Source organism: Pseudarthrobacter kochi (assembly GCF_055412805.1).
The window spans coordinates 57672-101345 of record NZ_JBVAYV010000010.1 but is presented as its reverse complement, the minus strand read 5'-3'; the positions used below and the strand labels follow the sequence as shown (position 1 = coordinate 101345).

Below are 43674 nucleotides of genomic sequence, written 5' to 3'. Positions count from 1 at the left end.
CACCTCCGCGGCTCCGCCCTCGGCTTCCGCAACCTCACCAACTACATCGCCAGATCACTCCTCGAATCCGGCGGATTCAGACCGAAACTACACTCTCAATTCTGAAGAGCCTCATAACCAGCACCGGTGGCGTGTCGTTCTGGCCCGCACCGACGGGCAGCGGCTCGTGCGGGAACCAGAGATCGCACTGGACCTGGAACCCCGGCTCGTGGACCAGACGGTCAGCCGGGTCCGGCGGCGCGTATTCGGGCCGGATCGCGGCGACCTTCGCCCGGAACAGCGACGCGGAACCAGACCAGCCCACCCGCTCCGCGAGCGTTGCGGCCGGCATCGTCGGCGTCTTCACCAACAGCTCCCGCACCCGGGGAGCAAACGCATCAAAACTCGATACCCCGGCCGCCCGCTGATACTTCGGCGCCCGATCTGACTCCAGCGCACGATCCACCGTTCCGCGGGAAACCCTCACGATCCTGCCGATCTCACGCTTCGAGTGCTTGCCCGTCGAAAACAGGTGGCGTATCTCCGCCCAATCATCCAAATTGATCACCTTCCATAATGGTCGGTGGCCCTGTTTTCAGTTGGCGTTTCTGGCCCTATTTTGGGTTGGCGTTAACAGCCTCAAATACTCAATCTACACGCAGGCTCCGGGAGACGCTGGTGAACGCGGTCATCGATTCCGGTCGTGCTGTATCCGAGACGGCCATGGCGTTCCGGATCTCGTGGTGGCTGGTCCAGCAGGTCGTCGGTGACGCCGCTCTCCGCCTTCCGGACGTGGACCTCCTGGCGCCAAGGATGCTGGGCATCGATGAGCACCGCTACCGGTCCGTGCGGTTCTTCCAGGACCCTGCCACGAAGGCCTGGACCCGGTATGAGCCGTGGATGACCACGATCGTTGATGTGGACACCGGCCAGGTCCTAGGCATCGTGGACGGACGGGACCACAAGGGCGTCGGCGACTGGCTCTTCGCCCGGCCCTTGGAGTGGCGGCTCGGCGTGCAGGTCGTCGCAATCGACCCGTCCGCGGCGTTCCGGAAAGGCGCTGCGGATGTGGCTGCCGCGCACCGCTGTCTCGGTGGATCTGTTCCACATGACCATGTTGGCCAACGACATGCTCACCACGGTCCGGCAGGGCCTGTCGCAGCAGGTTCGGGGCCGGCGGGGCAGGGCCACGGACCCGGCGTGGGCGAACCGGTTGCTGCTGCTGAAAGCGGACGAGAACCTCTCCGAACGCGGCCAGCACCGTCTTGGCGGCGTGTTCGCCGCAGAGGATCCCACCGGCAACCTCCAAGCCGCCTGGCGGGTCAAGGAACAGCTCCGCACCCTGCTGAGCACCAGTTCCCTTGTGGACGCAGGTGCGGCCAAGAACGCGCTTGCTGACCTCGTGGCACGCGCTGCGATGCCTGAAACAAACAGGCTCTACAAGACCATCTGCCGCTGGTGGGCCGAGATCGAAGTCCTCATCGTCACCGGTGCAACCACAGCCAAAGTAGAAGCCAATAACACTGCTATAAAACACATCAAGCGAACCGCGCGCGGCTATCGAAATCCGGACAACTACAAATCGCGTATCCTCTTGAGAAGTGCCGCCCGAATGGCAGCATGAGCATTCATCTCAGCAGACCATTCCCCGGGAACCTTGAAGCCTGAAAAGGGCCTACCCCGCGGCTCCAGCCTCAGACCGTCCGAACCACGCTCATCTGCGAAGGGCCCGAAAAGTTCCGGGTTCAGTCTCCCCATGATCGCGCACGCAATTCATGTCTCGGTGTCTCGTCGGGTGAGATACCTGGTGCCTCGACTAAGCAGGACCCCTCAAACTCGCTGATGATAGCCACTGGGTATTGTCGAGCAACCCGTTTTCTCCATGCTTGATGGCCTCTTGAAATACGCTCAGGGTCGTTGCAGAGCTCCCTCTTCGCGAGACACCCCATGCAAGGGCAACGTAAATTGTTTTGTTTACGGCGTAGCGCGCTGCCAAGGATCTAGATGTGACTCTACGTTTTTCGTAGAAGACCCTGTTTCTTACGGAATAAAATAGTTTTTCATACTGATCGGTGTCCAATAGTCCGAAGGGCCCGCGCCCGCCTTCTCGCGCCCATTTAGCATCTGCATCATGCACTAGGACCGAATCGACTAGAATAATGCGATGGCCCATTTCAACGGCACGAGAAGTCCAAATGGTGTCATCCGCATAGAGACGGAGTTCTTCTGGCGGAAGACCGATTTCGGCAAGTAGAGCGGTAGGAAATAGAAAGCCACCATATGGCGCTTCAGGAACAGTCAAATGCGCCAAAGTGAAGGGACGCTGTATCCTTCGACGAGAGAGAATCCTTTTTAATTGAGTAATCAGGTCGAAGAACATGAATGATCCTGGCGGCGGATACGTAAGCGATACAGGGAGGCCGTCAGATACTCTTTGATGATTATTGTCGAGATCGCGCCTGCCACAGACACTGGTCAATGGGTCATCGAAGTCAAGTGCGGATGAGGACTGTACAAGGAGTAGTTTTTGCAATGAATCAGACTCGACCCAATTGTCGTCATCTAGCAGCCAAATGTATGGCGCTTCCTGCGCCGCAGCAAGCTGAATTCCCCTAGAGAATGCTGGGGCTGATCCAGTGTTTTTTCCCATTAATTCAATAGTGACATTCGGCGTATCCGCGTACGTAGCACTTATCTCCTCGACAGATTCTTTGCTGGAACCGTTGTCCACCAAAATCACGTGTCTCGCGCCAGCTTTCAGGGCTCGCGCTATGGTTTCTTTAGCTAATCGGCTAAATCGATCCCCGTACGTTACTGTCACTACGCAAACGTTTTCCAATACAAATCCTCTGACTATCTGTCGCATTTCGCCGGTTCATCATCGGGTCGATCCCTTAGCCGGGCCGGTGAATTGCAAGTGAGCACCGACTCCTCTAGTTGGGATGTGCGGCGCACGATTTGTGGACCGGCCTTGTGAGTTCGTCGGTGCTTGGGTCTTTTCTAAGGGTCCAGTGTCACTTAGTCTGGTGAATTGACTCCCATGTGTGTGCTATTCCTTCGTTGAGGGGCATTTTCGGGGTCACACTGAAGTCGTTCGTGTAGCGCCCCACGTCCAGTACTACGCGGTCAACAAAGCTAGGCGGCGTTGGCCGACGCTCGATTGTGAAGTCCGTGCCGGTGACGCTGCGAATCTCATCAAGGACGGAGGCGACGGATCGCCCTTCACCGCTGCCGACATTATAAACCCGGTGATTGCCGCCGGGGCCAACAGCGGCCGTGATCATATTGACTAGGTCATCGATATAGATATAGTCCCGCACCATAGAGCCATTCCCCAACTGAATCACGGGCTGACCGAGGGAAATACGTCTCAAGACGATCGGTATTAAACCTTGAGGCTTTGCTGGATTCTGTCCTGGGCCGTAGGGATTGGATATCCGAAAAATGCGGTAGCTTAGACCTTTCGTCACGCGGAAGAACTCCAGGTAGTGCTCCAGAGACAGTTTCGCGATCGCATAGGGCGACTTCGGGGCTGCAATCCTATCCTCGCTAACGGCCGACTCGGCATGGTCGCCGTATATAGCGCCGCCCGTCGATGCGAAGTAGAGCATATCTACGCCTTCCCGGGCGCAAGCGTCGAATAGTTCCACCGACTGAATTGTGTTAATGCGAATATCAATTGTCGGATCGTTCTCAGCGGTCGCCGGGGTGGTGGCTGACAGGAAGTGGAACACTTCGTCCTGACCCTTGACTGCGCCTCGGAGGTCCTCGACATTGAGAAAATCGCCAACGATCTGCTGGATTTGAGGAGAGGTGTAGTTCTGTATCCCGTGCGAAAATCGATCGAATACTGTCACTTCCCGGCCCCGCCTGACCAGGGCGTCTGCGAGGCGTGCTCCGATAAACCCGTTACCGCCGATCACAACGGACTTCGTCATGCGGCTGCCGCCGTGCCGGTGTAAATTGCCATGGATTGCACGCCCAGATCGCGATCTGTAAGGCTTTCGTGTGCCCATGTGATTGCTGCCTCAGACATGCGTCTGCGGAGCTCGCCGTCCTCGATGAGTTCCCTGGTCCGTGCTATGAGTTCGTCATCCGAGCTACAAACATAGCCAGTCTTTTCATGGATTACCGCGTCCCTGTTACCTACCACATCTGATACGACCGACGGAACGCCGGTCGCCTGGGCCTGCATCAGAGCGAGCGGCATACCTTCCCAGAGGGTCGGAAACAAGAAGATGTCCAATTCTCTAAAAGCCGCGTCCAGATCCGGTGGAGATAGCCACCCCGTGGGCGTGTGCTCGCCGAGCCAAAGGGCTTCCTTGTCGGCATCTCCGCCGCCGATCCAGATGAAATCAGCGAATTCTCCAAGCGTGTCCGCCACCAACTTAAATCTCCACGGCGCCTTCTGATAGGTGACGCGAGCCACTACGCCCACTTTCGGCCGGATGTTTGGCATAGTTTGAGGGCTCCCTCCACTCACACCGGATTCTTTCACTGAAAGTTCGTCTACCCCACTGTTGACCACATACGTATTCCTGGCCCGAAGGGAATGCTCAGCAACTCGTTGCTCGCTAGCGCAGGTCAAGACCAAGCCATTCCCCAAGCGAGCTAACATCTTCTCCGCACATCTCAGGGCCTCTCGGACCACGGGCGGCACGTCTTCCCTTAGAAAGGAAAAGCCGTGAGGAGAGTAGAAAACCTTGGCTGACTTACGCGAAAATAAGTGAGCCAAACGTCCGAATGCTCCTGCCTTGGAAGAATGAAGGTGGATAACGTCAAACTGCGCCGTGTTCTGAGCCTTGTGAATCGCCGTGGTCAGTTCGTAGTAAGCGGCCACTTTGCCGCGTCCCCTCCCGAAGCTGCGCAGACTTACCCTGCTGTCGAAGCGTTCCCGATTGTTGGCTAGGGAGGGTGAATCTGGCCGCTCGATGTAGTAGACCGAAACTTGTGCACCCTCGTCTACTTGACGTTTTGCGAAAGACTGCAGGACTGTTAAGGTTCCGGCCGCCATCGCTTCTGTCACATGAAGTATTCTTATCGGTTTCACCGTCGCGCCCCCACTGCTCGTTTGTTGAAATTGTTTCTCGAAGCAATAGTACTTCGGCGGTGGCAGCGGACGATTCGCAGGCGTCTGGGTTTGGACACGACGGATTCTTTGTTGGCCAGCAGCCGGGCGGGGTCCGAAGCTGCTGTAGTCAGCGGGCCGCCTCAACACCCGGGTCGGCACGTGCTGAGTAGCGCACGGGCTCGCTGTTGGCGGGGCGCAATGCATCGGATTCGTCCGGCCCACCATGCCTGCGGGTTCGTCACGCTCATAGATAGTTCAGGTTGTCATGACGTAGAGGCGTGAGCGGGACACGATGTTGTTGTCCTCGATAACCTCACGAATTCCAGGTCCGAATCGCTTCGGCGGGTTCAGCGCATAGCGGGCAAGTCGGTGGAGTTGAGAGAAATCGATCTGATGGACGCAGCCGCGGTGAACTTCACTCTCGCCTCGGGTGGTTTTGACGCAGTCATCCATTTCGCCGGACTCAAAGCAGGATCTCGCGGAGGGCCACCTTGCCGCGCTCAGTTACATTCAGTCAAGAACGGGCGTTTTCCGCTGGAATCTGGGAACTGGGCGCGGATCGTCGGTCCTCGAAGTTATTCGGGCCTTCAGCCCAGCTGCTGGCCACGAGATTCCATTTGAGTGCGCTCCTCGGCGCCCTGGCGATGCGGCCGTCAGCTACGCCGACACTGCTGCTGCGCTGGCCGATTTCGGCTGGACTGCCCGCCGAAACCTTGCACAGATGTGCGAAGAGCACTGGCGTTGGCAATCATTTAATCCCGCAGGGTATGCAAGTCGGCCGTAACGATCTACCTAATCCAGCACCTATGGGGCGGCAACCGGCAGGTGCAAGCGACTGCAGCCTTCGCCCACGGCGCCGACCAAATCATCAACGGCAATGAGCGCTTGGCGGGGCAGGGGGTCCACGCTCGGTCAGGTCCTCTTCGATGATTCGCCAGGGCTTGTTTACCGCGTATCCAAATCCTCAAACACCAGAAACGTCTGAGTGTCCAGCACCCCGGGCATGGACTGCAGTTGGTCGAAGATCACCCGGCGCAGATCGATGTTGTCCACGGCTCGCACCAGCAGGATCACATCGAAGTCCCCGCCCACCAGCGCGATGTGGTGCACCTCCGGGATCGCGCGGAGCAGTTCCCGCAGCTCCCGCCAGGAATGCTGCCGGACCTTGAGGGTGACGTACGCCGAGGACTTGAGGCCTGCCTTGATCGGATCCACCAGTGCCGTGAACTTGGTCAGCACGCCCTCCCCGGTCAACCGCGCAATCCGCGTGTAGGCGTGGGCGCGCGAGATGTGGACGTTTTCCGCGACCTGCGTCACGGACATCCGGCCGTCCCTGGTCAGTTCGGCAATGATGTTCCGGTCGACCTCATCCAGCGGCACCGCCGTCTGGTCCGCGTCGTCCTCTGCCATTCGTCCACAACCCCCGCCGGTAATCCAGCTCACACTAACAATTTGTCTTCCAGAATAGGGCAAATGTATTTACTTCTCCACGATTGTTGCTGATGCTGGATACGAAACATCGCCCCGCCGCATACTTGGAAGGAATAGTGGCTACAGAAGGACAGACCAATGACGATCTCCGCAGACCAAACTGCGCAGCCCCCGGCAGCGCCGAGCAGTGCGGCCAGCGAGGCCGTCCGCAAGTTCGGCATCACCGTCGAGGACTACATGCTGCCCGCCCGGCACCAGATCCAGATGGTGGGTCCCGACGGCACCCTGAACCCCCACACCGAGCAGGGCACCCAGCCCGGCCATGAATACACCCTCCCCGGCGATGAGGACCTGATGGCCGCCTACGAGCAGCTCGTCGTCGGACGTCGGGTCAACGACCAGAACTCCGCACTGGTCCGGCAGGGCCGGATGGCCGTGTACCCCTCCAGCCACGGCCAGGAGGCCTGCCAGGTCGCCGCCGCCCTGTGTTTGTCCGAGGGCGACTGGATGTTCCCCACCTACCGCGACTCCGTGGCCGTGATGGCCCGCGGTGTTGATCCCGTCCAGACGATGACGCTTTTCCGCGGCGACTGGCACGGCGGCTACAACCCGGCCGAGCACAAGGTCGGCATCCAGTGCACCCCGCTGACCACCCAGTTGCTGCACGGCGTCGGCGTGGCCCATGCCGCCAAGCTGCGCGGCGAGGACACCGTGGTCCTGGCCATGTGCGGGGACGGCGCCACGAGTGAGGGTGACTTCCACGAGGCGCTGAACTTCGCCGCGGTGTTCCACCTGCCGGTGGTCTTCTTCGTGCAGAACAACCAGTACGCGATTTCCGTGCCGCTCGCGCACCAGTCCGTCGCGCCGTCGCTCGCCCACAAGGCCGTGGGCTACGGCATGGCCGGCGAACGGGTCGACGGGAACGACATCGTCGCGCTCCTCGCCGTGCTGGACCGCGCCGTCAAGCTGGCCCGCGACGGGTCCGGCCCCCTGCTCGTGGAAGCGCACACCTACCGCATGCAGGCCCACACCAACGCCGACGACGCCACCCGGTACCGCCAGGACAGCGAAGTCGCGCAATGGGTGGCGAAGGACCCGTTGAGCCGGATGAAGACTTACCTGACCGGCCGCGGTCTGCTCAGCGAGGACCGCTCCGCGCGGATCGCCGAGAAGGCCGAAGCTGTTGCCGCCCAGCTGCGCGAAGGCCTGAGCGAGGACGTGCCGGTCGACCCGCAGGACCTTTTTAAATACGTTTTCTCCACCCCCACACCACAGCTCAAGGAACAGTCCGCGATGCTCGCCGACGAGCTCTCCCGGGAAGAGGCCGCGAAATGAGCCCCACCATCACCACCTCCTCCGAGGCGAACGGCAACGTCAGCGCAGCCACGGCCCGTGCGGCCGCCAAGGCCGCAGTTGTGGCTGAACAGACCGGCCCGCAGAGCATCACCCTGGCCAAGGCCCTGAACACCGCGATGGCGGACGCCATGCACGCGGACCCCTCGGTCCTGGTCTTCGGCGAGGACGTCGGCATGCTCGGCGGCGTCTTCCGGATCACCGACGGGCTCACCAAGACCTTCGGGACAAGCCGCTGCTTCGACACCCCGCTGGCCGAGTCCGGCATCGTCGGCATGGCCGTGGGCATGGCGATGAACGGCATGCGCCCGGTCATCGAGATGCAGTTCGACGCCTTCGCCTACCCGGCGTTCGAACAGATCGTCAGCCACGTCGCGAAGATGCACAACCGCACCAAGGGTGCCGTGAAGCTCCCGATGGTCATCCGGGTTCCCTACGCCGGCGGCATCGGGGGAGTGGAGCACCACTGCGACTCTTCCGAGGCCTACTACGCCCACACCGCCGGGCTCAAGGTCTTCACTCCGGCCACCGTCGCCGACGGCTACCGGATGCTCCGCGAAGCCATCGACTCCGACGACCCCGTCATGTTCATGGAGCCGAAGAAGCTCTACTGGTCCAAGGACCAGGTGGACCTGGACGCCCTCCGCACCGAACACGCCGAGAACACCGAACGCGGGACCTCCTCCGAAGGCCGGGCCGCCGTCGCCCGCCCCGGCACCGACGCCACGCTGATCGCCTACGGACCGTCTGTCCCGACGGCGCTCGCTGCAGCTGCTGCCGCCGCCGAGGAAGGCCGCTCGCTGGAAGTGATCGACGTCCGCTCGATCGTGCCGTTCGACGACGAGACAGTCTGCGCCTCGGTCCGCAAGACCGGCCGCGCCGTGGTCATCGCCGAGGCCCACGGCTTCGCCTCCGTATCCTCCGAGATTGTGGCCCGGGTCCAGGAACGCTGTTTCCACCACCTCGCCGCGCCGATCCGCCGTGTCACGGGCTTCGATGTCCCGTACCCGGCGCCGAAGCTCGAGCACTACTACCTGCCCGGCGTGGACCGCATCCTCGACGCCGTTGACGACCTCCAGTGGGAAGACTGACCATGAGCGAACCGAAAGTATTCCTCCTCCCGGACCTCGGCGAAGGACTCACCGAAGCCGAGCTCGTCAGCTGGCTCGTCGCCGTGGGCGACGAGATCCGCGTGGACCAGCCGATCGCCGAGGTCGAGACCGCCAAGTCCATGGTGGAAGTGCCCTCCCCGTATGCCGGCACCGTCGCCGTGCTGCACGGCGAGCCCGGCCAGACCCTCGACGTCGGGAAGCCGCTGATCTCCGTGACTCCCGTTGGCGCGGTGGCCGCGCCAGCCAAAGCCCCGGAGGTTGCCGAAACTGCAGAAGACGCCGCCGCTGCGGTGTACCGCGAGGAGGAGAAGGCCGGATCCGGGAATGTTCTGATTGGGTACGGGACTCCGGGCGGGCATGGGGTTGCCCGGCGGACCCGGCCACGGAAATCTTCGGCTGCGCCCGTCGTGGCCGAGCCGGTGGCGCAGGTGTCTGCTGCCGAGAAGGCTGCCGATGACCTGGTGCTGATGCGGACCCGGGTTCCCGGGAAGCTGGGGGCTGTTATTTCTCCGCTCGTTCGCCGGATGGCGCGGGACCATGGGGTCGATTTGGGGGATCTCCAGGGGTCGGGCGCCAGCGGGCTCATCATGCGGAGAGATGTCGAGGCGGTCATCAAGCCCTCGGTGGCCGGGCGTGCGGCCGTGGCGCCCGTCGAAACCCCGGCGGCAGCTGCAGTCGCGGGGACCGGCGACACCGATGCCCGCACCGGGCTGGGCATTACCGGCCGGACCGCCGTCCGTGGCGTGCGCAAGGCCGTCGCGGCGAACATGACCCGCAGCCGGTCCGAGATCCCGGAAGCCACAGTGTGGGTGGATGTTGACGCCACCGCCCTCGTGGAGCTGCGTGCCGCGCTGAAGAAAGCGGATCCGCACCACACCCCGGGCCTGCTGGCGTTCATCGCCCGCTTCGTCACGGCCGGGCTGAGGAAGTTCCCGGAACTGAACTCCCGGCTCGTCACCACCGAGGACACGACCGGCGGAGCGTCCCAGGAGATCGTGGTTTTCGACGGCGTCAACCTCGGCTTCGCGGCCCAGACCGACCGCGGCCTGATGGTGCCGTCGGTGCGCAACGCGGACAAACTCAGCGCCCGCGGACTGGACGCCGAAATCCGGCGGCTCACCGCCGTCGTGCGCGACGGCAAGGCGACCCCGGCGGAGCTCGGCAGCGGGACCTTCACGCTGAACAACTACGGCATCTTTGGGGTGGACGGCTCGGCCGCGATCATCAACCATCCCGAGGTGGGAATCCTCGGCGTCGGACGGATCATCGACAAGCCCTGGGTGGTCAACGGCGAGCTCGCCGTGCGCAAGGTCACCGAACTGACACTGACTTTCGACCACCGCGTCTGCGACGGCGGAACCGCCGGCGGTTTCCTGCGCTTCGTGGCCGACGCGATCGAGAACCCGGGGTCAGTGCTGGCGGATATGTGAGGGCTGATGAAGGGGCGTTCCCGCTGATGCACGCCCGAATGTTGAACCGACGGTTCAGCCTGCCCTTCGCGCGGGGTCTGTGGAAACGGGATTGCCGTTCTTCGATGTCGGTTGTCAGTAAGAGGTCAACGGAGATGCGCGCCGGTACGCATCCACCCGTTACTTGGGCACATAACCGGTCTTATCAAGCCCTTAGACTTTGGGCATGACTATGGGGGATCAGCGCGTATCGACGCGCCAGCATTGGCTTGCTCTTGATGGACTTCGGGGACTCGCCGTCCTCCTAGTGATCGCGGACCACTCGGGACTCATACCCCAGGGATATCCAGCCGGGGTAGTGGGCGTAACTATCTTCTTCGTTTTATCAGGGTTCCTGATTACTAACGTGATCCTGCGGGCGCGGCTGGATGGTACGTGGAGTTTCAGATCATTCTTCGGGAATAGGGCTGCACGGCTGTTCCCTGCACTTCTGGCCATGGAAGTTGTTATCGGCGCATGGTGGCTCGCCGCAGGGAAACCGTGGGAACTGCTTGTTGAGTACGTCGCCAGCGCAACCCTTTACCTTGAGGATTTCCTGCACGAACAGCACGACCAGACGCTTCTTAGCCATACATGGTCGCTAGCCGTCGAGGAGCAGTTCTATCTACTGTGGCCGCTTCTGATCGCATTAGCCCTTCGGAGTAGGCGCTGGGGCTACGGATTGGTGGGCGTTCTGATTTTAGGTTCCATAGGCATTCGGTTGCTGATTACCGCCGTTGGCTCTGTCGATTTTGCCTACGCAAACATCGCCTCCAACGCATACGCACTCTTGCTCGGATGCGCGATTGCGCTGTTCGGGCTGCACATACCTGATGCCAGGCTGCGGAGATTCCTCGGCATTGGCGCGGGCTTGGTTATCGTGGCCTGCATTGCTGCCGCCCCTTGGGTGCCGCAGCCTTACATCACGCTGCCCGTGGCGTCAGCGTTCGCAACTGCCGTGCTCGTGGTCGCGTTGTTGTCCGGTTCTCGGGTGATGGAACTCGCGCCACTGAGGTTCGTCGGTCGCATCTCTTACGCCTTGTACCTCTGGCACTGGCCGGTATTACTCATGGCTGGAACCCTTTTCGCTGGCCTTGGAGCTTTGCCCATGGTGTTGGCTAGCTTTGTCGTTGCCATTCTTTCCACACTGTTCCTCGAGGAACCGCTCCGTGCTGCCTGGCGCCGCAGGGGGCGTCAGGCAGCACGGGCGCGTGAGGCCGCAGAGGTAACTCGGTAGCCTAGTGACTCCCTACGGCGTGACCATTAGGTCATCGACCTGGGCGCCGCCGCCTGCGGAGTTGCGGAAGCCCCGCCGGGTTCCTGCCACTGCCCCGAACAGGTCCACGACGGAGATAACCGTGACGCCGTTGTGCTGGACAGTGATGGATCTACCGTAGGCGTAAACGGCGATGGTGTCCCCGGCTGCGATGGTCCGGGCCACCTTGGCTGCTACTGCGGTGTCCGTCCCGTTGACCTTCTTGTTGACTGCGATGCCGGCGCTATCCACATCAGCCCACATGAAGTTGGTCGCGTCGATCATGCGGAAAATCAGCCCGAGTGACGCGCCCACGGACGCCGGGGTGAGGATCTTCATGGATGTTTTGCTGTCTGCATACCCTGCGTCGAGGCTGGCGATGGCGATGCTGCCCGCTCCGAGGGTGATGACTTCGGCGAAGTTGTTGTAGTGCCGCCAGACACCGATATCGTTGCGCCACGCCTGCCCGGTTGGGGCGGTGCCTAGCGTGGTGGCTGAGTCACTGCCCCGGCTGAACGTGTCCACGACGGGCTTGGGGTTCAGTCGATCATTCGGCACGCTGGCTGGGGAGTCGATGGCAAGGGCGATGGATCGCATAGCCGCGGTTGGTTGCCCGTTCCCTACCGCCGTGTAGTAGTGGTAGATAGCGCCGGGCATCTGGACGATGCAGGGCTTGCCCGCGTGAAGGTTGTCGTAGGACCCGTTGGCCCCGACGTTGAGGATCGGGTTCTGTGCGTGCTTAGTCCAACCCAGCGGGAAGTTGGCATTCGTCGTAAAAGCTACGCCGTCGCGTGAGTTGGTGCCGTCGAAACCGTAGTAGGCCATGTACCACATATCGCCCACACGGTACACGGAGGGGTCCCCGATGATTTCGTCATCCCATGCGCCCGACGCGCCTACGTCCACCAGGGGCGAGTTCACGTCATCCACAGTCCACGGCCCCAGCAGGGTGTCGGCGGTCGCGTAGCCGATGCGCTCCTTGCCGCCGTTGCCGTAGGCGTTGAAGAACATGAAGAACTGCCCGCTAGGGTGCTTGATGATACTGCGGTGGTAGATCGCGGTGGAGCGCCAGCCGGTCCCGGACGGTGCGATGACGACGCCGCGCCGGGTCCACGGCCCAGACAGGGACGTGGCGGTGGCGAGCATCATCCGCTTGGTGCCCATCTCATACCCGTACCCGTCGAGGCCGATGTAGAACAGGTAGTAGACGCCGTCCTCAATGTGGATGGACGGGCCGGTGGTGCCGTACCGGTCCGGGTCATTGACCACGCCGGTACCCTGCAGGAGTGGCGTGCCGGTGCGGGTCCAGTTGATCCCGTCAAGGCTGGTCGCTAGCCCCACGGACGCTGTGCCCGCCGCCCCGGCGTCGGTGGAGTAGCCGACGTAGACCATGAGCAGCTGCTGGGTGATGGGGTCCCAGGTGACGTACCCGGACTCCACCAGCCAGTTCTCCCACGCCGCCGTGCCGGTGGCCAGGACAATGCCCACCTTCTTGACGGTCAGCCCGCGAGGCTGCAATGGGTCAAGGCTGGCGCTGGTCGGATAAGTGGCAATGAGTGCCGCGAATGGGTCATTCAGGCCGAGGGTCCCAGCGGTCCATGGGCGATCCGTCAGCTGTCGGGCGCTGGTGCAGAACGCGCGTGCGGGGATTAATCACAGCAGGGGCATCGATGTTGTCAGCTTGGAGGGCTCCGCCGCGATCATCAACCACCCCGAGGTGGGAATCCTCGGCGTCGGGCGGATCATCGACAAGCCCTAGGTGGTCAACGGCAAGCTCGCCGTGCGCAAGATCACCGAACTGACCCTGACGTTTGACCACCGTGTCTGCGACGGCGGTACCGCACGCGGCTTCCTGCGCTACGTGGCCGACGCGATCGAGAACCCGGGGTCGGTCCTGGCGGACCTCTGACCTGCTCTGAACCTCTGGCGCTGAACCGGGCGCGGAACGTGCGGCAGGAAAGTCCTCCCGCGCGGCGCCCGCTTCCAGCGTCCGGCCAGCTCCGGTGCGTACAATCGAGGGCAGAACATCGCACCAACGACGCCGGACCACCCCCGGAATACGGAGATTTAATGTCACGATGGCTCGAGGTTGGCCCGGACAACTACGTCCTGACCACCCAAGGTTCCCTGCTCAACACCGGCCTGGTGGTCGGCTCCGAACGCGCACTGGTGATCGACACCGGCAGCGGACCGCGGCAGGGACGCGAGATCCTTGACGCCGTGCGGGAAAAGACGCAGTTACCGCTTGTCGTCGTCAACACGCACGCCCACTACGACCACTTCTTCGGCAACGCCGTGTTCGCCGAGGCCGGAGCGACCGAATTCTGGGCGCACGAGAACTGTGCTGCGGAAATCGAGGAAAACGGCGACAGCCAGCGCCGCGCCGTCGCCACCGATGAGCCGGAGATGGCTGCCGGCGAGGGCCCTAATACCGGGCTCGTGGTGCCGAACGCGATCGTGAAGGACCAGCCGGTCCTCGTGGACCTCGGCGGACAGAGCGTCACCTTCTTCTACCTTGGCTTCGGACACACCGACGGCGACCTCCTCGTGGGAACGGCAACCACCCTTTACGCCGGCGACCTGGTGGAGCAGGGCTTGCACCCGTCCTTCGAGGATTCCTACCCCGAGGAGTGGGCCGATGTCCTCAGGCACGTCTCGGCACTGCGCCACCGCTATGAGTTCCTGATTCCCGGCCACGGCGAACCGTGCAGCGACCAGTTCGTCAAGACCATGGCCAACACCATGACCACGGCGGTCCGGCAGGCCACCCAGGCCACGCGGGAAACCCCGGATGACGCCACCAAGGCCATCCCGATCCTGCCCTACGGGCCCGAGCAGTCCCGCTGGTTCATCAGGCGCCTGCAGGAGACCCGGGCGCATCACTGAGGCTGCGGAAATCCTGCGCAAACGCTGCGGCAGCCCGTTGCGCAGTAAATGGACAACAGCCGTAGCCCCTGCGTAACCTCGTGGAGGATCCGCACTCAAGGGTCCAATCCCGTTAGCGCTCAGCTCGCCCGGAGGATGGGGATCCCGGCCGCGCATCAATGATGCTGCTGCTCCCAGGAGGTCTCATCCGTGACTCTGCCCGGCTATATCCTTGCCCTCAGCATTCTTTTGGGCAGCCTGCTGGTCCTCGCCAGCGTTTTCTATGTAGCAATTTGCGTGAAGCGCAAGCGGAACGCCTCCGCCACCCAACGCCTGGAGCCTTAACCGTGCCGTACATCGACATCAACCCACACCGCACCAAGCCGAAATGGTGGGCCTACGTGGGCCTGACAATCCTCGCCGTGGTGACCGTCGTCGTCGTGGTTCTGGCGCTGGCACCGCGCTAGTTCGAAACCGGCTGCCACGGAGACCTAGCAAGGCTCCGAGTGGTGCTGCTGAAGAATACAGGCAACAACTACGCGTGCGGAGTTGTTGCCTGATCCGTACTCTCAGGATTAGTGCGTACCTGTCCGGGCTTGCCCGTTCAGGAGTCCTCACACCGCGTCCTCGCAGAGTGTGCAGCCGCCTTGAGGTCTTGAACAGACCAAAATCAGGCTCCTCATTATCCGCCTAATCATAGGTCGGGCTGATGCAGATGGCTTCCAAGTACGAACGTCCGGGAAACCGCCGTTTCCCCCAAACTTCCTCTCTGCTGATCGCCGCGATCGTCCTCCTGATTGCGTGGGCACTGGCGGCCTGTCTGGGAGTTCAGCCGTCCGATCGAACGACGGCAGACACGGCCATCGGAGGCTTTTCGGCCCCGGCGGCCTTGTCCACGGAACCGCCTGCGGCCCCGGTTTCCGAGGCCCCGGAAACTACTGTGCCGTCAGTCACCGCGCCAGCCGTTTCCCCGGACATTCCGAACCCTGCGGCCGACGAGACACCCCTCGTTTCGTCCGAACCCCCTCCTGCGCCGGAACCCCCCGCCGCCGCGATCGCGGTGTCCGACCCTCCACCGGCGGTACCTCCGGCTCCGCCGGAGGACCCCGCCGCCAGCGTCGATGCCAACCAGTACGTCGTCGTTCCGGGGGACACCGTCGGAGCCATTGCTACACGCTTCGGCGTCGACGTCTACAGCATGCTGGCGGCCAACGGGCTGGGCGTGTCCAGCATCATCCAGCCCGGCCAGACACTGAAGCTGACAGGACCCCCAGTTGCCGTTCCCGCGGTGGCTCCTGCAGCCCCGGAACCAGAACCAGCCGCAGTTCCTGCCGCTCCTGCGGGGGCTCCTCCGGCCGCACCGGCTGTGCGCACCATCTACGTGGCGGGCTCGGGCGGCCAGGCCATGGTGGACAGGTGCATCGGCCCCATCCACTTCACGCCGACGGATGCCTACTCGCTGTTCATCACCGAACACGACTTCTGCGGTGGGTGGGCGCGGTTCTCGGGGATCGGCGTCGGCGAAACCGTGGTCATCGCCGGTTACGGGACCTACACCGCAACCGGCCGCGGACAGGTTCCCCAGGGCGGCACCACCAACGCCGTCTCTGCCGTGTTCGGGGGCTTCCCCCGGGCGATCCTGCAGACCTGCATTCCGGGCACAAACCAGATGCTCCTGATCGCCCTGAACTAACCGGATCACTATTTGCGGACGCCTCCTGTCCGCCTCCCACTGCGTCTGCGCCTAGAATTGCGGTTGAACCAATTCAAACGAGCACCGCAGCGGCCTGCGCTGTGAGTCCCAGGGGGGACCAATATGCCCGATCCGGTGGACAACAACACAGCCCATGCTGCCGCGGAGGCAGAACAACCCGAACTCCGTCGCCGGCGTGACCGCCGCCGCGGCGAGGACTCCGACGCCCGGACAGGAACCATGCCCATCATCACGCCCAGCGACGTCGGCAGCGAAGCTGCGCGCACCGTCCGCAGCAGCTCATGGGCAGAAGCCGCAGCTGCGGCCGATGCGCCGCAGGCCCCGACCCGTCCTCCGATTGACACCCGTCCGCTGATTGACGCTGTCCCGCAGGCTCCCGCTCCCGTTCGAGCAGACCTGCCCGCCGCCCCCGAGGCGGCACCTTCCATCCCGGCCCTGCCCAGCCGTGCCGCCCGCTCCGCCAGCCGGGCCGCCGCCCTGTCCGCCCCGGCTCCCGATTTCATCAGCTCGCCGGGCCTCTTTGTCCGCGAGCAGAAGCCCCGGCCGGTCGGCGGCCTCCGCGGCGCCCTCTACACCCTGACCGGCGGCGGACTGAACCTGGGCCCGAGCGCCCGGCAGCGTGAAGAGGACGAACTGGCGCGGCGCATCTCCCGCCAGCTCCAGGGCAGTTACAACACCGCCGTCCTGAGCCTGAAGGGCGGCATCGGCAAGACCTCCACGACGGTCGGCGTCGGGCTGACCCTGGCCGAGTTCCGCGGTGACCCGCCGTGCGCCATCGACGCGAACCCGGACTCCGGCGACCTCGTCGAGCGCGCCCTCGGCGAGGGCATTTACCAGCAGCAGAGCCCCCGCACCATCACGGACCTGCTAAAGAACATCGACTCCATCGATTCCCTCACCGCCCTCGCCCGGTACATGCACCACGCCGGCCGGCTGCACCTGATTGCCGGTGAACAGGACCCCGAGGTCTCCGACTCCCTGACCGCGGAGGAATACCTGCGGATCCGCAAGCTCATCTCCGGCTACTACTCCGTGGCCCTGACCGACTGCGGCACCGGCGTCACCCACAACGCCATGAGCGGCATCCTGCAGTCCGCGGACAACCTGATCATCGCGGCGGGGTATGCGGTCAGCGGCGCCAAGCGCGCCCGCAGCACCCTGCACTGGCTGGCCGGCCACGGCTATGAGGAACTGGCCCGCAACGCCATCGTGGTCATCACGGACAAGGACGAGGTGTCCTCACGCGTGGATAAGGACGCGATCGAGGACCACCTGTCCGGCATCTGCCGCCAGCTGATCGCTGTCCCGCATGACCGCGGCGTGGCCGACGGCGACCTGGTCACCCTCGATGTGCTCCGCCCCGAAACCCGCCGCGCCTACCGCGAGATTGCTGCCGCCATCGTGGACGGCTACGTCTAACCGCCCGGTGCCGGCCGCGCGGACTGAAGTTGTGCCGGGCCGGCGAGCGCCCTACATTTTAGGCATGACCAACAACGCCGGGGATGAAGCCGCCCTGCAACTGCAGGACCTCCTGATGGGAACGGAGAACGTCGAGGACTTCCTCGGCCAACTCGCGGAATTCTCGGCGGCCACACTGAGCCAGGCCGCCGGCGCTGGGATCGAATGCGGCGTGACGCTGCAGCGCCGGAAGAAGACCATGACCGTGGCGGGGAGCAGCCCCCGGGCCGTCATCCTGGACCGCATTGAGCAAAGCCTCGGCGACGGCCCCTGCATCGAAGCCCTGCGGACACGCTCCGTGGTCCTGCTGGCCGACGTCGACACCGATCCGCGCTGGCCGGACTACCAGGTCCAGCTCGCGGCCCAGGGCGTCCGCAGCACCCTGGGCGTGCCCCTGGAAATCGGCGACGACGCGGCCGCCGCCCTGAACTTCTTCGGCTCCGGCACCGGGCTGTTCACCGAGGACATCATTGCCGAAGCATCCGGCTTCGCCGACCTCGCCGGCCGCTCCCTCCGCCTGGCCGTCCGGATCGGCACCGCGCAGTCCCGGGCCGAGGACCTGAAGGCCGCCATGGAACACCGCACCTCGATCGACCTGGCCTGCGGCGTCGTGATGGCTCAGAACCGCTGCACCCAGGAGGAAGCCATGGGCATCCTCACCCGGGTGTCCAGCAACCGGAACCAGAAGCTCCGCGACGTCGCGGCCGAGGTCCTCCGGAATCTCACTGACGGGACCGTCCGGACGCACTTCGACGCCTGAGCGGCCGGCGGGGGCGAATCTCGGGGCAGGGCCTTTTATACGTCGACAACAATGATGCTGAGGGATGTCCGCTCTTCCTGGCTGGCGTCGCTGTCCAGGAAGGCCCGGAATTCAGGATCGAGGTAGGCCAGCCTCTGGAGCTCGGGGTCCTTGGAAGCCCAAGCCTTGAGCTCCGGATCGACAAAAGAATACTGCAGCCGGTCCTTTGCCTTCTCGGCGGCCTGGGCGCGCGCGGACCCCTCAAGTCGCAGAGCCTCACGGGCGTAGTGGCACGCCGCGCTGTAGGCCGGGTAGGGCGCAGGAGACTCCAGCCCTTCCCTCTGCCATGAATTGAAGTCCTCATCCGCAGTGACAGGACAATCGAAGGCTGCGCAAAGAACAGCCGCCCGGGCCCGCATTTGCAGGGCCAGGGACTCGCTATCCGGAGAGGGCGCTTTGAGCGATTTCATCAGCTCATGGGCCACGGCTCGCGGCTCGGCGCCGATGATGCAGCCGGCCGAGCTGCTGGCCAGGTTGAGGGTGACGCAGAGATAAGTGAGCCGGAGGCGCAGTAGCAGGCTTGCTAACTCGGGGCTTGCGAGCTTTCCGTTCCGGCCCCTCTGCCCGAGCTCGGATTGCTTCTTCCACAGCCACTCGGCGTAGGATTCCAACTCCCGCGGGTCCGTACTTCTCCGGTGCATCTTGTTCTGAAGCGCCACCTCGGCCAGCAGGTTCTTTGGGTCAAAGTCGGTGGCCCTCGCCAGAAGCATGCGGCACCTGTCCTCGGCGTCGTTGAAGTCGGTTGTCGCGATGAACTGCAGCCCGACGCTTCGCCAATCAGTTGCTCCGCACAGTCCTTCAAACCCCTGATGCCGTGTGGCGATCGTGGTGAGGATGAACGCCGCGGCCATTTTGTCCAGATGGAGATCCTCGCCGTGGGAGGCGCCGGGTTGTGCGGGAAATAGTTCTGTGTTGTCCCCCGCAATGGTGGCGGCACCGGCTGCCCAGCCGTTCCGGGTGATTACCACGGCTAAGTGATCGTTAGGCGCCTCCGTGATGGAAACCCGCCACGGGATGGCACCAAAGATGAGCTGGACAATGGCCCTCAGCGCTGTCAATACTTGGTTGCTTGAACTGGCCGACGCCAGGCTGTCATTAAGCGCGGTGACGTCCGTACCTCGCGGAATCTCCAGCCCTCGAGGACGGGTGCTTCCAAGTTCGTTCAGGAGCGCCACCATACGGTTGGTGACTGCCTCGCTGATTTCCCCTTCGCCGTCGCGGGCTTCGATGGAAACGCGTAGCCGGCTCGACATCCACAGGCTCAACGCGAAGGCGCCGGCCACCCCAACTCCAAGCAGGATCGCCAGCGAAGCTGCCGAGGCCCAGGCTGCGGCCGGTCCATCCGGAATGCTTGACAAGGTGTAAATGATGCCAATGGGCGCGGCCAGGATCAGCAGAAGGCCGCCGAACAGGAAGGTGCGTCCCAGCCGCAGCGAATGCTGTTTCCACGGCAGTGCTGCCGGCGGCATGCCAGGAATGAAAACGCACAGCCTCCCCAGAACTAGGAGGGCCGCTATCATCCCGAGCCCTGCCATGACCGGACTCTGCAGGGGAGTGATCCATGACTTCACGAAGGCATCCCAGCCTGCGGGCAGCCCCGTCGCGGGCTCTTCCTTCGCCGCTTTCGCGTCGGCCTTGGCTTGGTCCTTGAGCTGGGCGGCCCCGAGGGCGGCAACGGCATCAAGTCTTTCGGCTTCGCAGGCGGTGCTGGGAGTCGTCACCTGCAGGTCCAGGGGTCCGCGGATTTTCTCAATCAGATCCAAGGCCAGTTGCCAGTGATCGGCAGCGGTCAAGTCCTTGGCCGCGTTGCACGAGGACTGCAGATCCTGTGGCGCCGCGGCGCCGGTGGCACCGGCGGACAGCAGGAGCAGCGAAAGGAGGGCCGCTGAGCCTCCCATGAAAGTCCACAGTCTGCGGCGTTGAGGATTGAAACTTCGCTGCAGACCGCCTGGCCTGACTCGGATCATCTGAACCGCCCCCAGTAGATTGGAATCGAGAATGGCATCAGTGTGCGCGCCTATTGCAGCCGTGGCATGAGTAATTCGGCCTGAAGTGGCCAAGAATTCCCTGAGTTCTCGGCGTGCGAAGTGCTGCTGCCGGAAAGTCACCGTGTTTGCGAGGGTCCGCTGCCGGGCTATTGCTCGGTTGCGCGCCTGATGTCTTGTCCGGGTACCACTTTGGACAGGAGGGTCCGCGCGGCCATTTGGGCCATCTTCCTTGTCGCCGGTGACAAATATGCGCCCTCCCGCTGAACCAGCGCGATCGTGTCGTACAAAGGTTCGGCAAAAGGGACGGCGTGGATATTTTTCGGAAAGCCCGGCCCGCTGACGATAGCTTGGGGAACAAAGGTGTCCGCCGCTCCGGCGGCCACCAACCCAAGGGCGGTATCGACATGCTCCACCTCGATGGCCGGTTCGATTTTCAGCCCTTTGAGGCGGGCACGCTCCAAAATTTGCCGGCGGGTGGGGTCGCGCCAGCCGGCGAAGGCGTCGTAGAGCACCAGTTTGGACTCAGCGAGTTCCTCAATGGTGATGGGGCCGCGCGAGGGATGCCGGGTCGCCGATACATAAAAGACTTCGTCCCTGAAAAGCGGCCTGACCTGAAGGCCCGCCTCTGCCACCGGCAGGACGATGAGCCCGGCCTCAATTTCACCCGAGGCCACGGACTCGGCCACGGTCACGGAGTTCAATCCCACCAGGTGCACCTTAACTTTGGGATACCGGCGGTGGAAGCGCTGCACCAGATCGGCAAGGTCGTAGTGGGCCCCGTACCGCAGCACTCCGAAGGTGCAGACGCCGCCTTCCAGTGACGACATGGCTTTCAGTGCCTCCACCCCGTTGTCGAATGATGTGACCGACTGCAGCGCGTGAACCTGCAACTCAACAGCCGCCGTCGTGGGGATGAGTTGCCGCCCGCCACGGATGAAGAGGCTGTGCTCCAGTTCGTGTTCGAGCCTGCTGATGAGTTCTGAGACGGAGGCTTGGCTTGTTTCCAACTTTCGTGCCGCGGCCGTGAAAGAACCAAGCTCATAGGCCGCGAGGAAAGCCCGAAGCTGCGCGAGAGTCATGGTTCCCCTAGCTATCGGAGCGAAACTTGGCGGGTTGGAGGTCGGTATTCAGGCGCGGAACGATGTGGATTCTTGAAGTATTGCGCCACTTCTGCCATAGGGCAACCCTGTGGCAGACACCTGTTCAGGTCCCGTTGTGCCGTAACCCGGGGGCCAGTACCTTTTAGTTCATGCACATAACCGAACGTGACAGGGCCCACATTCCGGGTAACTTCGTCACCCTCAAGGGCCCTGCCATCGAGAGCGTGCCGGCCCAGCGGCTTCCCGAAGTTGTGGCGACCGTCTCCGCGATGCTCGGTGACATTGAGACCAACGGGATGGACGCTGTCCTCAAGTACGCCCGGGAGCTGGACAGGTGGCAGGGTGCGAGTCTTGAGATCGGCAAGAACGAGCTTTCAAAGACCGGTGATTCGCTCTCCCCGGAACTGCGGGAGGCCCTGATGGCCAGTGCCGAGCGAACCAGGCTGTTCGCGGTTGAGCAACGCGAACACCTCACCGATTTTGAAGTTGAACTGATCCCCGGAGTCTTCACCGGACAAAGGTACGTCCCAGTGGCACGGGTCGGAGCCTACCTTCCGGCGGGCCGGTTTCCGATTCTTGCCAGCGCCTTCATGACTGTGGGTGTCGCCAAGGCCGCGGGCGTACGCAATGTGCTGGCCTGCACGCCGCCAACCGCTTCGGGCGGTGGGAACGCCGCAGTGCTGTACGCCGCATACCTGGCCGGCGTGGACAGGGCCTTCGCCCTCGGCGGGGTGCAGGCCATGGCCGCCATGGCCTTCGGACTGCTGGGGGAGCAGCCGGCCGATATCCTGGTCGGCGCCGGAAACGCCTACGTCACCGAGGCCAAACGCCAGCTGTTCGGACGCGTCGGCATCGACCTCCTGGCGGGCCCCTCCGAGGTCGCGGTGATCGCCGATGACTCTGCCGACGCCGAAATTGTCGCCGCTGACCTCCTCGGCCAGGCCGAACACGGCCCGCAGTCACCGGCGTCGCTTGTGACCACCTCACACCAGTTTGGCGAAGAGGTCATCCGGCACGTCGACAAGCAGCTGCGGACGCTGGCCACACGTGACATTGCCGGACCGGCCTGGCGGGACTACGGCACCGTCTACGTGGCCGAGGACCGGGAAACGGCCGTGCAGATCATGGACCTGCTGGCACCGGAGCACCTGGAAATCCAGACCTCGGATGACTCCTACTTCCACGAGAACCTGCAGAACTACGGCTCCATCTTCCTCGGGCCGTGGTCCACGGTGGCTTACTCGGACAAGGGCTCATCCGGCACAAACCACGTGCTGCCCACCGGCGGGGGCGCCCGGTCATCGGCAGGGCTCTCGGTCGCCCGGTTCCTCAAACCCCTCACCTTCCAGCGCGTCGAAAGAAGTGCGACGCCGCGTCTGGCAAATTACGTCTCGGCCATCTCCGACACCGAAGGAATGGCAGCCCATAAGGCCACCGCCACTCTGCGTCTCGACCGCTTCAACCGATAGAAATCCATCCCTAGCAAAAGGCACCCCCATCATGAAAACGAAAATCCTCCGCAAGCGTTTCGCTGCATTGGTGCCCATAGGCGTTGCAGTGGCCCTCGCCATGACAGGCTGTGGCTCAAGTGGAGGGGGCGGGGTCACGGGCGGCGGTGAACAGAAGACCATCACGATCGCGACCTCCAACGATGCCCCCTTCTCCTTCACGGACCAGGCCACCGGCGAGCTCAAAGGCATCGACGGGGAGATGATCAACGCCATCGCCCAGGCGAAGGGCTGGAAGATCAAGGTCTTCACCTCCGAGTACGCGACCCTGATCGCGGCGCTCAATGCCAAGAAGGCCGACGCGATCGTCGACGCCATGTACATCACCGATGACCGGAAGAAGCAGATCAACTTCACCGACCCCTGGTACACCGAAGGCGAAGCCATGGTGGTCCCGGCCGATTCAACGCTGGCTTCACGCGACGATGTAAAGGGCAAGGTTCTCGGCGCACAGACCGGCACCGTGTTCAAGGACCTCGTTGACAGCCTTGGCGGCAGCCAGGTCAAGCTGTTCGACTCGCAGGCTGCCCTGCTCGCGGCGGTGGAAAACAAACAGGTTGATGCGGTCTTCACCGACAGTGCCGTGATCGGCTACAGCCTCGTCCAGAAGCCGAACCCCAAGCTGAAGCTCGTCTCACCCTATGAGCCGTTCTACCCGGGCATCATCGGGGCCGGCGTGCGCAAGGACGATACGCAGCTGTTGCAAGACCTGAACTCCGGGCTGGCAGACCTGAAGAAGACACCCAAGTACCTCGAGATCCTCAAGAAGTACGGGCTGGGCGAAGCCAACACGGCCAAATAGGTTCCAGATTCCATGCAGGTTCGGCGGGCATCCGCTTATTGATCGCGGTGCCCGCTGACCCCTGCCCGACCCTAACCTAGGGATTCCCAGTGGACTTTATTACCAACACCCTGGCTGTGTTTCCGGCCCTCCTGCAGGCCGTGCCCATCGTCGTTCAACTCGCGCTCGGCGCCATGGCGATCGCCCTCGTGCTGGGACTCCTGGTTGCGCTGGCGCGCATTTCCTCGTTCAAAATCCTCCGCGGCATTGCCACGTTTTACCTGGAGGTTATCCGCGGCACCCCGCTGCTGGTGCAGTTGGTCTACATCTTCTTCGTGCTGCCCAGCATCGGCATAAGCATCGAACCTGTACCGGCCGGCATCCTGGGCCTGGGCCTCAACTACGCTGCCTATCTGTCCGAGGTCTTTCGCTCCGCGATCCTCTCCGTGGAGCACGGCCAGACAGAAGCCGCGCTGTCCCTGGGCTACACGCCCAGCAAGACCCTGTGGAAAGTGGTGATTCCCCAGTCCTTCGTGGTCTCCATGGGGCCGATCGGCAATTACTTCATTGCCATGATCAAGGACACCGCACTGACTTCGGTGATCGCGGTGACCGAGATCCTGAAGACCGCCAACATCCTCAACAGCCAGACATTCCAAACCACCGCGATCTATACCGCAGCGGCCATTCTCTATCTGATCATCAGCCTTCCACTCTCGCGCGTCGTGGTTGTGCTTGAACGAAAGGCACGGGCCAGTGGCTGACGAGACCATTATTGACGTCCGCGACGTTCACAAGACCTTCGTCTCGGAGACGAAGCCGACCTTGTGGAAAAGGCTTACCGGCAAGCCCCACGTGCAGCGAAGGGTGGAAGTACTCAAGGGCGTGGACCTTGTGGTCCACCGCGGCGAAACGATTGCCATCCTCGGCTCCAGCGGATCCGGCAAAAGCACGCTGCTGCGCTGCATCAACAAGCTCGAGACCATCGATGCCGGCCGGATCTATGTCAACGGCCACCTGATCGGCTACGACGAACGCGACGGGGAACTGTTCGCCGAGAAAGCGTCGGTCACGGCTCAGAAGCGGACCGACATCGGCTTCGTCTTTCAGCACTTCAACCTGTTCCTGAACAAGACGGCCTTGGGAAACGTGATGGCGCCGCTGCGCGACGTGAAGAAGCTGTCTGCTGCCGAGGCCAAAGCTGTTGCCGTCCCCAACCTAGAGATGGTGGGACTGGCGGACAAAATGGAGAACTACCCCAGCAAACTCTCCGGTGGCCAGAAGCAGCGGGTGGCCATTGCCCGGGCCCTGGCCATGAATCCCAGTGTCATGCTCTTCGATGAGCCGACCTCCGCCCTGGATCCGGAGCTTGTAGGCGAAGTTCTGTCGGTCATTAAAAAGATCGCCCAGCAGGGAACCACGATGGTGATCGTCACCCATGAGATGCAATTCGCACGGGACATTGCGGACCGCATCGTCGTTATGGACCAAGGGGTCATCGTGGAAGAAGGGCCGCCCAGTCGGATCTTCACGGCCCCGCAGCATCCGAAAACTCAGGCGTTGCTGAGCCGCTCGGGTATTCTGCCGGCGTAACAGTTCTGATTTGCGGTCCGGGATTCCCTCAAGCGATGCCCGCCACGCCGGTGGCGGGCTGGCTGTGCGGTTCCTCCCCTTGTCCCCAGCAACGGGAACCGGAAGCCCCCAGCAAGGGTGGCCTTATTTACCTGCAATGGCGCCGGTGGTATACCGGGAGGTACTGCGCGGGCCGAGCCGGCAGTACCGGGAGGCTGGCGTGCGACACCTGCGGGATTCCAAATTCAGACTTGTCGCGCTGGTCCTCCCGGCGTTGCTGGTTGTAGCTGCCGGGTGCGGCGGCGGCTCGGCGGAGGGTGTTGCCCGTGCCTACGCAGCCGAGCTGACACAGGCCCTAGGGAGGTCGGGGTCGAAGATTAAGAACCCCATGCCTTGGATGCAGCCGGGCAAGACTGCAGCGTCCCAAACCGACGACCTCACGCGGTCGCTGGCGAAGGCTCCCGACGGACTGACCGAAGAGTCCCGCCGACTCCCCGACCTGGTCGCTGTTATGCAGCGTGCCCAGGCGACCAAAGCCGCGCTCCAGGAAGTGGACGCCGCCGCCGTCGTCGCTGAGAATATCGGCGCCGGCATGGCCTCGGATGCCGCGCTGGGCGTTAGCCGAAACGCGGGTGTGAGAAATTCCGCTGACGAGCAAAAGGTAGCCGTGCTTGGCGAGGAAGTCCTGAAAGACCTTGTCTGTTCCGTGGCGACAGACGTGGTGGCGCCAGAAGAAAAGTCCGAGATTGATCAGAACGCCACGGCATTCACTTACATGCTGGATAAATCAGCTGAAGCTATTCGCCGGACCCTTTTTGCTAAGTCAGCCTTTAGCGTGGGCGCGGCGTTCTACCGGGGCTTCCAATGGGGCTCGTACGGTGCGGATCTGGCGAAGGACGCTAATCGGCATCTGGCGTCCATTGGGGGACAGGTCCGGAGCCCAGATTGGCAGATCACGAGGGCGTACGTTTTCGTGGTCAAGACCTGCATGGCGCCGCCAACGCGGTGACGCGTCCGTCCGCCCTGAATGCCCGCCTAGGATTAAGGGGATGACCACCACCCGCCCCGCCGCCTTCAGCCTCCGCAGCATCGCCGTTCCCGCCTTCGGCCCGGCGCTGCTGTTCAGCATCGGCGAGGGCGCGATCCTGCCCGTGGTGGCCCTGTCCGCCCGCGACCTCGGCGCCTCGGTCGCCGTCGCCGCCCTGGTGGTCACCGTGATCGGCCTCGGGTCCTGGTTCTTCAACCTGCCCGCCTCGGTCATCACCATGAAGTTCGGCGAACGCTGGGCGATGGTGGGCGCCGCGGCCGCCAGCGCCGTCGCCCTCGCCGCCGTCGCACTGGCACCGCTGCTGCCGGAGGGACTCTGGCTGCTCGCCGCGGCGATGCTCGTCGTCGGCATGGCCGCGAGCGTCTTCAGCCTGGCCCGGCAGAAGTACCTGACCGAGGCCGTGCCGGTGGTCGTCCGGGCGCGGGCGCTGTCCACGCTCGGCGGCGTGACCCGGATCGGCATCTTCATCGGACCCTTTATCGGCGCCGCCGCCATGCAGTTCGCCGGCATCACCGGCGCCTACTGGGTGGGTGTTGTCGCCATGGCCGCGGCCGCCGTGCTGTCGGTGACCATCCCGGACCTCGTGGCCAAGCCCGCGGCGGACGGCGGCGCCCCCGTCCCGCAGGCGACGCTGCGCAGCGTCGCCGTCTCCCACGCCGGGGTCTTCCTGAGCGTCGGCATGGGGGTGCTGCTGCTCAGTGCGCTGCGCGCGTCCCGGCAGGTGGTGATCCCGCTTTGGGCCGAGCACCTCGGCATGGACGCGACCCAGGCGTCGCTGATCTACGGGCTCTCCGGCGCCATCGACATGCTGGTCTTCTATCCGGCCGGCAAGCTGATGGACCGCAAGGGCCGGCAATGGGTGGCCGTCCCGTCGACCCTGATCATGGGCACGGCCATGCTGCTGATCCCGCTCAGCACGGGCTTTGTGGGCCTGCTGCTCGGGGCGCTGCTGATCGGCTTCGGCAACGGCATCAGTTCGGGTCTGAATATGACGCTGGGGGCAGACTTCTCACCCGACAGCGGCCGCGGCCAGTTCTTAGGGCTCTGGCGGTTCATGGCCGACGCCGGGGCCACCGGCGGGCCGGTACTGCTCTCCGGCGTGACCGCCGTCGCCTCGCTCGGGGCCGGGGTGGCCGCCACCGGCGTGCTTGGCTTCGCGGCCGCCGCGGTTTTCGCCGTCACGATTCCGCGGCTGAAGCACCGGCGGAACTACTGACGGGTCGGGGCGCTCATATAAGTCGGGGCGCTCATATAATCGGCGCCGAGTGCTGCAGTGGCTTAGGCCGGGCAATGATCGTTTCCATCCGACTATCAGGTTTGCGTCGGCAGCCTGATGGTGAGGTGAGGCGCGTTGTCGAGGAGAACTGCAATGCCGGGCGCACCAGTCGCCCTGTGTTACGCTCTCCTTTCGTATTCCGTCCGCTCAGGTCGAAGGATAAAAGGCAAACCCGGCGCAATCCGGGGACGCAAAGCCACGGGGCCCACGCGGCCAGCCGGGCCGCCGAACAGCAAAGGTCTCCCGCGATGCACGCACTCATTCCACCACGAAGGTCAAAGATACGAAGCTCCGGAAGCCTTCCCCGGACACATCGGTTATCTCTCTAAGACCGAAAACCCTTACCGGACCGTGAGCGTCAGACGCCTTGGCAAGTACCGGCATCCGGCTGCGTTACCACTCCGGAGCCGGGAATTCTGGTGACTTCTTCCGTAACGCTTGATGAGCTGGCGGGCTTCCGGGCATGGAGATCCGCCTTCGTGGATACGCATGCCCGCTAAAGACACCGTCAGCTCATCGTTCGGTGCGCTCTGGACAGTTCAACATCCACTATTTAGGGGACTCCATGAGGGACTCGACCTCCACACCAACTCCAGATCCCGGCCGGAGCGAGGAGCTACCGGAGCGGCTACGGAGAGAAACCTCCGAACTGCATCGCAGCGTCGAGGAAGTGACCGATCTTCCGGGATCCATTTCCACCCGGGAGGACTACGTGCAACTGTTGCGGCTGCTTCATGGCTTCCACACCGCCGTTGAGGAGCGGCTGGCCGACCCTTCCTGGGCCATAGCGTGGCTCGATCTTGGGATTGCCTTGCCAGCGCACAGGCGGGCGCATCTGCTGTCCGAGGATCTGTTGTCCCTTGGAGCCCTGCCCAAGAAGGCCACGGTGCGGCTCCCCGGACTGGAGAACATCGGTCAGGCCCTGGGATGCCTGTATGTCGTCGAGGGATCCTCTTTGGGAGGGCGTGTCCTCGCCCCGGCTTTCCGTGCTGTCCTCGGGGACATCCCCACCGGTTTCCTTGACAGCGATGAAAGGATGCATCCGCACCCGTGGCGTTCCGTCATGGCGGCACTTCGAAAGTTCGACGTAGCCGCCGGGAGCGCCGAGGATGTGGTGCTGGGAGCGCAGGGAACGTTTTTGGCCTTCGGCAGTCACCTCGCTTGCCGGGCACAGGTCAGGACCGAAGCCCCGTGACGCGCGCCCAGGAATTGCTGACAGCGGACGAACAGGAACGCCTCGAGGAGTGCGCGCGTGAGCCCATCCATGCACCCGGAGCGATCCAGCCTCACGGTGCCCTGCTCGTCATCGACCCATATTCCCTGGAAATCGTGCAGGCCAGCGCCAATACTGGCGCGCTACTGGGCCGTGATGCGGCCTCGCTTCTGGGCCAGCGGCTGGAGGTCCTGACCGGTTCAGAAGCGGCTACCAAACTGCGAGCGGTGATCGCTGCCGGGGTTGAAGATGCCCCGAACCCGACGGCCCTCACCATCACCGGGCGAGCCTTTGACGTCATTTTGCACCAGGCGGACGGACTGGTCATTGTGGAATTCGAACCCGCCCGCGAATGGGGCGACGCGAATCTGCTGGCGCTGTTGCACCCGGCGTCGAAAAGACTCTCGACGGCCAGGACGGTGAGCGACGTGAGGGCAGCAGCCGCACGAGAGGTACGACGGCTCACTGGCTTCGACCACGTCATGGTCTACCACTTCCATCCGGACGGACACGGTGAAATTGTCGCTGAGGAGCATGGCGAGGGCATCACCCCCTACCTCGGGCTGCACTTCCCGGCGTCGGATATTCCAGCCCAGGCCCGCCGGATCTACCTGAAGAAACTCTCACGTTTGATCGCCACCAGCGATTACCGGGCCGCTGCCCTGGTCCCGGAACTAAACCCCCGGACAGGCAAGCCCACAGACCTGTCCCTGGCCGAACTGCGCAGCGTCTCCCCGCATCATCTGCAGTTCATGCGAAATATGGGCCAGGGCTCGTCGATGTCCCTGTCGCTGGTCCATGAGGGCCAGCTCATCGGGATGATCACATGCTCGCACCGGGAACCTCTCCATCTGCCTTACATCCGGCGGCGTGTATGCGAAATATTGGCGCAGCGGATTACATTGCAGCTCGGCGCAGTGACCGAACAACGCCGGCTTTCGGATCAATTGCAGAATCAGCGTCTGCGCAGCAGCCTCGTCAAGCAGATGGTCACCGCGGAGAATGTGGCGGAGGCACTCGTCAGCGGCGCCGCCAACGTCCTTGACCTCCTGGCGGCCGACGGGGCAGCGGCCCGTATCGACGGGACGCGAGCATGCGCCGGTGAAAAGCCTCCGGAGGAAAATGTCGAGGCGATGGTCGACCTTTGGCGCAGTACTGCCCAGGACCACCAGCTGGTCAGCGAATCGCTCAGCACCGACCGGCCTGACCTGGCCGGACTCCTGCCCGGAACGGAAGGACTCGTGCTTCTGGATCTGGGCGCCGGAGGCGACTACCTCGTCTGGTTCCGCAACGAGGTCTTGAAGTCGGTGAACTGGCTCGGCGATCAGTCACTCGCGAACCGCGATACGCCGTTGTCACCCCGGAATTCATTCCGGATGTGGTCTCAGTCTGTGGCCGGGCAGTCCGAACCCTGGGACCCGGTGGCGGTCGCGGAAGCCGTCGAACTGCGCCGTGACATCGACACGGTCCGGCTGCGCCGGGCGCAGGCCCGGCTCGCGCATCAGGGCCTCCACGACGCACTGACCGGACTGCCCAACCGGCGCCTGCTCACGGAGCGCCTTGGACAGGCGCTGGAACGGCGCGCCGACCAGGTTCCGGCGTCCGTGCTTTTCATCGACTTGGACCGCTTCAAGCTGGTCAACGACTCGTTCGGACACGAGGTCGGTGACGCGCTGATCGTGGAAGCCGCGAAACGCATCTCCCGCGTAACCCGGGGCAGCGACACTGTCTGCCGCTTCGGCGGGGATGAATTTCTGGTCCTCTGCGAAAACACGGACGCCGGCACGGCCGAAAGCATTGCGGAGCGCATCGTAGAGGCGTTCCGGGAGCCGGTCCGCGTGGACGGCCTCGAGCTGCGCATAACGGTGTCTGTGGGGATTACGGTAGCGCAGAGACATCACCGTCCTGCCGATCTGCTCCGTGAAGCCGACAGCGCCATGTATCTGTCCAAGAACGAGGGCCGAAACCGGAGCTCATGGTTTACAGACCAGCTGCGGGATCAGGCCAGAGACCGTCTGCGCGCTGAACACGCCCTGCGCCAAGGCATCGATCGCGACGAACTTGTACTCCACTACCAGCCCATCTGCGATGTCGCGGAGGGAGAACTCAAGGGTGTGGAAGCCTTGGTGCGGTGGAACCGGCCCGGTCACGGACTGGTTACCCCGGATGAATTCATCCCCCTGGCCGAAGACATCGGCGTCATCAACCAAATCGGTGAATGGGTGATGACGGAGGCAGTCCGGCAACTCAAGCAATGGCAGGACGACAGCCTCGTAGGATCCAGTTTCCATATGGCCGTCAACGTCTCCCCGCTCCAACTCCTGGCACCCTCACTGATCGGCACGGTTAAACGGCTCGTCATCGACTACGGCGTGAATCCCTCCAACCTGATCATTGAGATCACCGAATCGACGATGATGTCAGCATCAGCGGCCGTCACCAACGCGCTGGGCGCCCTGGCAGATTTCGGGGTCATACTCTCAATCGACGATTTTGGTACCGGTTACTCCTCCCTGGCCTACCTGCGCTACATGCCGGTAAATCAACTGAAGATCGACAGATCCTTTGTCGCCGGACTCGGCAACAATAAAGCCGATGCCACCCTCGTGGAGGCCGTCATCGGCCTCGCCCGCGGACTAGGCATGATCTGCGTCGCCGAAGGAGTTGAGACCGCCGCCCAGATGAACCTGCTTCGCGGACTGGGCTGTGACCTGGCCCAGGGCTACCACTTAGGACGCCCACGAACCGGTCCCGAGCTCACTGCCGCCTGGAATTGAGGTGGAATACTGACGTGAGTACAGTCCTTTCAAACTGTGTCTCACATCAGTACTACACCTCACTATGCTGTAGACGACCGAACCACGACTTCGAGGAAGGCCCGGGATGGCGCAAGGCACGAAGGAAGATCCCGTGCAACTGCTGACGGCTCCCGGGACATCCGAGTACAGCATGTACCGCGACGAGGGCGCGATCCTCCCGCGCTGGTGTGCCAGGTCGGGTCCACCACGCTGAAGTACCATCTCAGCGCCGTCGAGGACCTGCACCGCTGGCTCACGGCACAGGGCGGCTGGGTTCCTTTGGGCGCCGCGGACGAGAAGAAGCCCGCGGCCGAGGGAACCGTGGAGGACTGGGGGAGGGATGCATCGAACCCGGTCCACGGCTGGTACGGGCTCCGTAACGGCTACCGGGGCCGGTTCGGCATGTACCTGCCGCCGCTGCTGGAGGCGCTGGGCCTGGCCGAACTGACCCACGAGAAGCGGAACAACAGCATCCGCGCGATCAGCCCCTAACGCCGAGGAGTTGGGGGCGCGCTCCGCCGTCGTGCTCGATGCCGTAAAGGCGCACACCGGCGGGTGTCAGCGCTGCGGCAGCGCCCCGCCCGCGTGCTGGATCGCCGCGGCAAAGACCGGCAGGGCGCGCTGGATCATCTCCTCCGACGCGGTGAGCGAGATCCGGAAATGCCCCGGGGTCTCGAACAGGGTGCCCGGCAGCACAAACACGTCCTGGTCTGCGAGGGCAGCGGTGAACTGCTCGTCGTCGTCGGCGGGGGTGCGGACGAACAGGTAGAACGCCCCCTCCGGCCGCGTCACCTGGTACCCCATACGGGTCAACGCATCCACCATCAGGTCGCGTTTGCCCTGCAGCTGCCCGACGTCGATCGAGAACTGTTCCAGCCGCGGCAGCGCATGCTGCAGCAGGGCGTTGGGGTAGATCCAGCCCATCGCCATCTGCAGGGCGGTGATCGCCTCCCGCAGCGGGCCGCGGTCCGGCATGGTGGGCGGCAGGGCCAGGTAGCCGATCCGCTGCCCGGGCGCCAGATGGGTCTTGCCGTACGAGTACGCCAGCAGCGTGTAGGGATAGTATTCGGCCGGGCTGTGGAACCGGGCGCCGTCGTAGACGATCCGGTTGTAGGCCTCGTCCGAGAGCAGATAGACGCGTCGGCCGTTGCTGCGCGAGGCCCCCTCGAGCATGTCGGCCAGGTCCTTCAGCAGCGCAGGCGGGTAGATCCGGCCGGTCGGGTTGTTGGGCGTGTTGACGATCACCACCCGGGTGCGCGGGGTGATGGCCGCCCCGAGCGCCGCCAAATCGACGTCGAACGTCTCCGCGTCGCAGCGGATCTTGACCGGCACCAGCCCGGCCTCGAGCACCAGGGGCTCGTAGAAGAACCAGGGCGGCAGCGTGAAGATGACCTCGTCGCCGGGGTCGGCGACGGCCTTGAGTGCCAGCGGGATCGCGGTAAAGCCGCCCGTGGTGAGGTGGATGTCCGCCGGCTCGAAGGGCAGGCCCAGCAGGCGCTGCAGGGACGCCGCCGCTGCGGCCTGCGCCTCCGGCTCGTTGGTCTTGTAGGCAAACCAGAGCTCGTTCCGGGGTGTCACGGCGTCCGCGAGGGCCTCGACATATTCCGCGGACGGCATCTGGTGCGGGTTGCCCAGGGCGAGGTCGCAGATCCCCGGCACGTGCTGGCGCCGGGCGTAGACGGAGTCGCGGAGGAAGGTGTTGATCCGCTGTTGCGACGGGACGGACGCGAGGGTGGTGGCGCGCCGTGAAACGCTCTGGGAAACCGGAGAATCAGTGCTCATGACAGTCCCTCGAGAGGTGGCAGCGTGACCGTATGGTCGGATGGGGCCAACGCGCTGCTGAGCCAGTGGCTGGGCTTTCAGTCTGCCGTCCCCGCCACCGGGTGTCTACACGGAACAACTCGTTTCGTGGTGCAGATGCACTCGTGGTGAAGGCTCGGGGCTCTGCCTTGAACACCGGCCACCGAGGCAGTGACGAAGCCCGACGCCGTCGTCGTATTTTTGGGTGGGAAGGGGTGGGTCATTCACAAAGGGATCAATTTGGTGGAATGGCGGAGGTTTGGCGATAGAAGTCCGTTTCCGGCTGATATCGTGTCCGGACGAACGGGCAGTTGCTCGTCGATAAGGGCAAACCGGCGCGCGAGCCCGGGACGCAAAGCTACGGGGCCCTCGCGGTCGGCCGGGCCTCCGAGCAGCAAGGGTCGTGTTATGCGTTCAACCTCTCCTCACCACAACCAACTCCACATCGAATCCGGCGCGGGGTCCCGGGCACGGGGCCAAGCTGCAGGCCGCCGGACCGCGGCGGGAATCGCCTTGGGAACAGCTGTCCTGCTGGCGTGGGCAGCGGCCGGGCAGTCTCCGGCCTTTGCCGCTGAGGCACCGGTGGGCCTTGGAACGGCTGCTGCCTACTCAGTCCTGGGGGGAACGACGGTCACGAACACCGGGCCCACGACCCTGGCGGGCGACCTCGGTGTGAACCCGGGCAGTGCGATCACCGGTTTTCCTCCGGGTCTCGTGTCCGGTGCCACGCACGCAGGTGACGCGCAGGCTGGCCAGGCGCAGTCCGATCTCACGACCGCTTACAACGATGCAGCAGGCCGGGCCATGACCGCCAGCGTGGCCGGTGACCTCGTTGGACAAACCCTGGTTCCGGGCGTCTACAAATCCTCCGGACCGCTCGCCGTCAGCGGTGCGCTGACCCTGGATGGACAGGGGAACGCCAACTCCGTATTCATCTTCCAGGTGGCCTCAGATCTGACGACGGCGACCGCCAGCAGCATCGTCCTGACCAACAGCGCCCAGGCCTGCAACGTCTACTGGCAGATCGGCAGCTCTGCGACCCTAGGGACAGCCTCAACGTTTAACGGCAACATCCTGGCTCTGACTTCGATCACCGCAACCACCGGCACGAGGGTCCAGGGCAGGGCGCTGGCCCGGAACGGGCAGGTGTCGCTCGACACCAACGTCTTCAGCGCGCCGGGCTGCGCCACACCGCCGGCATCGGCATCTGCATCGGCATCTTCGTCGGCATCTTCGTCGGCATCAGTCGGCGCGTCAGCCTCGCCGTCGGCCGTCAGCGGCCCGTCGCCGACGTCGCCCAGCGGCCGGTCCACGGCCGCGGGCACCGGGGCCGCTGCAGATACGGGCACGGGCCGTGGCGTGAATATTGATACCGCGGCGGAGGCCACCGGCTCAAGTGCGGCGACGGTGCTCGGTATGGCAGTTGCGGCGGCGGGACTGCTCGGGGTGTGGATGCTGGCTGGCGGAAGGCGCTCGTTCCGCCGGAACTCGTGACTCCAGACGGGCGAATACTCCCCGGGGCATCCGGGCGGCGGCGGGCGGGTCTCCCAGCGGCTGACGAGACCGCGGGCGAGGGTACGCCCGCGTCCGTTGCCGTTGCCGTTTCCGCCCGCCGCCGGCGGCGGACCGGAGTGGTTTCCGGAGGCCTTCTGGTAGCGGCGGCGCTGGCCGCCGTGGTCAGCCTCACTGCAGGGCCGGCTTCGCCCCAGTCTGCGGCGGAACCCGGCATCGTGACGACGGCTCTTCCAGCTGCCGGCGATCCACTGGCCGCTAAGCCGCCAACTCCGGCGCCCCAGGGATCCCCTCCGCTGCACATCACGTATCCCGGCATCGGCATGGCGCAAGACGTTCTGCCGCTGACGCCTGAGGACCAGGGGCCGCAGACGACCGTCGTTCCCCCGATGACCGCAGACGCTTACTGGCTTACCCCCTACGGCAGCCCAGGCTCCACCGACACCACCTACATCATCGGCCACAGCTGGGAGGGCCGCGATTCAGCCTTCAACCACCTCAGCAGCCAGGCAAAGCCCGGAGACAAGATCCATGTCACCACAGCAGCCGGACCCGGCACCTACACCGTCAAATCGGTTTCCACCGAAGACAAATACACGCTCAGGAACAGCCCCATCTGGGACAGGGTCCCCAATCGGCTCATCCTGGTAAGCTGCTACACTGCAGACCTCCGTGGAACCAACATCGTCGTCACCGCCGATTTGGACCCGGTTGCCTGAGGGTCAGCGGCGGGGCGCGCTCCGCCGTCGTGCGGCGTGACCAAAAAGCCACACGCCGCCGACCGTGGCGAGGTAGCCGGTGATCACGATCAGCGCGGTTCCGGCCCAGAAATAGTGCGTGGTGCTGCTCTCCTGGCCCGTGCCGGCGGCGACGCTCAGCAGCGAGTAGCCGGCCACGGCCGCGGCGGCGAGCCCTGCCAGCGCCGGCAGCGCGAGCCACAGCCGGGAGGACGCCCAGTGTTCCCCGTAGCCGTCCCAGACGTTCCAACGCGGCCCCTTGCGGACAATCAGCCAGCCAGCCGGGAGCATATACACCGCCACGACCAGGAAGGCGGCGACGACGTCGGCGGGCCGGTGCCACTGGTTGATCAGGGTGGACACCCCCGTCGCGACGGCGAAGCTGCCGCCCAGGAACCCGGCGAGCGGGCGCCAGCGCGGGGAGACCATCAGGAACACCGCGGCCGCGGCCGACGCCGCCAGAGTGGTGTGCCCGGAAGGCAGCGAGTTCAGCTCCAGGGTCTCGACCCCGGTGAAGGGCCGGACCGGGACAACGTCCTTGAGGATCTGGGTGGCCACGTTGGCGCCCACGCAGGCTGCCACGGCGATCCCCGCGGCTGCCCAGCGCCTCTTCAGCACCGTCACAACAAGGACCACGACGGCGGAGATCAGCAGGGACAATGCGGGCAGCCAGTCGAGGAGCTTGTTGGCGGCCTTGCCGGCGGCGCCGTGGATCTCGACCGCCTCCACGAGGGCCGATTCGTCGATGAACTGGCCCGTGGTGGTGCGGACGAAGAAGTAATAGGTCGCGGCGAGGGCGGCCAGGCTGCCGAGGGTGGCGAGCAGGAACAGGAATCCGGTGCCGCGGCCCGGGCGGCCCGCGGTACCTTCGGCGTCGGGTTCGGGGGTGCCGGACTGCGGCTGCGGGTACTCCGAAGCCGGGTGCATGCTGGCGCGTTCCTGCCGAAAACTCATGCGTATCAGGTTCCCACAGAACCCTGCGAACTTTCTGGGGGCACCGGGCTGCCGGCCGCGCGGGTAGTGTTTTGGCCATGGACACCGCGGCGCAGCATCCGGATCCGGCCTTTCCCCAGTTCCATCCGCGCCCCGCGAACGGCTGGATCAGCAATCCCAGCGGCCTGAGCTTCGCCGGCGGCCGGTTCCACGTCTTCTTCCAGTACCATCCGGACCCGGCGGGGCATCAGGGCCCCTGCTGGGGGCACCTGAGTTCCCCGGACCTGGTCCACTGGGACGAGGAACCCGTGGCGCTCCGCCCCCAGCCCGGCGGACCGGACGCGCTGGGCTGCTGGTCCGGCGTGGTGACCGACGACGGCGGCGTCCCCACCGCCGCGTATTCCGGCGTCGACACCGTGGGCGGCCACTCCCGGGTGGTCCTCGCCCGGGCCGATCGGACCCTGCGCAGCTGGATCCAGGACGGGCACATCGCTGCTGAGGATCCCCCGGACCCGCAGGTCACTGCTGTCCGGGACCCGTTCCTGTTCAGTTTCCAGGGCCGCCGCTTCGCCCTCCGCGGTGCCGGTCTGGCCTCGGGCCACGCGGCCGTGCTGCTGTTCAGCGCGGATGACCTCCGCCGGTGGCAGTATGAGGGAATCTGGTTCAGCGCAGAGGACCCGCTCGCTTCCAAGCACCTGCCCGCGGAGATCTGGGAGTGCCCGCAGCTGGTCCGGGTCCCGGATTCCTCCGGCGCCGACACCTGGGTCCTGGTGGCCTCGCTGGGGCTCGCCGCGGACCAGCTCGGCCACCCCGCCGGCGTCGGCTACCTGCTCGGCTCCCTGTCCCCAAACCCCGCCGGTTTGCCGGTGTTCACGCCGGCGTCGGGCGGGAAGGCGGACCTGGGGCGGGAGTTCTACGCCCCGCAGATCCTCGCTCTGCCGGACCGGGCGCTGCTGTGGGGCTGGTCCGGCGAGCCGGCGGACTCTGCGGACCGACCCGGCCGCAGCCAGCAAGAGGTCGACGGCGCCGGCTGGGCCGGGGTCCTGACGTTCCCGCGCCAGTTGTCCGTGCATGGCGGGGTCCTCGCCGTTGAGCCTGCCCCCGAAATCCTGGCCTACCGCGGCGAGCGGCTGCACCATGGCGCCGCGGGCACGTTCAGTGTTCCGCCGGAGGCGGAGGTCCGGGCCGCCGGGGGAGAGGGCACGCTCCGGCTGGTCCTCGTCTCGGCCGGGCAGCGGCGGACCGTTTTCGCCGACACCGTGGCCGGCGGCGACGAACTGCGGATCTTCATCGATGCCTCGATCGTGGAGGTCTACCGGCACGGCTCCGTGCCGACGACCCTGCGCGCCTACCCGGGGCCCGGCGAGGAGTGGCAGCTCGAATTGCCGCACGGCGCCGCGGCGGACGTCTGGGAGCTCCGGCAGCCGGAGCGGGCGGATCACGAAGCCATACGTTGACAGTTCAGAATATATTCTGAATACTGTGGTTATGTCACAGGCAACGATCTCCCGAACTGCTCAGTCGTCGGAGCTGTCCCGAAATTCGGCCAACGTGTTCAAGGCAGCCGAGGAGGGTCCGGTCACGATTACCCGCCGGGACGGCGAGCCGCTCACCCTGCTGACGTCCAGGGAGTTCGAGCGTGAACATGAAGGAATGGAACTGGCCGCGCACCTCGTCACCGCCTCGCTGGGGGACCCGCAGGTTCCCTTCACTGAGAGGCTCCGCGGGCCCTTTCCGTGGATGGCCTTCCTGGGTGACGCAGACCAGGAAGTTTTCGCGCGGGAGATTGTGGCTATCACCCGTGCCTGCGCCTCAGTGGCCCGGTTTGATAAGGCCGTGATTGCTCTCCACGCGTGGCGGTCCACGGCGGAGGCCATCAGTGCCGGCTACACCCCGGATGACCAGCTGGACTGGGTTGAACCCACTGTGGTCGCCGACCCGCGCACTGCATGAGCCCGAAACGGTCGGGCGTTCCGCGCCCCCTCAAAAGGGCTGAGTTCGAGATCCAGTTCGGCACCAGCCAGGCCCAGAAAGGCTGGCAGGATCTGCTGGCCACCAAGCTCAACTCCGTCGTCGACGCGTGGGACTTCCTCACCAAGACGCCGCTGGACGAGTCAGAGAAGAACCACCAGCTCAAGGGTGAGCTGGCGACGGTCACCCATTAGGGCGGCACATTGGGGCACCGTCACCAGGGACATGCCCCGCCCCCGCAGCCACCAGGGGACATAGTCCCACCATGTCCACTCCTGGGCGCGCGAGCTGGGCATGTCCGCCCGTTCGCCTGGTCACGGGAGGGCATGTCCAGCCCTGCGGGGGCCCGGGGGGTAACGGGCGTGACTGGCGGGGGCACGTCACGGGCACCGGTGCTCCACTGCCCATATGGGAGGATGTTCCGGTGACTTCCCCTGCCCCCGCCCCGCTCCGCCGCCCCCGCGGCCGCCGGCACATGGCGCTGGCTGCCCTGGTTCTGCCCGTCGTGATCGGGGTGTCAGCGTGTTCGACGCCGGCACCCACGGTTTCCTCCAGCTCAGCCAGCTCAGCCGGCTCGACCAGCGGCACTCCGGCGCCGGGTGGACAGCCAACTCCTGTCGCGTCCCCGTCCGGTTCCGCGGCCCCTTCCGCAGTGTCCAGCGCAGTGGCATCGGCTCTGCAGGCACTCGTTGCTTCGACACCGCAGCCGAGCCGGGAGCAAATTCGCGCGAGCCTGTCCGCAGCGGGGTTCGCCCCGGCCGCGGTGGAGGTGTCGGCGTCGCGCACCCCCACCGGACTGGCCGCCGACGCGGTGGAAGTGGGAGTGCTTGGCGAGGGCGAATGTGTGATGGCGCAGATCCGGTCCGGAACTGTGGAATCGTCAGTCTTGCCGGTTCTTCCGAACGGGCGATGCTTCGTCGGCAGCATCCAGCGGTAGTCAACAGGAGTGGCATGTCGAAGGTACTGAACCGCCGCACCGAGGTTGCGCAGGAAAATCACCGCACCCGCCGGCGTCGTTCCCTAATGGCCGTCCAGGTCGTGGGCGAACTGCTGATCACACTCGGCGTGGTTGCGATTCTGTTCGTCGCCTGGCAATTGTGGTGGACGAACGTCGAAGCGGACGCTGTTCAAGGGGCCGCCGTGAAACAGTTCGTGCAGGAGCACCCCGTCTCAAATGACCCTGCCGCTGCCACGTCGTCGGACCCCGCGGCGGATCCTGCGGCTGTGCCTGTCGGCAACGCGCCCCGTCACGGCGAGGCAATCGGGGTGGTCTATGTTCCCCGCTTCGGCGCCGACTACAGCCGGCCGGTCGTCGAGGGCACCAGCAGTGATGTCATCGACACGCTCGGTCTCGGCCGCTACAAGGACACGGCGATGCCCGGGGCCGTGGGGAACTTCGCGGTGGCAGGCCACCGCCAGACCCACGGCGCGGTCCTCGACAACATCCATACCCTCGTGCCCGGGGACAAGATTTACGTTCAGACGGCCGACGGTTTCTACACCTACGTTTTCCGGAACCAGGAGATCGTCCTGCCGGACCGGACGGACGTGCTCCTGCCGGTGCCCACCCAGCCCGGCGCGGTGCCGGACCAACGACTATTGACCATGACGAGCTGCAATCCGCGCTTTGGGTCTGAGGAGCGCATCATCGCCTACTCTGTTTTCGATTCATGGCAGCCGCTCAGCGCCGGGGCCCCGGCCGCCATCGCGAAGCAGCTCGCGGCGCTGCAGGGAAAGGGTTAGCCCATGTACGCCTGGCTTTTTCGGAAACTTCCCGGGCCTCTCTGGCTGAGGATCCTGCTGTCGGCGGCGATCCTGGCGGGAATCCTGTTGGTGCTGGTCGACGTCGTCTTTCCCTGGCTGGCTGACCTGACCCACCTGACCGATTCAACGGTCGGCTAGCCGGTGCACATCCCCGAACTGGAGGAACTCCTCGCCGGCGCCCACGTGGTGAGCCTGCCCATGCGGGTGAAGTTCCGGGGCATCCTCCAGCGCGAAGCCCTGCTGTTGAACGGCCCGCTGGGCTGGGGCGAATTCTGCCCCTTCCCGGAGTACGGCGACCCGGAAGCATCCCGCTGGCTCGCCTCCGCCATCGAAGCCGGCTGGCAGGGATTCCCGGAGCCGCTGCGCACCAGCATCCCGGTCAACGCCACCGTCCCCGCCGTCGCCGCGGACCGGGTGCCGGAAATCCTGGCCCGCTTCGGCCGGGTGGACGCCGTCAAGATCAAAGTGGCCGAGCCCGGGCAGACCCTCGACGACGACGCCGCCCGGGTCGACGCCGTGCGGGCGGCGCTCCCGGACGCGGCGATCCGGGTGGACGCGAACGGCGGCTGGGACGTCCCGGCCGCCGTCGAGGCACTGACCCGGCTGGCCGGCGTCGGGCTCGAATACGCCGAACAGCCCGTGCCGGACATCGCCGGCCTCGCCGAAGTCCGCCGCCGGCTGCGCGTCGCCGGTGTCCCGGTGCCGATTGCCGCGGATGAAAGCGTGCGCAAGGAGGACGATCCGCTTAAGGTGGCCCGCGCCGGCGCTGCGGACCTGATCGTCGTGAAGGTGGCACCCCTGGGCGGCGTGCGGCGCGCGCTGGACATCGTGGCGCAGGCCGGGCTCCCCGCCGTCGTCAGTTCCGCGCTGGACACCTCCGTGGGAATCCGTGCCGGGCTGGCGCTCGCCGCCGCGCTGCCCGACCTTCCGTATGCCTGCGGGCTGGGAACCGTGTCCCTGCTCGCCGCCGACGTCACCACGGATTCGCTGGTGCCCGACGACGGCGCCATCCGCCTCCGCGACGTCCACACCGATCCGGGCCTGCTGGCGGAATATGCTGCCGCCCCGGAGCGCCGCGAGTGGTGGCTGGACCGCCTGCGACGCGTCCACGCGCTGCTGGCTTCCCCGTCCCGCTGAGACGCTCCCTCATTTCTGGCGGGGCGGAGCGCAACGCTCCCTCATTTCTGGCGGGGAGTTCACCTCAACTTCATGTGAGAGTCGACTTAGCGTAGTCCGGGGCTGGGAGGGTAGGCGGGATCGCACCCCACTCCTTGGAAGGTCTCTTCATGCCTGTTTCCTCCGGACGCAAGTTTTCCCTGCTCCCCATGCTCGGCCACACCAAAGGCAAGCGCAGCCCCGTCACCTGCGCGCTGAAATGCGACAACGCCTGCTCGGGCGAGGTCTGCAACACCAGTTCGAACAGCTACTTCCGTGATATCGCCTCCGCCACCATGTCCCGCCGTGCGGCCCTCGGCTTCGGTGCCGCCGGTGCGCTCGCCATCGCGTTCGGCAGTGCCCTGACCTCCCCGGAATCGGCCGTGGCCGGCGGTCCAGGCCTGTCCGCGGCAGCCAAGAACGGCTACGGCGCCTCCAAGCTCAAGTTCACGGCCATCGCCCCGGTGGATGCCGCCGTCGACGCTTTGACCGTGCCGGAAGGCTTCACCTGGCAGCCCGTGATCCGCTGGGGTGACCCGATCTTCAAGGATTCCCCGGACTTCGACCTCGGCAACCAGACCGCGGCTGCCCAGGCGCGGCAGTTCGGCTACAACAACGACTACACGGACATCCTCGAGATCCCCGGCAGCAAGGGCCGCCGGGCGCTGCTCTTCGCCAACCACGAATACACCAACGAGACCATCATGTTCCCGGCAGCGATGCCCGCCGCCGACGTCCGCGCGGTCGGCGCCGCGGCCCACGGGCTCTCCGTTGTGGAGCTGGAGCGCAAGAACAAGAACAAGCCGTGGTCCTACGTCCAGGGTGCCGGGCTGAACCGCCGCTACCTGAACACGACGCCGTATGAGCTCACCGGTCCGGTGGCCGGCTCCGCCCTGGTCCGCACGGTGGCGGACCAGACCGGCCGCACCATTCTCGGCACGCTGGGCAACTGCGCCGGCGGGACCACCCCGTGGGGCACCATCCTCTCCGGCGAGGAGAACTTCAACGGCTACTTTGTCTCGCCCGGCACCTCGGCCGGCGACAAGCGCTACGGGCTCACCAGCAAGCCCACGGCCCGCAAGTGGGAACTCGACGACCCGCGGTTCGACACCCGTAACGCCGGATACGAAAATGAAGCCAACCGCTTCGGCTGGATCGTGGAAGTCGACCCCTTCGACCCGAAGTCCACTCCGAAGAAGCATTCAGCGATGGGCCGTTTCAAGCACGAAGGCGCCAACGTGATTGTGGCCAAGTCCGGGCACGTGGTGGCCTACATGGGCGATGACGAGCGCTTCGACTACCTCTACAAGTTCGTCTCGGCCGAAAAGTACGTTGAGGGCGACCGGAAGCACAACATGACCCTGCTCTCCGCCGGCGACCTGTACGTCGCCCGGTTCGCCGGGAACTCCCCGGCCGCCGAGATCACCGGAACCGGGACCGTCCCGGCCGACGGCGGATTCGACGGCACGGGTGAATGGCTGCCCCTCGTCGTCGGCGGCGTATCCAAGGTGCCCGGGATGTCCGTCGAAGAGGTGCTGGTCTACACGCGCCTGGCCGCCGACAAGGTGGGTCCCACCAAGATGGACCGCTGCGAGGACGTCCAGCCCAGCCTCCTCACCGGCAAGGTCTACATCGCCTGCACCAACAACTCGGACCGCGGCAAGATCGGCAAGGAAGGCGCCACCGAGGTCAACCCGCGCAACTACAACCGCGACGGCCACATCGTGGAAATCACCGAAACCGGCGACCAGACCTCCACCGCGTTCACCTGGAACCTGCTGATGGTCTGCGGCGATCCCTCCACCGGGGACGTCACCTACTTCTCCGGCTTCCCGGTGGACCAGGTCTCGCCGATCTCCTGCCCGGACAACCTGGCCTTCGACTCGGTCGGAAACCTCTGGATCTCCACCGACGGCGCCCCCTCCGGCATCGGCAAGGCTGACGGGCTGTTCAAGGTCACCCTCGACGGCGCCGAACGGGGACGCGTGGAGCAGTTCCTCGCCGTCCCGCGCGACGCCGAAACCTGCGGGCCC

At 64.8% G+C, this 43674-nt stretch carries 36 protein-coding genes, 4 pseudogenes and 2 riboswitches (1 of these 42 cut by a window edge); of the genes and pseudogenes, 30 read left to right on the top strand and 10 right to left on the bottom strand.

Annotation, left to right across the window (positions count from 1 at the left end):
• Nucleotides 1-76: 76 nt before the first annotated feature.
• A complete protein-coding gene (locus ACZY0Y_RS07725; protein ID WP_463957309.1) occupies nucleotides 77-547 on the bottom strand; it encodes a hypothetical protein in 471 nt (156 codons plus the stop codon).
• An 80-nt stretch (nucleotides 548-627) separates the two neighbouring features.
• On the opposite strand from ACZY0Y_RS07725, the pseudogene ACZY0Y_RS07720 reads away from it, so the two are divergent.
• A pseudogene (locus tag ACZY0Y_RS07720) lies at nucleotides 628-1603 on the top strand (ISL3 family transposase); the annotation flags it as partial.
• 192 nt (nucleotides 1604-1795) lie between these two features.
• Here ACZY0Y_RS07720 and ACZY0Y_RS07715 read toward each other — a convergent pair.
• From ACZY0Y_RS07715 to ACZY0Y_RS07705, 3 genes are all read right to left on the bottom strand, one after another.
• Nucleotides 1796-2800, bottom strand: coding sequence for a glycosyltransferase (locus ACZY0Y_RS07715; protein ID WP_463957308.1), 1005 nt, complete (start codon nucleotides 2798-2800; stop codon nucleotides 1796-1798).
• A 193-nt stretch (nucleotides 2801-2993) separates the two neighbouring features.
• Nucleotides 2994-3917, bottom strand: coding sequence for an NAD-dependent epimerase/dehydratase family protein (locus tag ACZY0Y_RS07710; protein WP_463957307.1), 924 nt, complete (start codon nucleotides 3915-3917; stop codon nucleotides 2994-2996).
• Nucleotides 3914-5005 (bottom strand): glycosyltransferase, encoded by a 1092-nt coding sequence (locus ACZY0Y_RS07705; RefSeq protein WP_463957306.1) that lies wholly within the window; start codon nucleotides 5003-5005, stop codon nucleotides 3914-3916. The genes ACZY0Y_RS07710 and ACZY0Y_RS07705 overlap by 4 nt, the downstream gene beginning before the upstream one ends.
• A 390-nt stretch (nucleotides 5006-5395) precedes the next feature.
• Here ACZY0Y_RS07705 and ACZY0Y_RS07700 point away from each other — a divergent pair.
• A pseudogene (locus tag ACZY0Y_RS07700) lies at nucleotides 5396-5671 on the top strand (hypothetical protein); the annotation flags it as partial.
• A gap of 324 nt (nucleotides 5672-5995) precedes the next feature.
• Here the strand turns inward: ACZY0Y_RS07700 and ACZY0Y_RS07695 are convergent.
• Complete coding sequence (locus tag ACZY0Y_RS07695) at nucleotides 5996-6460, bottom strand: Lrp/AsnC family transcriptional regulator (protein WP_463957305.1); 465 nt, start codon at nucleotides 6458-6460, stop codon at nucleotides 5996-5998.
• Nucleotides 6461-6619: 159 nt separating this feature from the next.
• Between ACZY0Y_RS07695 and pdhA the strand changes: the two genes are divergently transcribed.
• From pdhA to ACZY0Y_RS07675, 4 genes are all read left to right on the top strand, one after another.
• The gene (gene pdhA / locus ACZY0Y_RS07690; RefSeq protein WP_463957304.1) at nucleotides 6620-7816 is read left to right on the top strand and encodes a pyruvate dehydrogenase (acetyl-transferring) E1 component subunit alpha; all 1197 of its coding nucleotides are present in this window, start codon (nucleotides 6620-6622) and stop codon (nucleotides 7814-7816) included.
• A complete protein-coding gene (locus ACZY0Y_RS07685) occupies nucleotides 7813-8925 on the top strand; it encodes an alpha-ketoacid dehydrogenase subunit beta (protein WP_463957303.1) in 1113 nt (370 codons plus the stop codon). The genes pdhA and ACZY0Y_RS07685 overlap by 4 nt, the downstream gene beginning before the upstream one ends.
• 2 nt (nucleotides 8926-8927) lie before the next feature.
• Complete coding sequence (locus ACZY0Y_RS07680) at nucleotides 8928-10376, top strand: dihydrolipoamide acetyltransferase family protein (protein WP_463957302.1); 1449 nt, start codon at nucleotides 8928-8930, stop codon at nucleotides 10374-10376.
• 205 nt (nucleotides 10377-10581) lie between these two features.
• Nucleotides 10582-11631, top strand: coding sequence for an acyltransferase family protein (locus tag ACZY0Y_RS07675; protein ID WP_463957301.1), 1050 nt, complete (start codon nucleotides 10582-10584; stop codon nucleotides 11629-11631).
• 12 nt (nucleotides 11632-11643) lie between these two features.
• Here ACZY0Y_RS07675 and ACZY0Y_RS07670 read toward each other — a convergent pair whose 3' ends face one another.
• On the bottom strand, nucleotides 11644-13167 hold the full coding sequence (locus ACZY0Y_RS07670; protein WP_463957300.1) for a family 43 glycosylhydrolase: 1524 nt from the start codon (nucleotides 13165-13167) through the stop codon (nucleotides 11644-11646).
• 154 nt (nucleotides 13168-13321) lie between these two features.
• Here ACZY0Y_RS07670 and ACZY0Y_RS07665 point away from each other — a divergent pair.
• The 5 genes and pseudogenes from ACZY0Y_RS07665 to ACZY0Y_RS07645 form a co-directional block, all read left to right on the top strand.
• Nucleotides 13322-13558, top strand: a pseudogene (locus ACZY0Y_RS07665) (2-oxo acid dehydrogenase subunit E2); the annotation flags it as partial.
• Between the two features lie 161 nt (nucleotides 13559-13719).
• Entirely contained in the window at nucleotides 13720-14535 is an 816-nt protein-coding gene (locus tag ACZY0Y_RS07660; protein ID WP_463957299.1) for an MBL fold metallo-hydrolase, read from the top strand.
• A 688-nt stretch (nucleotides 14536-15223) separates the two neighbouring features.
• The gene (locus ACZY0Y_RS07655; RefSeq protein ID WP_463957298.1) at nucleotides 15224-16207 is read left to right on the top strand and encodes a LysM peptidoglycan-binding domain-containing protein; all 984 of its coding nucleotides are present in this window, start codon (nucleotides 15224-15226) and stop codon (nucleotides 16205-16207) included.
• 240 nt (nucleotides 16208-16447) lie between these two features.
• A complete protein-coding gene (locus ACZY0Y_RS07650) occupies nucleotides 16448-17647 on the top strand; it encodes a MinD/ParA family ATP-binding protein (protein WP_463957312.1) in 1200 nt (399 codons plus the stop codon).
• A gap of 64 nt (nucleotides 17648-17711) precedes the next feature.
• Nucleotides 17712-18446 (top strand): GAF and ANTAR domain-containing protein, encoded by a 735-nt coding sequence (locus ACZY0Y_RS07645; protein ID WP_463957297.1) that lies wholly within the window; start codon nucleotides 17712-17714, stop codon nucleotides 18444-18446.
• Nucleotides 18447-18481: 35 nt separating this feature from the next.
• Here the strand turns inward: ACZY0Y_RS07645 and ACZY0Y_RS07640 are convergent, their stop codons facing one another.
• The gene (locus ACZY0Y_RS07640; protein ID WP_463957296.1) at nucleotides 18482-20593 is read right to left on the bottom strand and encodes a hypothetical protein; all 2112 of its coding nucleotides are present in this window, start codon (nucleotides 20591-20593) and stop codon (nucleotides 18482-18484) included.
• Between the two features lie 26 nt (nucleotides 20594-20619).
• On the bottom strand, nucleotides 20620-21552 hold the full coding sequence (locus ACZY0Y_RS07635; protein ID WP_463957295.1) for a LysR family transcriptional regulator: 933 nt from the start codon (nucleotides 21550-21552) through the stop codon (nucleotides 20620-20622).
• A gap of 170 nt (nucleotides 21553-21722) precedes the next feature.
• Between ACZY0Y_RS07635 and hisD the strand changes: the two genes are divergently transcribed.
• The 9 genes and pseudogenes from hisD (at nucleotide 21723) to ACZY0Y_RS07590 (ending at nucleotide 32261) form a co-directional block, all read left to right on the top strand.
• A complete protein-coding gene (gene hisD / locus ACZY0Y_RS07630; RefSeq protein ID WP_463957294.1) occupies nucleotides 21723-23042 on the top strand; it encodes a histidinol dehydrogenase in 1320 nt (439 codons plus the stop codon).
• A 31-nt stretch (nucleotides 23043-23073) separates the two neighbouring features.
• A complete protein-coding gene (locus tag ACZY0Y_RS07625; protein WP_463957293.1) occupies nucleotides 23074-23883 on the top strand; it encodes an ABC transporter substrate-binding protein in 810 nt (269 codons plus the stop codon).
• Between the two features lie 89 nt (nucleotides 23884-23972).
• Nucleotides 23973-24626: an amino acid ABC transporter permease gene (locus tag ACZY0Y_RS07620; RefSeq protein WP_463957292.1), complete on the top strand. Its 654-nt coding sequence runs from the start codon at nucleotides 23973-23975 to the stop codon at nucleotides 24624-24626.
• Nucleotides 24619-25455, top strand: a complete 837-nt coding sequence (locus tag ACZY0Y_RS07615) for an amino acid ABC transporter ATP-binding protein (protein WP_463957291.1) — start codon at nucleotides 24619-24621, stop codon at nucleotides 25453-25455. Before ACZY0Y_RS07620 ends, ACZY0Y_RS07615 begins: the two co-directional genes overlap by 8 nt.
• A 367-nt stretch (nucleotides 25456-25822) precedes the next feature.
• Entirely contained in the window at nucleotides 25823-26443 is a 621-nt protein-coding gene (locus tag ACZY0Y_RS07610; protein ID WP_463957290.1) for a hypothetical protein, read from the top strand.
• A gap of 40 nt (nucleotides 26444-26483) precedes the next feature.
• Complete coding sequence (locus tag ACZY0Y_RS07605; protein ID WP_463957289.1) at nucleotides 26484-27698, top strand: MFS transporter; 1215 nt, start codon at nucleotides 26484-26486, stop codon at nucleotides 27696-27698.
• A 215-nt stretch (nucleotides 27699-27913) separates the two neighbouring features.
• Nucleotides 27914-27988: riboswitch (cyclic di-GMP riboswitch) on the top strand.
• A 440-nt stretch (nucleotides 27989-28428) separates the two neighbouring features.
• Nucleotides 28429-28953, top strand: coding sequence for a biliverdin-producing heme oxygenase (locus ACZY0Y_RS07600; protein ID WP_463957288.1), 525 nt, complete (start codon nucleotides 28429-28431; stop codon nucleotides 28951-28953).
• Nucleotides 28950-31748, top strand: a complete 2799-nt coding sequence (locus ACZY0Y_RS07595; protein WP_463957287.1) for a bifunctional diguanylate cyclase/phosphodiesterase — start codon at nucleotides 28950-28952, stop codon at nucleotides 31746-31748. Before ACZY0Y_RS07600 ends, ACZY0Y_RS07595 begins: the two co-directional genes overlap by 4 nt.
• A 106-nt stretch (nucleotides 31749-31854) precedes the next feature.
• Nucleotides 31855-32261, top strand: a pseudogene (locus ACZY0Y_RS07590) (DUF6855 family protein).
• Between the two features lie 66 nt (nucleotides 32262-32327).
• Here the strand turns inward: ACZY0Y_RS07590 and ACZY0Y_RS07585 are convergent.
• Complete coding sequence (locus tag ACZY0Y_RS07585; protein ID WP_463957286.1) at nucleotides 32328-33551, bottom strand: aminotransferase class I/II-fold pyridoxal phosphate-dependent enzyme; 1224 nt, start codon at nucleotides 33549-33551, stop codon at nucleotides 32328-32330.
• A 334-nt stretch (nucleotides 33552-33885) separates the two neighbouring features.
• Nucleotides 33886-33961, top strand: a riboswitch (cyclic di-GMP riboswitch).
• 16 nt (nucleotides 33962-33977) lie between these two features.
• Between ACZY0Y_RS07585 and ACZY0Y_RS07580 the strand changes: the two genes are divergently transcribed.
• Nucleotides 33978-35063: an ice-binding family protein gene (locus ACZY0Y_RS07580; protein ID WP_463957285.1), complete on the top strand. Its 1086-nt coding sequence runs from the start codon at nucleotides 33978-33980 to the stop codon at nucleotides 35061-35063.
• 137 nt (nucleotides 35064-35200) lie between these two features.
• The gene (locus tag ACZY0Y_RS07575) at nucleotides 35201-35800 is read left to right on the top strand and encodes a class F sortase (RefSeq protein ID WP_463957284.1); all 600 of its coding nucleotides are present in this window, start codon (nucleotides 35201-35203) and stop codon (nucleotides 35798-35800) included.
• Between the two features lie 3 nt (nucleotides 35801-35803).
• Here ACZY0Y_RS07575 and ACZY0Y_RS07570 read toward each other — a convergent pair whose 3' ends face one another.
• Complete coding sequence (locus ACZY0Y_RS07570; protein ID WP_463957283.1) at nucleotides 35804-36772, bottom strand: phosphatase PAP2 family protein; 969 nt, start codon at nucleotides 36770-36772, stop codon at nucleotides 35804-35806.
• 77 nt (nucleotides 36773-36849) lie between these two features.
• Here ACZY0Y_RS07570 and ACZY0Y_RS07565 point away from each other — a divergent pair, with 77 nt between their 5' ends.
• The 8 genes from ACZY0Y_RS07565 to ACZY0Y_RS07530 all read left to right on the top strand — a co-directional run.
• Nucleotides 36850-38208: a glycoside hydrolase family 32 protein gene (locus ACZY0Y_RS07565; protein WP_463957282.1), complete on the top strand. Its 1359-nt coding sequence runs from the start codon at nucleotides 36850-36852 to the stop codon at nucleotides 38206-38208.
• 31 nt (nucleotides 38209-38239) lie between these two features.
• Complete coding sequence (locus ACZY0Y_RS07560; protein ID WP_463957281.1) at nucleotides 38240-38704, top strand: type II toxin-antitoxin system Phd/YefM family antitoxin; 465 nt, start codon at nucleotides 38240-38242, stop codon at nucleotides 38702-38704.
• Entirely contained in the window at nucleotides 38701-38916 is a 216-nt protein-coding gene (locus ACZY0Y_RS07555; RefSeq protein WP_463884903.1) for a hypothetical protein, read from the top strand. The genes ACZY0Y_RS07560 and ACZY0Y_RS07555 overlap by 4 nt, the downstream gene beginning before the upstream one ends.
• 230 nt (nucleotides 38917-39146) lie before the next feature.
• Entirely contained in the window at nucleotides 39147-39659 is a 513-nt protein-coding gene (locus tag ACZY0Y_RS07550; RefSeq protein ID WP_463957280.1) for a DUF6993 domain-containing protein, read from the top strand.
• An 86-nt stretch (nucleotides 39660-39745) separates the two neighbouring features.
• Nucleotides 39746-40465 (top strand): class E sortase, encoded by a 720-nt coding sequence (locus ACZY0Y_RS07545; RefSeq protein ID WP_463957311.1) that lies wholly within the window; start codon nucleotides 39746-39748, stop codon nucleotides 40463-40465.
• A 3-nt stretch (nucleotides 40466-40468) separates the two neighbouring features.
• Entirely contained in the window at nucleotides 40469-40624 is a 156-nt protein-coding gene (locus ACZY0Y_RS07540) for a hypothetical protein (RefSeq protein WP_463884899.1), read from the top strand.
• A gap of 3 nt (nucleotides 40625-40627) precedes the next feature.
• Nucleotides 40628-41623, top strand: coding sequence for an o-succinylbenzoate synthase (locus ACZY0Y_RS07535; RefSeq protein WP_463957279.1), 996 nt, complete (start codon nucleotides 40628-40630; stop codon nucleotides 41621-41623).
• Between the two features lie 149 nt (nucleotides 41624-41772).
• Nucleotides 41773-43674 carry the 5' portion of a PhoX family protein gene (locus ACZY0Y_RS07530; protein WP_463957278.1) on the top strand. It continues 180 nt past the right edge of the window, so 1902 of the gene's 2082 nt are visible here — the first part of the coding sequence; the start codon lies at nucleotides 41773-41775; the stop codon falls past the right edge of the window.

Bases quoted from the DNA above. Each gene is read 5' to 3' on its own strand.
- ACZY0Y_RS07695 (WP_463957305.1), bottom strand. From the start codon at position 6,460: ATGGCAGAGGACGACGCGGACCAGACGGCGGTGCCGCTGGATGAGGTC.
- ACZY0Y_RS07675 (WP_463957301.1), top strand. From the start codon at position 10,582: ATGACTATGGGGGATCAGCGCGTATCGACGCGCCAGCATTGGCTTGCT.
- pdhA (WP_463957304.1), top strand. From the start codon at position 6,620: ATGACGATCTCCGCAGACCAAACTGCGCAGCCCCCGGCAGCGCCGAGC.
- ACZY0Y_RS07560 (WP_463957281.1), top strand. From the start codon at position 38,240: ATGTCACAGGCAACGATCTCCCGAACTGCTCAGTCGTCGGAGCTGTCC.
- ACZY0Y_RS07650 (WP_463957312.1), top strand. From the start codon at position 16,448: ATGCCCATCATCACGCCCAGCGACGTCGGCAGCGAAGCTGCGCGCACC.
- ACZY0Y_RS07555 (WP_463884903.1), top strand. From the start codon at position 38,701: ATGAGCCCGAAACGGTCGGGCGTTCCGCGCCCCCTCAAAAGGGCTGAG.
- ACZY0Y_RS07605 (WP_463957289.1), top strand. From the start codon at position 26,484: ATGACCACCACCCGCCCCGCCGCCTTCAGCCTCCGCAGCATCGCCGTT.
- ACZY0Y_RS07565 (WP_463957282.1), top strand. From the start codon at position 36,850: ATGGACACCGCGGCGCAGCATCCGGATCCGGCCTTTCCCCAGTTCCAT.
- ACZY0Y_RS07655 (WP_463957298.1), top strand. From the start codon at position 15,224: ATGCAGATGGCTTCCAAGTACGAACGTCCGGGAAACCGCCGTTTCCCC.
- ACZY0Y_RS07680 (WP_463957302.1), top strand. From the start codon at position 8,928: ATGAGCGAACCGAAAGTATTCCTCCTCCCGGACCTCGGCGAAGGACTC.
- ACZY0Y_RS07570 (WP_463957283.1), bottom strand. From the start codon at position 36,772: ATGAGTTTTCGGCAGGAACGCGCCAGCATGCACCCGGCTTCGGAGTAC.
- ACZY0Y_RS07635 (WP_463957295.1), bottom strand. From the start codon at position 21,552: ATGACTCTCGCGCAGCTTCGGGCTTTCCTCGCGGCCTATGAGCTTGGT.
- ACZY0Y_RS07610 (WP_463957290.1), top strand. From the start codon at position 25,823: ATGCCTTGGATGCAGCCGGGCAAGACTGCAGCGTCCCAAACCGACGAC.
- ACZY0Y_RS07540 (WP_463884899.1), top strand. From the start codon at position 40,469: ATGTACGCCTGGCTTTTTCGGAAACTTCCCGGGCCTCTCTGGCTGAGG.
- ACZY0Y_RS07685 (WP_463957303.1), top strand. From the start codon at position 7,813: ATGAGCCCCACCATCACCACCTCCTCCGAGGCGAACGGCAACGTCAGC.
- ACZY0Y_RS07660 (WP_463957299.1), top strand. From the start codon at position 13,720: ATGTCACGATGGCTCGAGGTTGGCCCGGACAACTACGTCCTGACCACC.
- ACZY0Y_RS07585 (WP_463957286.1), bottom strand. From the start codon at position 33,551: ATGAGCACTGATTCTCCGGTTTCCCAGAGCGTTTCACGGCGCGCCACC.
- ACZY0Y_RS07545 (WP_463957311.1), top strand. From the start codon at position 39,746: ATGGCCGTCCAGGTCGTGGGCGAACTGCTGATCACACTCGGCGTGGTT.
- hisD (WP_463957294.1), top strand. From the start codon at position 21,723: ATGCACATAACCGAACGTGACAGGGCCCACATTCCGGGTAACTTCGTC.
- ACZY0Y_RS07710 (WP_463957307.1), bottom strand. From the start codon at position 3,917: ATGACGAAGTCCGTTGTGATCGGCGGTAACGGGTTTATCGGAGCACGC.
- ACZY0Y_RS07625 (WP_463957293.1), top strand. From the start codon at position 23,074: ATGAAAACGAAAATCCTCCGCAAGCGTTTCGCTGCATTGGTGCCCATA.
- ACZY0Y_RS07645 (WP_463957297.1), top strand. From the start codon at position 17,712: ATGACCAACAACGCCGGGGATGAAGCCGCCCTGCAACTGCAGGACCTC.
- ACZY0Y_RS07580 (WP_463957285.1), top strand. From the start codon at position 33,978: ATGCGTTCAACCTCTCCTCACCACAACCAACTCCACATCGAATCCGGC.